General features: G+C 57.0%; 44 protein-coding genes and 2 tRNA genes (2 of these 46 cut by a window edge). 25 read left to right on the top strand and 21 right to left on the bottom strand.

Annotated features, from left to right (window positions below; translation table 11 throughout):
* Window positions 1–546, top strand: partial view of a hypothetical protein gene (locus AC01ZF_RS01385; protein WP_428113383.1) — the 3' portion only. It extends 33 nt beyond the left edge of the window; the window shows 546 of its 579 coding nt (coding positions 34–579); its start codon lies off the left edge, out of view; it ends in the stop codon at window positions 544–546.
* A gap of 87 nt (window positions 547–633) precedes the next feature.
* Here AC01ZF_RS01385 and AC01ZF_RS01380 read toward each other — a convergent pair whose 3' ends face one another.
* The 5 genes from AC01ZF_RS01380 to hisC are packed head-to-tail and all read right to left on the bottom strand — an operon-like array spanning window position 634 to window position 4,410.
* Window positions 634–1,617: a PrsW family intramembrane metalloprotease gene (locus AC01ZF_RS01380; RefSeq protein ID WP_424675570.1), complete on the bottom strand. Its 984-nt coding sequence runs from the start codon at window positions 1,615–1,617 to the stop codon at window positions 634–636.
* The gene (hisB, locus tag AC01ZF_RS01375) at window positions 1,614–2,210 is read right to left on the bottom strand and encodes an imidazoleglycerol-phosphate dehydratase HisB (RefSeq protein ID WP_424675605.1); all 597 of its coding nucleotides are present in this window, start codon (window positions 2,208–2,210) and stop codon (window positions 1,614–1,616) included. The genes AC01ZF_RS01380 and hisB overlap by 4 nt, the downstream gene beginning before the upstream one ends.
* Entirely contained in the window at window positions 2,203–2,529 is a 327-nt protein-coding gene (locus AC01ZF_RS01370; protein ID WP_476575052.1) for a nucleoside triphosphate pyrophosphohydrolase family protein, read from the bottom strand. The genes hisB and AC01ZF_RS01370 overlap by 8 nt, the downstream gene beginning before the upstream one ends.
* Window positions 2,526–3,308: an inositol monophosphatase family protein gene (locus tag AC01ZF_RS01365; RefSeq protein ID WP_424675572.1), complete on the bottom strand. Its 783-nt coding sequence runs from the start codon at window positions 3,306–3,308 to the stop codon at window positions 2,526–2,528. The genes AC01ZF_RS01370 and AC01ZF_RS01365 overlap by 4 nt, the downstream gene beginning before the upstream one ends.
* A complete protein-coding gene (gene hisC / locus AC01ZF_RS01360) occupies window positions 3,301–4,410 on the bottom strand; it encodes a histidinol-phosphate transaminase (protein ID WP_424675573.1) in 1,110 nt (369 codons plus the stop codon). The genes AC01ZF_RS01365 and hisC overlap by 8 nt, the downstream gene beginning before the upstream one ends.
* 149 nt (window positions 4,411–4,559) lie before the next feature.
* Here hisC and fabF point away from each other — a divergent pair, with 149 nt between their 5' ends.
* The 5 genes from fabF (at window position 4,560) to AC01ZF_RS01335 (ending at window position 11,411) form a co-directional block, all read left to right on the top strand.
* Window positions 4,560–5,975 (top strand): beta-ketoacyl-ACP synthase II, encoded by a 1,416-nt coding sequence (gene fabF, locus AC01ZF_RS01355; protein WP_424675574.1) that lies wholly within the window; start codon window positions 4,560–4,562, stop codon window positions 5,973–5,975.
* Window positions 5,976–6,056: 81 nt separating this feature from the next.
* The gene (holB, locus tag AC01ZF_RS01350; protein ID WP_424675575.1) at window positions 6,057–7,079 is read left to right on the top strand and encodes a DNA polymerase III subunit delta'; all 1,023 of its coding nucleotides are present in this window, start codon (window positions 6,057–6,059) and stop codon (window positions 7,077–7,079) included.
* A 32-nt stretch (window positions 7,080–7,111) separates the two neighbouring features.
* Window positions 7,112–9,931, top strand: coding sequence for an Eco57I restriction-modification methylase domain-containing protein (locus AC01ZF_RS01345; protein WP_476575057.1), 2,820 nt, complete (start codon window positions 7,112–7,114; stop codon window positions 9,929–9,931).
* A 372-nt stretch (window positions 9,932–10,303) separates the two neighbouring features.
* On the top strand, window positions 10,304–11,197 hold the full coding sequence (locus AC01ZF_RS01340; RefSeq protein ID WP_424675576.1) for a thermonuclease family protein: 894 nt from the start codon (window positions 10,304–10,306) through the stop codon (window positions 11,195–11,197).
* Complete coding sequence (locus AC01ZF_RS01335; protein WP_428113377.1) at window positions 11,187–11,411, top strand: hypothetical protein; 225 nt, start codon at window positions 11,187–11,189, stop codon at window positions 11,409–11,411. Before AC01ZF_RS01340 ends, AC01ZF_RS01335 begins: the two co-directional genes overlap by 11 nt.
* A gap of 58 nt (window positions 11,412–11,469) precedes the next feature.
* On the opposite strand, the gene AC01ZF_RS01330 is transcribed toward AC01ZF_RS01335, so the two are convergent.
* From AC01ZF_RS01330 to AC01ZF_RS01320, 3 genes are all read right to left on the bottom strand, one after another.
* Window positions 11,470–11,543: transfer RNA gene (locus tag AC01ZF_RS01330), tRNA-Gln, on the bottom strand.
* Between the two features lie 3 nt (window positions 11,544–11,546).
* Window positions 11,547–11,633, bottom strand: a tRNA-Leu gene (locus AC01ZF_RS01325).
* Between the two features lie 73 nt (window positions 11,634–11,706).
* Window positions 11,707–13,830: a cyclic nucleotide-binding domain-containing protein gene (locus AC01ZF_RS01320; RefSeq protein ID WP_424675577.1), complete on the bottom strand. Its 2,124-nt coding sequence runs from the start codon at window positions 13,828–13,830 to the stop codon at window positions 11,707–11,709.
* A gap of 172 nt (window positions 13,831–14,002) precedes the next feature.
* Here AC01ZF_RS01320 and AC01ZF_RS01315 point away from each other — a divergent pair, with 172 nt between their 5' ends.
* The 6 genes from AC01ZF_RS01315 to AC01ZF_RS01290 all read left to right on the top strand — a co-directional run bounded on the left by AC01ZF_RS01315 (window position 14,003) and on the right by AC01ZF_RS01290 (window position 19,699).
* The gene (locus AC01ZF_RS01315) at window positions 14,003–14,761 is read left to right on the top strand and encodes a YebC/PmpR family DNA-binding transcriptional regulator (RefSeq protein ID WP_424675578.1); all 759 of its coding nucleotides are present in this window, start codon (window positions 14,003–14,005) and stop codon (window positions 14,759–14,761) included.
* Between the two features lie 24 nt (window positions 14,762–14,785).
* The gene (gene ruvC, locus AC01ZF_RS01310; protein WP_424675579.1) at window positions 14,786–15,280 is read left to right on the top strand and encodes a crossover junction endodeoxyribonuclease RuvC; all 495 of its coding nucleotides are present in this window, start codon (window positions 14,786–14,788) and stop codon (window positions 15,278–15,280) included.
* Window positions 15,281–15,371: 91 nt separating this feature from the next.
* A complete protein-coding gene (locus tag AC01ZF_RS01305; RefSeq protein WP_428131851.1) occupies window positions 15,372–16,058 on the top strand; it encodes a hypothetical protein in 687 nt (228 codons plus the stop codon).
* Window positions 16,059–16,180: 122 nt separating this feature from the next.
* Window positions 16,181–18,247 (top strand): molybdopterin-containing oxidoreductase family protein, encoded by a 2,067-nt coding sequence (locus AC01ZF_RS01300; RefSeq protein WP_424675581.1) that lies wholly within the window; start codon window positions 16,181–16,183, stop codon window positions 18,245–18,247.
* A 207-nt stretch (window positions 18,248–18,454) separates the two neighbouring features.
* Window positions 18,455–19,078 carry a hypothetical protein gene (locus AC01ZF_RS01295; RefSeq protein WP_476575051.1) on the top strand — a complete coding sequence of 208 codons (624 nt, stop codon included), beginning with the start codon at window positions 18,455–18,457 and terminating at the stop codon, window positions 19,076–19,078.
* A 141-nt stretch (window positions 19,079–19,219) separates the two neighbouring features.
* Window positions 19,220–19,699, top strand: coding sequence for a peptidase associated/transthyretin-like domain-containing protein (locus AC01ZF_RS01290; protein ID WP_424675584.1), 480 nt, complete (start codon window positions 19,220–19,222; stop codon window positions 19,697–19,699).
* Between the two features lie 81 nt (window positions 19,700–19,780).
* Here the strand turns inward: AC01ZF_RS01290 and AC01ZF_RS01285 are convergent, their stop codons facing one another.
* Window positions 19,781–21,475: a lipase family alpha/beta hydrolase gene (locus AC01ZF_RS01285; RefSeq protein ID WP_476575050.1), complete on the bottom strand. Its 1,695-nt coding sequence runs from the start codon at window positions 21,473–21,475 to the stop codon at window positions 19,781–19,783.
* A gap of 625 nt (window positions 21,476–22,100) precedes the next feature.
* Window positions 22,101–22,340 (bottom strand): GIY-YIG nuclease family protein, encoded by a 240-nt coding sequence (locus AC01ZF_RS01280; protein ID WP_476575056.1) that lies wholly within the window; start codon window positions 22,338–22,340, stop codon window positions 22,101–22,103.
* Window positions 22,341–22,749: 409 nt separating this feature from the next.
* Here AC01ZF_RS01280 and AC01ZF_RS01275 point away from each other — a divergent pair, with 409 nt between their 5' ends.
* Window positions 22,750–24,891: a glucosidase family protein gene (locus AC01ZF_RS01275; RefSeq protein WP_424675586.1), complete on the top strand. Its 2,142-nt coding sequence runs from the start codon at window positions 22,750–22,752 to the stop codon at window positions 24,889–24,891.
* A gap of 415 nt (window positions 24,892–25,306) precedes the next feature.
* On the opposite strand, the gene AC01ZF_RS01270 is transcribed toward AC01ZF_RS01275, so the two are convergent.
* The gene (locus AC01ZF_RS01270) at window positions 25,307–25,465 is read right to left on the bottom strand and encodes a hypothetical protein (protein WP_424675587.1); all 159 of its coding nucleotides are present in this window, start codon (window positions 25,463–25,465) and stop codon (window positions 25,307–25,309) included.
* 104 nt (window positions 25,466–25,569) lie between these two features.
* Complete coding sequence (locus tag AC01ZF_RS01265) at window positions 25,570–28,524, bottom strand: G8 domain-containing protein (RefSeq protein ID WP_476575049.1); 2,955 nt, start codon at window positions 28,522–28,524, stop codon at window positions 25,570–25,572.
* A gap of 269 nt (window positions 28,525–28,793) precedes the next feature.
* Between AC01ZF_RS01265 and argS the strand changes: the two genes are divergently transcribed.
* Genes argS through AC01ZF_RS01250 form a run of 3 tightly spaced genes read left to right on the top strand, consistent with a single transcriptional unit; the run spans window position 28,794 to window position 32,240 of the window.
* Window positions 28,794–30,518, top strand: coding sequence for an arginine--tRNA ligase (gene argS / locus AC01ZF_RS01260; protein ID WP_428113454.1), 1,725 nt, complete (start codon window positions 28,794–28,796; stop codon window positions 30,516–30,518).
* 9 nt (window positions 30,519–30,527) lie between these two features.
* Window positions 30,528–31,337 carry an HAD-IIA family hydrolase gene (locus AC01ZF_RS01255; protein ID WP_424675591.1) on the top strand — a complete coding sequence of 270 codons (810 nt, stop codon included), beginning with the start codon at window positions 30,528–30,530 and terminating at the stop codon, window positions 31,335–31,337.
* Window positions 31,338–31,355: 18 nt separating this feature from the next.
* A complete protein-coding gene (locus tag AC01ZF_RS01250) occupies window positions 31,356–32,240 on the top strand; it encodes a hypothetical protein (RefSeq protein ID WP_476575048.1) in 885 nt (294 codons plus the stop codon).
* On the opposite strand, the gene AC01ZF_RS01245 is transcribed toward AC01ZF_RS01250, so the two are convergent.
* On the bottom strand, window positions 32,206–33,138 hold the full coding sequence (locus tag AC01ZF_RS01245) for a metallophosphoesterase (protein ID WP_428132826.1): 933 nt from the start codon (window positions 33,136–33,138) through the stop codon (window positions 32,206–32,208). The genes AC01ZF_RS01250 and AC01ZF_RS01245 overlap by 35 nt on opposite strands.
* Window positions 33,139–33,364: 226 nt before the next feature.
* Between AC01ZF_RS01245 and uvrC the strand changes: the two genes are divergently transcribed.
* From uvrC to AC01ZF_RS01220, 5 genes are all read left to right on the top strand, one after another.
* Window positions 33,365–35,326 carry an excinuclease ABC subunit UvrC gene (gene uvrC, locus AC01ZF_RS01240; protein WP_424675594.1) on the top strand — a complete coding sequence of 654 codons (1,962 nt, stop codon included), beginning with the start codon at window positions 33,365–33,367 and terminating at the stop codon, window positions 35,324–35,326.
* Between the two features lie 15 nt (window positions 35,327–35,341).
* Window positions 35,342–36,949, top strand: a complete 1,608-nt coding sequence (locus tag AC01ZF_RS01235; RefSeq protein WP_424675595.1) for a carboxyl transferase domain-containing protein — start codon at window positions 35,342–35,344, stop codon at window positions 36,947–36,949.
* A 7-nt stretch (window positions 36,950–36,956) separates the two neighbouring features.
* Window positions 36,957–38,120, top strand: coding sequence for a DUF58 domain-containing protein (locus AC01ZF_RS01230; RefSeq protein ID WP_424675596.1), 1,164 nt, complete (start codon window positions 36,957–36,959; stop codon window positions 38,118–38,120).
* A gap of 54 nt (window positions 38,121–38,174) precedes the next feature.
* A complete protein-coding gene (locus AC01ZF_RS01225) occupies window positions 38,175–39,092 on the top strand; it encodes a pseudouridine-5'-phosphate glycosidase (protein WP_424675597.1) in 918 nt (305 codons plus the stop codon).
* Window positions 39,093–39,321: 229 nt separating this feature from the next.
* Window positions 39,322–40,359 carry a sigma-70 family RNA polymerase sigma factor gene (locus AC01ZF_RS01220; protein ID WP_424675598.1) on the top strand — a complete coding sequence of 346 codons (1,038 nt, stop codon included), beginning with the start codon at window positions 39,322–39,324 and terminating at the stop codon, window positions 40,357–40,359.
* Between the two features lie 92 nt (window positions 40,360–40,451).
* Here AC01ZF_RS01220 and AC01ZF_RS01215 read toward each other — a convergent pair whose 3' ends face one another.
* The 4 genes from AC01ZF_RS01215 to AC01ZF_RS01200 all read right to left on the bottom strand — a co-directional run bounded on the left by AC01ZF_RS01215 (window position 40,452) and on the right by AC01ZF_RS01200 (window position 45,651).
* A complete protein-coding gene (locus tag AC01ZF_RS01215; RefSeq protein WP_424675599.1) occupies window positions 40,452–41,669 on the bottom strand; it encodes a S41 family peptidase in 1,218 nt (405 codons plus the stop codon).
* A 118-nt stretch (window positions 41,670–41,787) separates the two neighbouring features.
* Window positions 41,788–43,509, bottom strand: a complete 1,722-nt coding sequence (locus AC01ZF_RS01210; RefSeq protein ID WP_428113461.1) for a peptidoglycan D,D-transpeptidase FtsI family protein — start codon at window positions 43,507–43,509, stop codon at window positions 41,788–41,790.
* Between the two features lie 68 nt (window positions 43,510–43,577).
* Entirely contained in the window at window positions 43,578–44,645 is a 1,068-nt protein-coding gene (locus AC01ZF_RS01205; RefSeq protein ID WP_424675606.1) for a sensor histidine kinase, read from the bottom strand.
* Window positions 44,646–44,808: 163 nt separating this feature from the next.
* Entirely contained in the window at window positions 44,809–45,651 is an 843-nt protein-coding gene (locus AC01ZF_RS01200) for a DUF5656 family protein (RefSeq protein WP_424675601.1), read from the bottom strand.
* A gap of 187 nt (window positions 45,652–45,838) precedes the next feature.
* On the opposite strand from AC01ZF_RS01200, the gene AC01ZF_RS01195 reads away from it, so the two are divergent.
* On the top strand, window positions 45,839–46,342 hold the full coding sequence (locus tag AC01ZF_RS01195) for a MarR family winged helix-turn-helix transcriptional regulator (protein ID WP_476575047.1): 504 nt from the start codon (window positions 45,839–45,841) through the stop codon (window positions 46,340–46,342).
* Between the two features lie 9 nt (window positions 46,343–46,351).
* Here AC01ZF_RS01195 and AC01ZF_RS01190 read toward each other — a convergent pair whose 3' ends face one another.
* The 3 genes from AC01ZF_RS01190 to AC01ZF_RS01180 all read right to left on the bottom strand — a co-directional run bounded on the left by AC01ZF_RS01190 (window position 46,352) and on the right by AC01ZF_RS01180 (window position 50,923).
* Window positions 46,352–47,365, bottom strand: coding sequence for a glycosyltransferase family 2 protein (locus AC01ZF_RS01190; RefSeq protein WP_428113464.1), 1,014 nt, complete (start codon window positions 47,363–47,365; stop codon window positions 46,352–46,354).
* A 234-nt stretch (window positions 47,366–47,599) separates the two neighbouring features.
* Window positions 47,600–49,744 (bottom strand): heterodisulfide reductase-related iron-sulfur binding cluster, encoded by a 2,145-nt coding sequence (locus tag AC01ZF_RS01185; RefSeq protein ID WP_424677438.1) that lies wholly within the window; start codon window positions 49,742–49,744, stop codon window positions 47,600–47,602.
* A 117-nt stretch (window positions 49,745–49,861) separates the two neighbouring features.
* A complete protein-coding gene (locus tag AC01ZF_RS01180) occupies window positions 49,862–50,923 on the bottom strand; it encodes an ABC transporter ATP-binding protein (protein ID WP_424677437.1) in 1,062 nt (353 codons plus the stop codon).
* 141 nt (window positions 50,924–51,064) lie between these two features.
* Between AC01ZF_RS01180 and AC01ZF_RS01175 the strand changes: the two genes are divergently transcribed.
* Window positions 51,065–51,712, top strand: coding sequence for a CBS domain-containing protein (locus tag AC01ZF_RS01175; protein WP_424677436.1), 648 nt, complete (start codon window positions 51,065–51,067; stop codon window positions 51,710–51,712).
* Between the two features lie 53 nt (window positions 51,713–51,765).
* Here AC01ZF_RS01175 and AC01ZF_RS01170 read toward each other — a convergent pair whose 3' ends face one another.
* Window positions 51,766–54,618: an N-acetylmuramoyl-L-alanine amidase gene (locus AC01ZF_RS01170; RefSeq protein ID WP_476575046.1), complete on the bottom strand. Its 2,853-nt coding sequence runs from the start codon at window positions 54,616–54,618 to the stop codon at window positions 51,766–51,768.
* Between the two features lie 208 nt (window positions 54,619–54,826).
* On the opposite strand from AC01ZF_RS01170, the gene AC01ZF_RS01165 reads away from it, so the two are divergent.
* Both AC01ZF_RS01165 and AC01ZF_RS01160 read left to right on the top strand, forming a co-directional pair.
* On the top strand, window positions 54,827–57,478 hold the full coding sequence (locus tag AC01ZF_RS01165; protein ID WP_428110997.1) for an ATP-binding protein: 2,652 nt from the start codon (window positions 54,827–54,829) through the stop codon (window positions 57,476–57,478).
* Window positions 57,475–57,671, top strand: partial view of a hybrid sensor histidine kinase/response regulator gene (locus tag AC01ZF_RS01160; protein ID WP_428110999.1) — the 5' portion only. 982 nt of this gene lie beyond the right edge of the window; the window shows 197 of its 1,179 coding nt (coding positions 1–197); it begins with the start codon at window positions 57,475–57,477; the stop codon falls past the right edge of the window. The genes AC01ZF_RS01165 and AC01ZF_RS01160 overlap by 4 nt, the downstream gene beginning before the upstream one ends.

Raw genomic sequence — 57,671 nt, 5'->3', positions numbered from 1 at the left:
GAATCTCTCAATCAGATCATCGCGCTCCTTCAGCAGCTTCGCCATCGGTTACCGTTTGCTGACGAGGAGCTGGCTCATCATGCGCACTTGCAGGCAATTCTGGCAGAGCGGCAAGAGCAGAGCACTGCGGCATTGGCGGCATGGCGGTCGGCGCTGGCTGCACGTTGGGAGTGTGAAGTACGTGCGCAGCGTCTTTATACCCGTGTGCGCCGGCAAGTACTAACCCTGCCTGACGCTAAGAAGGCCTATGTGCCGCTGTTTGAGTCTGAGGTGGGTTCAGGTACGCTTACGGCTCAGGATTTGCTGCGTAGTCTGCACCGATTGACTGCCGTACTGAGCCTCATCCAACCGCAACCACCGTTTGCCGAGCAGGCGTTAACCGATCTGAATGCGATAGCATCTGAATTGCAAGCAGCCATCATCCACACTGACCGCTGTGACGAAGAGCGACGGCGTATTCAGGCGGAGCAGCGATTGTTGCTTGAACTGTGTCACCGGGCGTACCAGCGTACTCGGCATCGGATTGCCGAGCATTTGAGTGAATAGGGCAACTCAAAGCTTCATGAGGATGTGGAAGCCTAGCGGAGGTTTCGCCACGCTCAGCCAGCCGTTGCTATACGTGCCCTCCTACGGCTACGCCGGCACTTCCGGCGCCAATTGCGCAATTTCGCGACGTAGTTGTTGAATGCGTGCCATCACATTCTGTCGATTCCCAACACCGTTGAGCAAGTGATGCTTTTTGTGCGCCAACTCGGCACAGGCCTCGTAGAAGCGGCGTGCAGCAGCACTACGCACCCGGTTACGAAGCTGACCGCTGAACGATTTGGCAGCATGATAGTGAGCCGGCGAGATGAGACCGACACTCACCTCTTCAGCAAGGTACTCGGCAATATGCAGTTGCTCGCGCCGAATTTCCCAGAGTACTAAGCCCAACACCACAATCCACGACACCCAATCAACAATCAGAGTCACGCCGAGACCGGTCAATCCAAATGTGCCGGCCAGCACGACCGCCATCGTGTTATGCAAAGCGTGCAGACAGACGGCCAGCAGCCAACCGGCAAATGGTGAGATAATCCGCACCGTGCGGTTGGGGTGAAGGCGTGACATTGCGAGGCCTAAACCAATCCACGCCGTGTAGACGGCATGTCCCCAACCACCCAAGATGACCCGCAGCACAAACAGGGTGATCAAGCCACCGATCCCACCTTCAGCGTACCCGGCAAAGTAGAGATACAGCACGTTTTCGGTGGCGGCAAAGCCAAGAGCGGTGATCGCTGCGTAAAGCATCCCGTCGAGGCGCGAGTCGAACTCTTCGGGGAATGCCAGCATGATGATAACAACGGCTAATCCCTTCAAACTCTCTTCGACCAGCGGCGCGAGCAAGGTGGTACCTGCGACCTCTGCCGATGCTTCCCCGATAAACATCGCCAGTGAGGCTTGGGCGAGGCCCGTCCAGACAATGGCGCCAAGAGTTGCAACAAACGCTCCCCAAAAGAAAGCGCCGAACAGAAGCCGACGCGGTTCTTTTTCAAATCGGTCGAGCCAGTAGGCAATCGTTGCATAGATAAATGCCGGCACGAAGCTAAGGATGGCAGCAGCTAAGAACCCTATCATAAAACGCCCTTTGTGCTGGGAATCGTACCACCAAGCCTTGGATCGTAGCGTGTAGCTGCGTCAAGCGCCCGTCCACACGCTTTGAACAGAGCCTCGATCTTGTGATGGTCGTTACGCCCGTACAAAACTTGCGCATGGAGATTAAACCGGCCGTTGAAGGCAATGCTCTCGAACAGATGACCGATGAGGTCGGTGCCGAGCTGACCAACGCGCGGCGTGGCAAACTCGGCCTGTATAACACAGTAGGGACGGCCACCCAAATCAACCGCGACAAGGGCTAATGCTTCGTCCATCGGTACAAAGCTGTGTGCGGTACGCACAATCCCGGCCCGTGTCCCTAGCGCCTGATCAAGAGCGCGCCCCAAACAAATACACACATCTTCGGCGGTGTGATGTTCATCCACATGCAAATCGCCGTGTGCGCGAACAGTAAGGTCGAAGAGACCATGCTTGGCCCACAGGGTGAGCATGTGGTCGAGAAACCCTATTCCGGTCTGAATATCGGCCTGCCCACTACCGTCAATCGTCAATGTGAGCGTAACACTCGTTTCGCCGGTGGTTCGCTCGATGGTTGCCCGGCGGGCATCACTCATTGCGCTGTTGGCTTCGTTCACTACTAAATCCCTCCGGGTAACGGCGGCGCAGTTTTTCGATATTCGCTGCCATTACCGTGCTTAATGACGTATCAAGCGCATCACACGCCAGCGCTGCGTACCATAACACATCGCCTAGCTCTTTCATCATGGCCTCGCGGTCGAGCGGGTGACCGTGGAAGAGATGCTTTTTGACGGTATCGGCTACTTCTCCCGCTTCACCGGTTAAGCCGAGCGCCGCATTGGTCAATCGCTCTTGCCTACTGAGTCCGGCAGCCAGCGTTCGCAACGCGAGCTGCTGATATTCATCGGCGTTCATGCCTCCTCCTCAGAAATAAGCGCCAACAATTCGGGTAAGACGTGACGGTTGCTTCCGATCCCTTCCTCATTGTAGATCGTCGGTACGCCCTGCCAGTCGGTGTACGTACCACCGGCCTCGCTCAAGATTGGGAAGAGAGCGGCGGCATCCCAGACATTCATTACCGGATCGAGTGCCACTTCGGCCCGCCCGGTAGCAACCAGCACATACCCATAGCAATCGCCCCACGTCCGAAAGAGACCGGCCCGTTCGATGATCCGTCGGAAGGCAGCGGCTTTGCCGTAGCGCTCGTAGCCGTGAGCCGTCGTACCGACGACCAAACTCTCACGCAGGGCCGTTACGCTGGAGACACGACAGGGGCGACCGTTCCAATCACACCCCAATCCTTGCGCAGCCGCGACCGTCTCGGCCAGTGCGGGAATGTGGATCACACCCAACACCGGCTCACCGGCGCGGAGCAATCCGATCAACACACCGTACAGCGGTACACCGCGGACAAAACTCTTGGTCCCGTCGATAGGGTCGAGCACCCAGCGGTAGGTTGCATACTCACTGCCGGTCAAGCCATCTTCTTCGCCGAGTACCGCGTGATCGGGATAGGCAGCGGTAATGGCGGTGCGCAGATACCGTTCGGCTTCCCGGTCGGCAATCGTTACCGGTGACGCATCGGCTTTCCGCTCGATGGTCACCTCTTGCTGAAAGTAACGTAACGTGATCTGACCGGCTTCATACGCTATCCGACGGGCAAACGCGAGCATCCGTTCGAGCGATTCACTCATTGGTCACCTCGGCGAGGATGGCGAGCAAGGCATCGGTTTGATCCGGCGTCCCGACGCTGATCCGAATATACCCATCGAGCAGTGGCGTGCGGTAGTGACGTACCAACACGCCCCGCCGTTCAAGCGCAAGCTTGAGTTCACGCGCATCACGGTCGTTTACCCGACAAAGGATAAAGTTGGCTGCGCTGGGAAAGGGCGTCAGGCAGGCAACCTCACTCAAACGGGCAAACAACCGTTCGCGTTCGGCGACGATAGCTTGTACGCGCCGGCGCAGCTCGGTTATGGTGTTGAGGGAAGCGACTGCCGCCGCTTGAGCGGCCACCGATACATTGTAAGGTTGTTTAATCTTCCAGAGCTGTTCACTCAGCCAGCGTGGAAAGAGACCGTAGCCGACCCGCAATCCGGCGAGACCGGCCCATTTGCTGAACGTTCGTAAGATGACCAGATTCGGGTAATCATCGAGAAGATCGCTGGCCCCAATCGGCGCATGGTCGGGTTCGGCAAACTCAACATACGCCTCATCGACTACCACCAAGATCGGTAGTTCGAGGATCCGCAGGAGATCGGTGCGGGGGAGCGGATTGCCGGTGGGATTGTTGGGGGCAGTGAGGAAGATCGCTTTGGCTCCCTGCGCTGCCGCGCGTTCGATAGCCGGCAAATCAAGGCTAAAATCAGCGCGACGGGGTACGCTGATCACCCGCCCGCCACAGATACCGGCATCAAATCGGTACATGCCAAACGTCGGTGGACAATCGATAATCGCATCACCGGGATTAATGATGAGGCGCAAAACCAAATCGATCAACTCATCGGCGCCGGCCCCGCAGAGAATCTCCTCAATTGGGCGACCGGTATAGCTCGCGAGGGCGCTGCGTAACGCCGTTTGTTCAGGATCGGGATAAATGTGGTACGTTGCCGTCCGGTGGATGGCCTCCAGCGCCGCCGGGGCGGGCCCATACGGATTTTCGTTGGCATCGAGCTTGACAATCTGTTCGACCGGCAGGCCGAGCCGAGCGGCCAATACTTCCAATGGCACGATTGGAGTATACGGTTCGAGATCGGCAATTTCGGGACGAATAAGTTGTGATAACACAGGTGTCATAATAACTCCGCGGGATAAACCCGGATAGCATAACGCACTTGTGCCATTCATTGTAAGCCATCACAGAGCAGTGTCAACGATATGTCTTCGCAGGTAGTGGGGCATGGTATAATTCAAGTCTTGAATTGTTAAGATTGATGGAGGATCGCATGACCCCGCGAGCACAGGATCGGCGCGCAATGTTGCGGTCTGAACTGCTCGGTCTGGTGCGCGAGCAAGTGACGGACGAAGCTATCGAGTCACAGATCGAGACGTTACTGGCCGAGATATTGGCCGATGATCCGACGGTTGAGCCGCAACCGGTTGTGATCGACCAACAGCCCCCCGATCAGCGTGTCGTCGTAACCGGTATTGGTGTGGTATCGCCATTCGGGGTGGGGCTTGAGCCATTTTGGTCGGGGTTAACGGCGGGGCGCAGTGCGATCGGACGGATTACTTTTTTTGATCCGAGCAGCTATCCTTGCCAAATTGCCGGGCAAGCTAACGATTTTCAGCCGCAAGCGTTTATGGACGCCAAAGAGGCTCGGCGGATGTCGCGGGCGAGTCAGATGGCGGTGGCCGCCGCGCGTATGGCCGTCGAACATGCCCACTTACCGTTAGAACGAATGTACTGCGATGAGGTGGGTGTGCTGATTGCGAGCGGTACCACCTCGATGCCCGACGTTGAACAGGCGGCAGCGACGTTGCTTCAGCGCGGTGGGATGAAGATTAGTCCTTTTTTTATTCCGGCGGCCCTGCCCAATATGCCTGCCAGTCAGGTAGCGATCCAGCTTGGTTTGCGCGGCTACACGACGGCTATTTGCACCGCTTGCGCCGCCGGAGCGCAGGCCATCGGCGAAGCGGCAGCGGTGATCCGACGTGGTGATGCTGAGGTGATGTTGGCCGGTGGTGCCGAAGCGCCGATTACTGCGCTGAGCTTGGGGGCGTTTTGTGTGTTGCGCGCGCTGAGTACGCGCAGTAACGATGACCCGGCACGAGCATCACGCCCATTCGATGCACTACGTGATGGTTTTGTTCCCGGTGAAGGTGCTGCTGTGCTGGTGCTCGAACGGCTTAGCAGTGCCCAACGGCGCGGAGCACCGATCTTGGCCGAGCTGATTGGGTATGGCGTCTCGGCGGACGCTTACCACGTCACCGCCCCCGATCCCAATGGTGAGGGTGCTGCGTTGGCGATGCAGCGAGCCTTGTATCACGCCCGTATCTCGCCACAGCAGGTCGATTACATTAACGCCCACGCTACCGGCACTCCCACCGGCGATATTGCCGAAACGCGGGCGATTAAGCAAGTCTTTGGTGAGTATGCCTACAGTGTACCGATTAGTTCGATCAAGTCGATGATCGGGCATCTAACCGGCGCAGCCGGCGCGGTGGAGGCTGCCGCTACTATTTTGGCGTTGTATCACGGTGTGATACCACCAACGATTAATCTTGAATACCCCGACCCAGCGTGTGATCTCGATTATGTGCCGAATGTCGCCCGCTCGGCAGCCTTGCAAGTGGCAATCTCGAATTCGTTTGGGTTTGGTGGGGTGAATGCGGTGTTGGCGTTTCGTAAAGTGATATGATGGGTGCAGATGTGGGTTGCCGCCGGTTCGGTATGCTCTGCAATGAGTAATCCTCCATCAACCCCTCCGATGCAGACGAATATGTGGCATATCTACGGGCATGAATGGGCGATTGAACAACTGCGCAGTAACATTCGCACGCAGCGTGTAGCGCATGCATACCTGTTCGCCGGGCCGTCGGGTATCGGTAAATCGTTGTTAGCGTTGCGTATGGCGCAGGTGCTGCTCTGCGAACGCCAGGATGGTGACCCATGTTTGCACTGCCGTACCTGCCGGCGGATCGAGCACGGTACCCATCCCGATGTGCGGGTAGCCGGGATGGCAACGCAGGCCGCCGCAGCGAAGGCTGATGAAGCGACCCGGCAGAAGGAATTAAAGATCGCGACCATCCGTGAGTGGCAACGAGATTTGGCTCTCCGTCCGTTTGAAGCTCAACGGCGGGTGCTTATTCTCCACGACGCCGAACGTCTCAGCGAAGAAGCTGCGAATGCGATGTTGAAGACGCTCGAAGAGCCACCTGATTACGCCACCCTCCTGCTGGTGGCGCACAGCAGTGAATTGATCCCAACGATTGTATCGCGCTGTCGGGTGTTGCGCTTACGCCCCTTACCGCGCGCGCAGGTAGCAGCCGCCCTCCAAGCGCGTGGTGCAGCGCCTGCACAGGCCGCCGAACTGGCTGCATGGAGCGATGGCCGTGTGGGTTGGGCCATCAGTATACTGTCCGATCCCGATGCCCAAACTGCGCGCCGTGCCCAACTGACCGAATTGATCACCCTGTCTCATCAAGATGTGGGTGCCGGCTTGCATTGGGCCGAGCAGCGGGCCAAGGAATATCGGGCCGGTGACCAAGAGACCGTGTTGGCATGGCTAGAGTTGTGGCAGCGTTGGTGGCGCGATGTCATCTACACCGCCGCCGGTTGCGACGAAGCGATCACCAACATCGACCGCCGCGCCGAGTTACATGCCGTAGCCCAACGAGTCACACCCGTCGCTGCCTTCACCTTCTTGCAACACCTCATCACCGCCGCGCAGCAGTTGCGCGATAATGTGAGTCCACAATTGGTGTTCGAACATTTGATCTTACACCTGCCACGCTTGCAGTAAACCGAGCATCTTCATCGGCGGTATGATAGAGCCTGCTCGACTACCACCCCGATCTCGCCGACGATGGCCGGCGTCTGACTTTTTCCTTCACCGCCGGTTCCGAACGGAAAACCACCGGCTCATACTACACGCCGCCGGAATTGGTGCACGAGGTTGTCGAGCAAACCTTGGCACCGCTGATCGCTGACCGCCTGCGCTCGGCGTCAACGCCCGTCGCCAAACGCGCCGCCCTGCTCGATCTGCGCATCCTCGATCCCGCCTGCGGCTCCGGGCATTTTTTGCTCGCCGCTGCCCGCACCTTGGGCCGGGTCGTGGCCCGTCTTGATGCGCATGGTGATGAACCGTCACCCGATCAGGTGCGCCGCGCCGTGCGTGATGTGATCGGTCACTGTATCTACGGCGTTGATGCCAACCCACTCGCGGTTGAGTTGGCCCGCGTTGCCCTTTGGATCGAAGCCCATGACGGTGGCAAACCGCTGACCTTCCTCGACCACCGCATCGTCTGCGGCGATTCCCTGGTCGGGGTGCGCGACCTCGCCGTCCTCGCCACCGGTATTCCCGCCGGCGCCTTCGACCCCGTGAGTAGCGATGTGCGCACCGTGGCCCGCGCCGTTGCCAAACGGAATGCCGCCGAACAGGCCGGGCAATTGGGCTTATTCGATGCCCCACCGTCGCCCGACCTCTCCGCGCTGGCCGCACTCATCCGCCGCATCGATGCCATCGCCGATACGACCCACGCCGACATCCGGCGCAAACAGGAGCTGTTTGCGCAGATGCTGCAACGTGCCACGACCCTCCAGACCGCGTGCGATCTGTGGACGGCGGCGTTTTTTCAACGGCGCACGACGGACACCTCAGAAACGGCGTGGATTACGACCGCAGCGGTGTGGGCGACCATGGCCGGCCATGCACCACCGGCTGCCGTGGCCGCAGCGCAGGAATGGACCATTCCCACCCCGTGGCTGCATTGGCCGCTCGCCTTCCCCGATGTGGTTGGCGACCGCGGTGGCTTTGATGTCATCCTTGCGAATCCGCCGTGGGAACGGATGAAACTGCAAGAACAGGAGTTTTTTGCCGCCCGCGACCGCACGATTGCCGATGCACCCAACGCCGCCGCCCGCAAACGTCGGATCGCCGATCTACCCCAGACCAACCCCGCCCTCTGGCAGGCCTATCGGGACACCCTGCACCGCACCGAAAGCATTGGCCGCTTTTTGCGCCAGAGCGGCCACTACCCGCTGGCCGGACGCGGCGACATCAACACCTACGCCGTGTTTGTCGAACGTATCCGCAGCCTGCTCCGCCCAAGCGGTCGGGCCGGGGTGATCGTGCCAACCGGGATCGCCACTGATGACACGACCAAACATCTGTTCAATGATCTGGTGATGCATGGGCAGATTGCCGGAGTCTTCGATTTTGCGAATCGGGAAGAGATATTTACCGGTGTTCATCGCAGTTACAAGTTCTGCATCCTCCTGCTCGGTGGACGGGAAGAACCGGCAGCGGCCTTTCCGGTAGTCTGCTTCGCGACCCATCCCAACCACCTGCATGACCCGCTGCGGCGGTACGAGCTAACGCCCGCGGCTATCACCCGCGTCAATCCCGCCACCCGCACGCTCCCCATCTTCCGCACCACCGTTGACGCTGCACTCACCCTCGCCATCTACGAGCGAGTGCCGGTGCTGATCCCGCCTGAAGCGGGGGATGGCGCACTGACCACCGGCTGGAACGTGCGGTTTTTGAGTATGTTCCACATGGCCAACGACTCGCACCTCTTCCGCACCCGGTCCGCCTTGATGGCGTCAGGGTACCGGCTGGTTGGGAACCGGTTCCTTCCGCCGACGCCGACCGCCGACGAGTATCTGCCGCTGTACGAAGCCAAGATGATCTGGCACTACGACCATCGCTTCGGCGACTATGCCACCATCACCGAGCGTTCGAGTACTCAGCTCCCCACACCAAGCGCGGCCCAGCACGCCGATCCGACCTTCGTCGTCCAACCGTGGTACTGGGTACCGGCAGCGGAGGTTGCCGCACGTGTGCGCGGATGGTCGCATCGCTGGCTGCTGGGGTTTCGCGATGTGACCAACGCAACCAATCTACGTACCGCTATCGTCAGTTTTGTCCCGTGGGTGGGAGTGAATAATAAAATGCCCCTGATCATGTCAGGGACCGATCCTGTCCGAATCACGTGTCTGATGGCCAATCTCAACGCACTGGTGTTCGATTTCGTTGCTCGGCAAAAGATAGGTGGAACGTCGTTAGGTTTCTTCATCCTCCGCCAACTCCCCGTCCTCCCACCGGACGCCTACACCACCGCCGATCTGATCTTCATTGTGCCGCGGGTGCTGGAACTCAGCTACACCGCGTGGGATCTGGCCGCGTTCGCAACCGATGTTTGGAACGGGGCCGCTGCACCGGTGCAGGCTGCGATCCGTGTCCAATGGGACGTGAACCGCGCCGTCACCGGTGGCGTCGATCCAACTCCGCCCACCTGGGCCGACGCAGCGCCGTTCCCGCCCTTCCGCTGGGACGACGCACGACGGACCGTGCTCCGCGCCGAACTGGATGCCTACTACGCCCGGCGCTATGGTCTCACCCGCAAACAGCTCCGCTACATCCTCGATCCCGCCGACCTCACTCCGCACGAGTTGGCAACCATCCTCGACCCCACCGAGGAGGTGACCGACCCTCTGGAGCCGACCGGCTATGCGGCACGAGTATCGGCCAGCACCTTCCCCGGCGAGACGTTCCGGGTGTTGAAGACCACCGAGATCAACCAGTACGGCGAATACTGGACACGCCGCCTCATCCTTGAGGCATGGGCACGACTCACCGACTGCGCGGCGTAATCCGGTCGTTGGGGTTGCGTCGGTGCGGATGCACCACGCCAGACCGCCTCATGCGCGGGGGATCGCACCTGGGGTTGGTGGAGGCAGGCGGCTCCTGTGCCGGTCAACCGGCAGATGTACCGAGGAATCGTGAGCGCCCGGCGCACACTCCCGTGCGTTGCACGGGCAGTACCCCTGTGGAGATTAGCCCTCCGGCGGCACAGCGTCGTGCCGGTCGCCGATTATCCGGTTGATGCAGCACAAGTCAAGCCTGTCCTCTGCGAACATGGTTTGAGAATGGTATAGTGATCAAGCCGAGGGGTGACTCGTTCGTCGAAAAACTATTCCTCGCCGTGTCACTTCTACCATCTATCAACGTCATAGGAAACGATCATGCGACGCATCACCCACTTCATCCTCGCAACACTTGGTGTAGTAGGTGGCATTATCCTGTTCGCTTCAGTCCTATTACTGCTCGACAACCTTTTATTCGGATCGGCGGCCACCCAAAACCAAATAGCGGCGGCACCCTCACCCATCGTCACCACCGAACCGACCCAAGTGCCCGTGACACCATCTGCCACACCTAAGCGACCCACCATCACCCCAACACCACTGCCTCCCACGCCCACGGCGTCGTCCATCCCCCTTCCCTCACCTACAGCAGCGGCACCGCCCATCGCCGTTGCGTGTTTGGCCGACCTCTCGTGGGAACCGGCCACCCTCGTGCGCGTTATCGATGGCGACACCATCGATATTCGGATCAACGGTCGTGAGGAGCGTGTCCGCTACATTGGCGTTGACACCCCCGAGCGAGGGCAGCCCTGGTACGACGAAGCGACCCAAGCCAACCGCCGCCTTGTCGAGCAAGAACCGCTCTTGGTAGCCCGCGATGTCAGCGAGCGCGACCGGTATGGCCGTTTGCTTCGCTACGTATTCGCCGGCGATCAGTTTGTTAACCTGGTGTTGGTTGAACAGGGCTTCGCCCAAGTCGCCACCTTTCCGCCCGATGTACGTTGCGCCGAAACCTACCTCGCCGCCCAACAGCGTGCCCGCGCCGAAGGCGTTGGGCTATGGGGAACCACCGCCGCACCGGCCTCCAGACCAACCGCCGCACCGGCAACCGGCCAACAATGCCACCCGGCCTATCCCACGGTCTGCATCCCACCACCGCCACCCGATCTCGATTGCAGCGACATCCCCTACCGCCGGTTCCAGGTTGATCGGACATACGGTGATCCCCACCGCTTTGATGGCGACCGTGACGGAATTGGATGTGAGCGATAGACGCCGGCTTGCCCGCCGTATCTGTATAAACCGGCGCGCACCGGTTCACCCACAGCGTCCACACCTCTCCGGCGATGGCTCCAACCGCTATCGAGCCTTCTACCGCTCACCTCCGGCAGGCGGCAGGGAACGACCACGCGGCCCGGCGGACACGCTGAGTCGTCGGGCAGCTCCGGCAGGCGGCAGGGAACGACTACCCGGCACCGAGACATAGAAATAACAACCCCTTCTTCACACCATTGTGAAGAAGGGGTTTTCGTTAAGCGGTATAGTGGCTGGGGGACAGGGATTCGAACCCCAACTACCTGATCCAGAGTCAGGCGTTCTACCATTAAACTATCCCCCACCGTGGTGCCGAAGGTGGGATTTGAACCCACACGAGGTCACCCTCACTACGCCCTGAACGTAGCGCGTCTGCCAATTCCGCCACTTCGGCATGGCCCGGTGTTCAACGCAGGAATTATAATACTACGCAAGGCTCACTTTGTCAAACATTGTCAGACCAATCTTCAGCGATCTATCGTTTGCAGGTGCATGAGCAAATCGGGATAATTCAGATAAAATCGTTGCAAAGCCACCGCAGTAATTTCCCACACCACACTATCGGTCACCGCAGTGACGGTCAATCGGTATGGTTCACCGCGCAACACCGACCGCATCCCAAAACAATCACCGGCCCGCGTACTCTCACCGGTAGTACCGTCATGAAACGCCAGCCGGCCACTCACCAGCAGGTAGCCGATAGTCCCCCGCTTACCTTTGCGGCACAACGTCGTCCCTGCCACCACGCTCCGCGGTGTGAAATCGAGGGCCAGATCGAGCAGGTTTGCCCACGGCAAGGAAGCCAGTGCCGGTTGTTGCCAAAGCCACTCGGCGCGGGTGAAGGCCTCGTGGAGACCAAGCCGGGCTGCAACGGCGGCGAATACGTCGGGTGGAATCTGCAATAATTCGACGTCGCTATGGGCCACCATCGTGCTTGTGCGCGGCTCTCCGATCAAAGCGCCACGCTCGCCCATGCTATTGCCCCGCCCCAAGAAGCGCACCGATTCGTTCGCGACAATAATTTCAACGACGCCACGGTGAATCACATAGGTATAACCATCCGACTCGTCACCCTCATAGGCGATCATCGTCTTGGCCGGATACGTCACCACCAGACAGCGGGCTGCCAAATCAACCCGTTCGTGGACCGACAAACGGGCAAAGATCGGGCAAATCGTCAGCGTTTCAAACCGTTGGCGCTGTTCATCATCGACCACAACCTCGCCGATGCCGACAATGTGCCCACTTTTGGCAATTTCCACCCGCCCTGCCAACTCCCTACTCATCTCCAGATCGCGCCGGCTGGTATGAGCCAACACGAGCCGCCGGCTCTTGGTACTGAGATCACGCAGCAATTGCGCCGTCGGTGTGGTGTGAATAGCACCGCCACCCATGTCGTGGACTAACACCTCTGCCCCCTCCGTAAAGCGGCGTAGCTCGGCCAACCGTGTTGCACTCAATTGCCCCTGTCGGTACAGATGCGCTAGCCATGCCTCATCGTAGCGCATATCGCCCGAATAGCTGATTCCCCCAACCCGTACCGCAATTGTCGGGATCGAATGCACCGCATACGTCGCCTCAAACCGATAGCCGTTTACTTCCAGCGCCTGGCCGGGATCGAGCGGAAAAAAGTCAAACAACTCGGCGACGGCTGCCGGTGCCAGATCGAGCATCGCTCCTAAGACCCGCAGTAAGGAACGATAGATCGGTTGCGCGGTAACCAACCGCACGCGCTTCCCACCGGTCAAAATGAGTTCGGGTAGACCGGCAATGTGGTCCTCGTGCAAATGCGAGATAACGACCAGATCGATCTGACGAGGGGAAAGGCCCAGATAGGCCAACCGCACATTCAGATAGGCAGCCGCATCGAAGAGCAGCGGCTGGCCGGTGCCGAGATAGGCCAGAAAACAGGTCGTGATGCCTGTCGGATCGAACCCGTCACTCCCCCCGATAAACTGCAATGTAATCGTTTGGCGCAACAGTGGTTGTGGCGGAGCGACGGTCAATGGCAATGCGACGCCGGTGATCGCCGTCGGAATGCGGGCGACCTCCTGATCATTCTCTAGAAACAAAAAGGTATCGCCGTCGTACACAATTTGGGTCGGGCCAAGATCACCACCACTCGTTTCAAGGGACACAATCGTCACCATATCATCGATAGTGGGTACTCGCCCCAACGGTGGGTAAAACGCGACTGCCTCGCATTCTCGTTTCAACCAATCGTTTGGCCAATCGCTCGGCTCGGTCGGCCCACTGAACGTTTCCCGCAGAAGGATGGATAACCGCTCGGCTTGAGCTTGCGTCACTGTGATCAGCGTAACCTGCCGTCGTTGACCGAAGAAGTTGGCGTAGATCAAAAATTCAACGCTGGCATAATTGATCCCACGTCTCACAAAACCGTGCGAACCGAGTTCACTGCCTGCCGGAGCATCGGGTGGCAAGAGCACATATGCCGGTGGGGTGAAGCCGTGGGCGAGGAGAAACTTCAAGCTCTCTGGCGGACTGTTCACCAATACATCGCCGGCTGCTGTCTTCACGAAGTAGATGTCATTTGGCAGACTCCACACTCGATCCGTTGCCAAAGGTTTCATAATCGCTCTCCCACCGCGCCTATAGTTATAGTGCTTATGGTATCAGGACGGTTCGTGTGCTCAGCAAACTCGTTCTTTGACAAGTAAATGTACTGCACGAATCTATCCGGCCATCAGACCATGCTATAATTGACCACAGTATAACCTTCTCTGATTAAGGAGGCTAGCTGTTATGTCCGGCCATTCAAAATGGCATACCATTCGGCGCGCGAAAAGTGTCAATGACCAGCGGCGTGGTCAGCTCTTTACCAAACTGGCGCGCGACATTACGATTGCGACCCGTGAAGGTGGCAGTGGTGATCCCGATCTCAACTTCCGCTTGCGGCTCGCCATCGAAAAAGCGCGCGCCAACAATATGCCGAACGAGAATATCCAACGTGCTATCGAGCGTGGGTTGGGTAAATCGAACGAAGCTGCTATCGAAGAGATCTTCTACGAAGGGTACGGTCCCGGCGGTGTGGCAATCCTCGTCGAAGCCGCTACCGATAATCGCAACCGTACTAGCTCGGATGTGCGTGCAACCTTTAACAAGAACGGTGGTAGCCCCGGTGAACCCGGCTCGGTGTCGTGGATGTTCGAGCAGAAGGGCCTGATCACGGTAGACCTGAGCGCTACCAAGCGTGATCCCGATGAGCTGCAACTCCTTGCTATCGATGCCGGGGCCGACGACGTGATCGTCGATGACGAGACGCTTGAGATTTACTGCGAATGGACGCAACTGAATGCCGTTCGTCAAGCTTTGCTCGATCAAGGAGTGTCGATCAGCAATGCTGAAAAGATTATGCGCGCCAAAACTCTGATTCAACCCGATGAAAAGGATGCACTGGCGGCGCTGCGCTTGATTGAAAAGCTCGAAGACCTCGACGACGTGCAGAAGGTCTATTCTAACCTCGATATTACCGCCGAGCTGGTGGCACGCTTCGATTCGTGACCGGTGGTTTACTGTAGGAGTGTTGTGCGCGCACTAGGGATCGATCCGGGAACGGCAACTATGGGTTGGGGTGTGGTTGAGCGTGATGGAAATGCGCTCCGCTTGGTCGATGTCGGCGCTCTCACCACACCCGCCGGTATGCCTCAACCCGAGCGGTTGTTACAGCTTTACAATGGGCTGCGGGCCATTATCGAACGTCTCCAACCCGATACGGCTGCGGTTGAAGAACTCTTCTTCGGCAAGAATGTTAATACGGCGCTGACTGTCGGGCAAGCCCGTGGTGTCGCGTTGTTGGCGCTGGCGCAAGCCGGGATTCCGGTGTGTGAGTATAAGCCAACTGCCGTCAAGCAGGCGGTTGCCGGCTATGGTGGTGCCGATAAGCGCCAAATGCAAGAGATGGTGCGGCTAACACTTGGTCTGGCGATGGTGCCGCGCCCTGATGATGCTGCCGATGCTCTGGCGATTGCAATCTGTCATGTCTATACCGCCCCGACGTTGCAACGGTTTGATGTGTCGTGATGGAGGTGCGGTGAGTGCAGCCGGTTTTGTCTGTCATCGCCGTTTATCTTCACCGTGATGCCCCTCACCGCGTTCGTCTCGCTACATGTGTATGACTTCTCGTCGTCGTCCTGGCGCTTCCGCCGATTTTGAAGAGATTCGTCCCAATCTCTTTCTCATTCACAATCCGGCGCTTGGCCCCGTCTTGCGCGGCGAGGGTGAACGCGACGGATTCCACTTTCGCTTAACCTCTCGGCGACGGGAAGGGTTGCTTGGTCGCCTCGCCAATCGTGGGTTTGTTACCCTGACGATTGCCGACCGCATCGCTGCTCTGCCTACGCCGCCGATAACAACACTTGGCCCGCTTCATCGCTTGTCTATCGGGCCGAAGCAGCAACTGGCCCTGCTCGATCTCGCTGCGCCCAACGGTTGGCGTCTGGTATTACCGGTGAACGGTGTCGTCGAACTACCCATCGGCAGAATCGTGCGTTACCGTCGCGGACGTGGCCCTGTTGAATACATGCGCATCACAGCCGGTGGCTGGCAGTATCTCCCCGCCGATGATGCTCTGCTCCTCGCATACGGCCAATTGCCCCGCCCATCGTTCCTTCGGTTAGTACCCGATGATGGCGGTGTCGCCATCCCTACGCTGCCATTGCCGACTGCCTACCGGCAAGTGTTGGGTCAGATTGCCCATCCCCATCCCACCGGCTGGTTGCTGACGAATGATACAGAGCGTGCATTGGCGACAACTCTGCTGGCTAAATTGGGTGTCACGGTGGTCACGCCCGAGGGCTAACCAACGGCTTCTCTAGCGGTACCCTGTTTTGGTGCAGGGTGTTCTCGGTATTGTACTCTACGAACTGTATGCCCCCTTGGTTGGTGCTACAATAAGAGCGATAATGTACCGAGGAGAAAGTTATGACCACTACTCTGATACGTGGTTGCTGCCCACACGATTGTCCCGATACCTGCGCCACGATTACCGAAGTTCACAACGGCCGCGCAGTCGCATTTTACGCCGATCTCGATCATCCGATCACCCAAGGTTGGCTCTGTGCTAAAGTGCGCCCTTACCTCGAACGGGTCTACAGTCCGGATCGATTGCTTTATCCATTACGGCGTATTGGTCCCAAAGGGAGCGGACGGTGGGAACGAGTGAGCTGGGATGAGGCTATCGCAACGATTGCCGACCGCTGGCAAGCGATCATTGCCGAGTACGGTGCAGCGGCGATCCTGCCCTATTCCTACAGCGGCACACTCGGTCTGCTTCAGACGGCCATCGTTGATGCACGGCTGTGGAACCGAATGGGTGCGAGCGGTCTTGATCGCACGATCTGTTGTGCTGCTGCCCACGCTGCGGTCTATGCTACCCTTGGTGCTCGTCGTAGCCCGGATTACGACGATCTACTGCACAGTCGTCTCATCATTATCTGGGGACACAATCCGGCCAGCACCGGTCCTCATGCTATGCCCTTTATCCGGCAGGCCCAACGGGCCGGTGCGTATGTTGTCGTGATCGATCCGCGCCGCACGGCTACGGCCCGCTCGGCCGATCTCCATATCTCGATCCAACCGGCCACCGATGCCGCACTGGCCTTAGGGATGATGCACGTGATCTTTGCCGAACATCTGCACGATGAAGCGTGGTTGGAACGGTACACGGTTGGTTGGCAAGAGTTGCATGTGCGCGCCGCCGAATATGATCCTGAGCGCGTAGCTGCAATCACCGGTGTACCCGCGGCAACGATTATCGAATTGGCCCGTCGCTACGCGACAACCAAACCTGCCATCATCAAGACCGCCGATGGCATCCAGCGCCATCAAAACGGTGGCCAAACGTTCCGCGCTTTGCTCTGCTTACCGGCGGTCGTTGGTCAATATGGGGTGCGTGGTGGTGGCTTGGCCTACTCGACCGGTGGCTACGCGACATGGGACGGAGAAGCAGTCGGACATGCTTCCGAATGCCCGCCAACGCCACGAGTGGTGAATATGAACCGACTGGGCGCAGCGCTCACCGGCGAAGTGACCGATCCGCCGATTATGTCACTCTTTGTCTACTGCGCCAATCCGTTGACCTCTTCACCCAACGCCGGCTTGATCGAGCAAGGCCTACGGCGCGACGATCTCTTCACCGTTGTGCATGACTTGTTCATGACCGACACCGCTCGCTACGCCGATATTGTCTTACCGGCGACGAGCCAGCTCGAACATCTCGATCTACACCGTGCCTATGGTCATCGTTACCTCACGCTTAACCAACCGGCGATTGCACCGTTGGGCGAAGCAAAAAGTAACTGGGACGTGACTCGCTTGCTGGCAAAGGCCATGGGCTATACCGAACCGTGGTTACACGAGAGTGCTGAAGAGGCGATTCGGGGCGTGCTCGATGCCTCACGACGACGTAACCCGTTTTTAGCCGGGATTACTTACGAGCGACTTGTGCAGGAAGGTACAGTGCGGCTAACCCTCACCCCCGCAACCGAAGTGCCGTTCGCCGATGGTCATTTCCCCACCCCATCGGGCAAAGTCGAGCTGTGGAGTGCAACCATGGCAGCACAAGGGCTTGATCCACTACCCCAGTACGAGCCACCTGCCGAGTATGTAGCCCATCCGATAGCAGAGGGCTGGCTCACCCTAATCTCGGCTGCACCACATCACTTCGTCTCGTCGAGTATGGCCAATCAGCCGAGTCTCCGCGCGAAAGAAGGCCCTCCCACTCTCGAGATCAATCCCGCCGACGCCGTAGCCCGCGGTATTCGCGATGGCGATGAGGTTGTGGTCAGCAATGCACGCGGTTTCTGTCGCCTCCGTACTGTTGTCAGCGACAACGTCCCACCGGGAGTCGTCTTCGCCACCAAGGGACACTGGGCCAGTTGTTCACCCGATGGGCGTAACGTCAATTGGACAACTCCCGACGCACTCGCTGATCTTGGTGGCCAGAGCACATTCCATAGCAATCGAGTACGAGTCGTGAAATCGGCATAGGCCGTACCTTTACTACACAGTGAATAGCTCGCCAATGCGACCTACCACCGGTGTCGCACCGCGAAGGCATCACAAAGACCGGCTGTCATCTATCCGTTATCTCGACTGCTGCGACCACGCTTCCGCCATCCCTGATCGGTCGTTCACCTATCCTGCACAGGAGGTATCACAATGTCAGGTGTCAAATGAAGCGGCGCCGGTCAATCAATGACTGAACTCGGCATTCTCATCGGTTTAGTAGCAGCCGTCGTCATCGCCGGATTAACCATGACCGGTGAAGGAACGCGCGATGCACTCTGTCAAGCGGCGAATGCCTTCGGGGTCACGTGCGGCGATCTCTTGCGCGACACCTTTGCCACCCTTGATAACTGGTCGATCCACCACGGACGTTGGCAACTTCGTGATGGTCAACTCTGCATCGACGGCCCCGGTCGCATTTATCGTCCCCTCGACCGACACGACTACATCATCGAGGTGGATATGGCTCGCATAACCAGAGGTAACGGGTACGGCGTCTTTTTTCGTGATTCGGGTGGTGAAAAAATAACGGCTACTCGTTCCAGTACGATCCAGGGTACGGTCGCGGCGCATTCATCATTTGCAAATGGGTCAATGGCAACGAGCTATCAATGCCTATTGCTCGCACCAATGCACCCCTCAACTATGACTGGTATGGTACTGATCGTCGAGTACGGATCGAAGTTCGTGGTGATACCTTTATCGCCTACATCGACGGCCAACCGGTTGTGCAAGCACGAGATAGCAGTTTTGCCGGCAGCGGCATCAGTTTTCGGAGTTGGGATAATTCAAGTACGTGCTTCGACGATCTGACGGTACGCCGCCCATAAGCGAGTTGTTATTCTCACAGGAGACTTCTGATGAGTACATCGAACATGCTTGCCACTACTCGATATACCTGTCATACTCAACCACAACAGCTTCTTTGGGAAAAAAACTTCTGTATGCGCTGTCATGTCAAAACCTTTCACGCCGCTCTGGAACTGTGCTTCCCTCGGTGATCAGCCCTCACCACCAGGCAATCCGGTCGATCCCGACTACTATGTGAACTGGAAACCACCGCTCATCTCCCCCGGTCAAGGGCAGCGGCTGGTTCGGATCGCGATTATTGTGCTCGCAGTAGTGTTAGTGATAATGAGCGCAGTCGCGTTGTGGCGCAGCAACCTTGTCGCACTACCCAGTGGTCGTGGCGAGAACATTGGCCGGGTCGTCGCACCCACGGCTGGCGCTGTCGTCTTCACCCTCGCCAACCCCACCGAAATACCGGTTGCCGCCGACGGTAGTTTCACTCTATCGGATGTACCATCGGGTCGCCAGATGTTGTACGTAGCATTGTCAGGAGTCGCTTGGGAAATACCGGTAGATGTGCCAAACCAAGGCGTGGTTGATGTCGGCGTAATCACCGTCGAAGTCACCGCCGAACCAATCCGTTGATATGCAATCCGTGACCCCACCCGACACCCATGGGCCGCGCGGCTGTGCATCTCCCCACCCGGCCGTGCAGCCCTGTGATTGTCATTCCGCGTCTCGCACCATCTCAAGCGCACGCACAATTGCCAATGCTCGCTCATATTCATCGCCGATCAACGTCTGACACAACTCGATCAAACTGTTTATCATCTGCCGGCGCTGATCTGCCGGCGCCGCCATCATCGCATGTACCGCTGCCTCATCACCCATTACCGCACGACGTAATCGATCATCGGCGACCGGTGTTGCACCGAGCACTCCGCCTCGCTCACTTATTGCCGTGCCCAGCCGGTTGATAGCCGCCATCATCGTGCGTTGAGCGTCGAAACTCATGCGCGGTGGCTCGTCGGCGCTGCGTACACTGATGGTGTAAAACAGGTCGCTCTCCCGGCTAATCTCACCCTCGACGGTGGTAATAACCGGCTCTGCCGTCGCAGTTGCCCCGATACCACCGAGTACCGGCGGTTCACCCATCCCACATAACATCGCCCCCACCGCAAAATGGCCGTGATCGGTACCATGCACCGCAATCTGATAATCGCCGGCAGTGGGATAATCGATCACCACCAAATTGAGTGCTTTGCCCTCGTGACCATAATTGCGCCCACGCATCCGCCGCCGCCGCATCTTTCTCATCACACTGCTACCGAGTACTCCTACCGGTGCGAGAGGTTGACCGGCAGGCGCTTCAACTTCAACTTGAATCGGTGACGCAGTCATAATCACTAACCGCGGTGTGGGCGGTATCGTCGTCGCCGGTGCTGCTCCCAAGACGGCCGGGCTGACCTCCAATTCCGTGCAAAGCAGCCCAAGTACCTGTGGGCTATCGGGCAAAGCGCCATGGCTGACCGGCAACGGCGGCAGATTGTTGGCATTCGGTACCGTCGCCATCCGTTGCAAGACGGTACCATCGCCTTGTGCATCGTATTGGCGGCTCAGCGGTGCGCCATCGGCGTAGCACAAGCTGTGATCGGTGGGTGGTGGCCCCACCAGTATTGTGCTGAGCGTGTTAAAGCCGGTCCCCGTAATTGTGGTTACCGGCACTCGTTGGAGCAGCGTTGCAATAGCTTCGGGTTTATTTGCCATCTCACCCCACCAGTTCCGGCTCTCCATAGTGCTGATCGGCTTCAACTGCGGTGGATTACCGGTGAGCAGATAATCCTCTATCGGCAACAGATCACGCACACCGGGTACTTGTGTTTGGATCGTCTTTACCTTATCGAGTTCGGTTTGGTAGGGGTGAATGTGGCGCAGATACCACAGATATACCGCAAAGATCGTGCGCAACGTCTCGTCGGCGTGCGGTTCGGCCCCCGTCCAAGCGGTGTAGGCCTCTGCCGAGCCGCGGTGTGGCGTGCCCAAGGTGATCAGACGGGCCACATCGTTGCGTTTGGGATATTCGGGAGACTGAATGTAACTGCGGGCCACTAACCCACCCATACTGTGACCGATCAGAATAACCTTGTTGGTGTTAGCTGCCTTCTTCGCTTTATCAATCCAGGCGGTGAGGTAACGACGAGCACTCTCCTCAACCGGCTTACGCCAGTCGTAAAAGGCAACAAATAGATCGCGATTGCGGCGATAGCCGACTTTGGTAAACGTTTGCAAGAGCGTTTTTCCGTAATTGACGAAAGGCGGAAAATCCCATCCGCTCAACGTCGGGCCGCGCCAATCGAGCAATACCGGCAGGTTGAATGAACCGGTAAATCCGGGAATGAAGATGATAGGGAAACGTTCCATAAGAATGCCTTGCTCTACGTAGAATGACAAGTGGGGTGTAACATATTGGATCGAACGCCTGGTTGCGCATAATGGGGTGCTACTTCAGTATACGCTGGTACATCGGGAAGTGCAATAGGCTTCCTCAAGTTTCCTCAAGTTCGGGCAAGAGTTAAGACAGGGACAAGCGCCGGTGCCGTGATGGTGACCAATGCAAGCACCCCCTGTCATTTCGAGCCCCCCTGTCATTTCGAGCACCCCCCTGTCATTTCGAGCCCCCCTGTCATTTCGAGCGCAGCGAGAAATCCGCAAGATTTCTCGGGCGCTGGCGCGCCCTCGAAATGACAAGGGGGGCCGTACCGGCGCTGGCGCTCCCTCGCAATGACAAGGGGCTACGAACGCAGCACTGCCCCTGCAAGCACCCCCTGTCCCTGCAAGTACCCCCCTGCCCCTGCAAGCAAACCGTCCTCCCTGTCATTTCGAGCGCAGCGAGAAATCTTCATCAAGCTTGCTCAGTCGCTGACGCCCCCTCGCAATGACAAGGGGCTACGAACGCAGCACTGCCCCTGTAAGCACCCCCTGTCATTTCGAGCACCCCCCTGTCATTTCGAGCCCCCCCTGTCATTTCGAGCGCAGCGAGAAATCTTTATACCCACTCCAAACTCAAATCCTTCCATTCAGGGTTCATGCTCATCACCAATTTATTCTTCTTCTCCCGTCGCCATTTTTTAATCTCCTTTTCCCTAGCAACTGCCGCGTAGACGTCTGTCATGTGTTCATAGTAGACCAGTTTATTTACGTTATATTTTTTAGTAAAACCATCTATCATTTTGTTTTTATGTTCATATATCCTGCGTTCAAGGTTATTCGTTATACCGATATACATGACTTCATTGTTCCAGTTAGTAAGGATATAAATATAAAAGTTATAGTCTCTCATAAGATTTCTCCGAACGGTATTCATTGAAATGACGGCTAGTTATTGTGTTGCACCGTCATTTTACTACTCTTATGATTTCGAGCATACATTGTCCTCGCAAGCCAACCGCCCCCTGTCATTTCGAGCGCAGCGAGAAATCTTCACTAAGCTTGCTCAGTCGCTGGCGCTCCCTCGCAATGACAAGGGGCTACGAACGCAGCACTGCCCTCGCAAGCGTTCCTGCGTGACACCGCCCGAATGGAGAGCCACCGGCACAACTGCGGTTAGGCAGTCGTTAGATGGAGTCGTCAAATTCGTTAGTCAACATCCTCAATACTGATCGAAGTCATCGCTATCTTGAGCTATAATGCCTACTATGAAGCAACTCATCATCGTCCTGATCGGGATCGTTCTACTCGTCAGTTGCAGTCCGCCCCCTTCAAACCAAACCGATCAACTTACCGAGCCATTTCGCAGTGCCTGGCAAGCAGCAGGTGGATCAAGGATCGGTCCACCTCTCGGCGAACCACGGTGGGTTGATGATACGCTCGTCCAGTATTTTGCGACTATCAGAATCGTCGCTCTCCCGGAGGGTGGGGCTATCTCCGAACGGCTACCCGTCGATTGGCGCTCGTCTATACCGCGTCCGGTTATTGATCTACCGACGGTTCCACAACGCGCTTCATTAACCCTTGCTACGCCAACGGATGTTATGCAACCGCTCCAACCGGTACGTATTACCCTCCGCATCCCAGCTTACAGCGGCCTGACGACAGTCCAGCTCTACGATGCCGCCGGTTATCTCATCACACAGGGAGTAACGACAGTGAGTGATGGTATCGGCGAGATAACCCTGTTCGCCGGTGGTACGCTTGGCCCCCAGTGGGCCGTCGCCCTGATCGATGGTCGGTTGGCCGGTGCCCGCAGCCGTTTGTTTACCCTCAATGCTGAAACCTTTTTGAGCAGTGGTCAAAGTGACATCGACTCGCTCTATCCACGTATTCGCCGTCTTATGGCCGAGGCGCGGGTAAGCTACGAGTTGAACGGTCGGTTGATCAGCGGCTATCGCTCACCTGATAATCCGCTGCTCTGGCTCCGTGATCACGTTTATCAAGGACGAGGGTTTCGTTATTTTGAAACCGATGTCACCAGCCTCCTCGACGCCTTCCGCGATGCGCAAATGCCCGACGGTAGTCTGCCCGATGTGATCGACTATCCCGAACGGTATGTGCAGGCCTTCCGTAAAGAGGTTGAGTCTGATGTTGAGTTTTTGTACGTGCAGGGCGTGTACGAAGCATGGCAGATGACCGGTGATGATGAGTGGTTGCGCTCCCATTTGCCCGCATTGCGACGGGCTATCGAGTACATAACAACGAACCCGCTACGTTGGAACGCTGAGCGTGGTTTGGTCAGACGCCCGTATACGATTGATATGTGGGATTTCGCCTACGGCCCAACCACGATGAGTCCTGATGGTAAACCGGCTCCACGCCACTGGATCGAGCCGGACACGATTTGGGGCACGTTTCATGGGGATAATACCGGCTTGGCGTATGCCCTCTTTTTACTTGCCCGAATTGAAAATCGGGTCGGTGACCCGACACAGGCTAAGCGCTATTTTGATCTGTCCGACCAGATTATGCAACGCTTGAATGCGTTAGCGTGGAATGGCCGCTTTTTTACCCATTTCATCCCCGAAGATGCAACGTTCGTCCCGGCAGGGGTTGATGCTGCTGCTCAACTGAGCCTCTCCAATGCCTATGCCCTCAATCGGCGGGTGCTGTCAGTGGGGCAGGCGCAGGCGATTGTCGAGACGTACTATGCCCGTCGCGATTTCACCCGTGCCTTCGCCGAATGGTATAGCATCGACCCGCCGTTTCCGCCGGGTAGTTTCGGGATGGCCGGTGGTAAGGGTGAACAACCCGGTGAGTATGTCAACGGAGGGATTATGCCGCTCGTCGGCGGTGAACTGGCGCGGGGCGCATTTGCCTTCGGCTTCGAGCCGTATGGTCTCGATATTCTGCGGCGCTATGCCAATCTGCTGCGCCTGACCAATGCCTCATACCTGTGGTATTACCCCGATGGCCGGCCCGGTATCTCTGGCCCCGACACTATTCCCACCGATGGCTGGGGCGCAAGTGCAATGCTCGGCGCGCTGTTCGAGGGCTTGGCCGGTGTGTTCGATGATGCATCCCGTTACGAAGAGGTGATCATCAGCCCGCGCTGGCCGGTCGAACCGACGGTCAAGCAGGCCTATGTCGTGACCCGCTACCCTGCCTCGACCGGCTATGTCGCCTACCGTTGGCAGCGCGATGATCGGTTCCTTCGCTTGTTGATCACCGGGAGCGGACGACACGCAACGGTTCGCTTCCTTCTGCCCACTGATGTCGGTGATCGGCTGACGATGATGGTAGACAACCAACCGGTCACACCGCTGATTGAGGTGATCGGCAATAGTCGGTATGCCGGCGTTACACTCGACCGGCTTAATGTCGAGGTGACGGTGACGTGGCCGTGAAGCCGAGGTAACGTGAGTTTGGGGTAGGCAACCACAACCGGCATAGTGCCCAAGCCAAGAGTAGGTTGCTTGGGCTGACGTTACTGCACAATTACTGAACCGTCGATTGACCAAGAAGGTGATCGGACATCGGTGGCGCGAAGGCTCAATCGCCGACGTGTGCTTGAGGTGATCGATAACTTGCCACCATCGCCCGTTTCCGCGGCGGGATCGTATTCATTAGCGGCGTGCGGACAATTTACATGGTGGAGCGAGTAACGGTGAGCGGTGCAACGCTGAGCTGAATGGTGCACAGGAGCGCGTTATGCGGCTGTGGCGGGTGATCCTTGGTTAATAATGTGCCCACGCAGTTGCGCACGTATTCGGGAACAGGTTGACGGTCATCTACAGTGTTAGGCAGTGTTAGGCGTGAGCATCAGATGGCGGTTGCAGCCGCTAAACCGGCCGGTAGCGGGTGTGTGACACTCCGCCAGCCTAGCAACGCATTGATCGGAATGGATGTTGGGGAGGGGCCGACCACCCAAGCGGTTGCATCGATCAACGACACGCCTAGATGCCAGACCAGCAGCAACATCACCGAACAATTGATGAGACAATCCGGTGGAAGCTCCCCAGTATGCTTGTTTTGGTGAATCCAAGCTGATACCAGGGAACCCCTTATCCCACATTCACGGCTATTTAGGGTCGGTAGATCCGCAATATCGTCTCGCGATAGAGTGCTTGATCGGATAACGGATCGAGCGGGCCGCTGCTCCAATTCCAAATCGGTACTCCACCCTGCACATTCACCCATACCTGTTGCGAGGCCGTATCGTGCCAAAAGCTATTGTCGGTGGCGACCAACGCCGTGAATGACATAACCGGTGTGAGATCACGCCGCTCGGCGGCACCCGGTGCCGAATCTCGATAGTTTTCGCGCGTGGTCAGATACGCTCCTACCGTCCCGCTGCCACCAAAGGGAAGCGCCAAGATGAGCCGATCATCTGTTGTTTGCATATTACTCAGCGTGAGTTTCAACTCTTGCAGAGGGGATGGTGTCGTTGTCGTTCCATCGCGGAACTCGACCCGATACCGGCCACCGGCAACTGCGGTGAAGTGACGCATCCACGGCATGATGCCAAAGGTGTTAGTACCACTGCCGCTTCCTTCAGCGACGATCCACTGCGCTATCGGTTGGTTGGCCGCGTCGAGCCGGGTGACGGTAAGCGGCATCCGCGGCTTATACGGATCGCCGTTGTCGATGCGAAAACCGCTCACGCCATAGTACGGCCCTTGACAACTCTGCCCGTTCTGGCCGACCGGTGTGACGGCGACACATGTTTGCCCCGTCGTTAAGAAAGGAATGTCGTACACCCAATAATTGCCGGCCGGTCCCCAATAACCGTGCGGATCCCACAATGCGCCGGCTAATGCTGCATTGCCGGCGGGCGTATTGATATTCGGTGAGATAACCCGCCGACCCGGATGGGTATTGATCAGGCGGTTGTTCGGATTACGGATCAAACCGCGGTCAACTGCACGAGTATAGTAGTCATTGGTGGCGAATGCACCGCTGGCCCGGTCGAGCCGGTTGTGAAGCGCAAAATTCACGATGACGTTGTTGTCAATGTCGAACGTGCTGTGATAACTGGCAACCGCTGTGTTGGGCTGATCGGTAGTCGGTCGCGGTGATTGGTTGTTCAAACTCTCACCGATAATCAGCGAATCAACGATCTTGCCGTTATCACCGGCGCCGGCAAAGAACATCCCAACATTATCTGCGGAGACAAACCGTACATAATCAGGCCACGATACCCGATTCCACAACCCGTTATCATTGTTTTTGTAGGTGGTAATGTCGCTCAGCGTGAAGCGCACGCGGTTCTCGTAACGGAATGGCTCACCGTTAACGGTTGGGATGTATTTAATTTCTTTTGTATTACCTTCATCGTCAAACGGAGCAAAATCGATGTTAATGCCCGGCTTGCTGTTAGAATGTGCGACGTTGTGGCTAAAGATGCCAAGCGGGAGATGAACCGGCCGTATCGGTACACGCTTATTCGCGCCGAGTGGTTGATCGGGGAAAGCCAGCCAAAACCCATTGCCCTCGGTATCGGCAGCTACATTACCTCGTACTGTGTTATCAGGGTTGGTCAACCAAAATCCAGATGGCCCTCGCCGAAAATTGCTCCGGTCACTGGCGATTAGCGGCTGTGGCGGTTGACGCACGCGCAGCACCAGATTACCCTCAATGACGTTACGCCGCTCGACCGCATCTTCGAGGAAGATAGCGTGACCGGCGATGTCATAGCAGATGTTGTTACGAATGGTAGTGCCGTTTGTGCCATGAATGACAATGCAGCGGTTGGCCGAGTTCCAAATGCTCGAATTGGTGATCACGTTGTTGGTGGCATCACCGGTCCAGTTGCCGTCGGCATCATACGACAACAAATGAAAATGGATCGGGTAACGACCCAGCCGACCACCTTGTCCAACCCGTCGTAACTCTACACCATCGAGCCGTAGGCTGGCGTTGTGCATGACCATTATCTGGGCACCAAAACGGTCATTACGCCAGCGATCATCGTCGGCACCCTGAATCACAATCCGGCGCGAGAGATTGCTTACCTCGGCCCGTTCATCAAGGACGAGCGGTGTTACGTCGTTCGTCGGCGTCAGAGTCATCCCGCTGCTACTCACGTACTGCAAGCGGCCCCACCGCGCTTGTTGCAGTGGTGTACTCAACTGCACCCGCGTACCGTCAACCGCCTCGACGGTGAGGCGTTCGGTTTGGGCTACGCCAAAGAAGTCGGTCGGCGCAATCACCACCTGATCGCCGAACTGCCAGTCAACAGTGTCGCGCAATATCAGTTCGCGCGTACCGGCAGCCGCATGATCGTTCAAGACCGTCCACGGATGGTTTGGTGTTACCCCATACGCCTCAAACGATCCACCCATCAACAAGATGCCGCGCGTGCCCATCCCCATCACATCTTCATTTGGATTGGTTGCGGTCAGAGTAATCGTCGCTCGTTGCGCAAATGGCTCGGTGGGGCTGCCGATGCGTATGCGGCCATGACCGTGGATCATAATCCAGCCGACGGTTAAATCCAGATCACGCCGATCAAAGATCAGCTCGCCCTCGATGAGCAAACTCTGTAATGGCGGTGGGCTAACGTCGAGCAAGATCACTTTGCCGGCGGGAATCTGCACCGCATCGCCTGCTTGGGGTAAACGACCACCCCACGTCTGCGGTTGCGACCAACGCTCAAATGCTTGGCCCGCAATCATCGGCACAAACACGGTATGAGCTGCCTGCACCGTGATTGTGCCGCGCATCGTTGGGTCAATGTCGCACAAAAATGCCGATTGGCCGCTGACGGTGAAGGTCTGGGTCACGACTTCGCCGGGCCGCATGAGCGGCGTCTCCCAACTGCCGTCAATGGCCCGTAGCCGGTGGAAGCCGGAACTGTCGTTGCGCCATGCGAGCGTACTGCCGGCGGTGATCTGGAGATCGTAGCTATGGGTGGAAAGTGAAAAAACCTGCGTTTGGGTCGGGGCTGTCCACGCCAAGAGTGGTGTGAGTATGATCAGCAGCGTGAGGCTGATTATGCCGAACACTATTCCAGATCGGGTGGGAAGGCGATAGTGCATTGCTGGGATTGTCCTTTCTTCGTTCGTAAGCCGGGTAATTTCAAGACTTGACCATCCTGCTCGCGATTTCCGCAACGACGCTGTTGCTATGACGTTGTCCAACATTGGCTTACGATTCCACAGTAACCGACATTCACGCATCTGAGCAATAGTACTTTGTTCACGCTACCTGTGATGACCGCTCGTAAAAGGTTAACGGTAGCGCGTGGTATGCGTGCAGCCAGACATCGGGTATACTAAAGGTCAGATTAGTGTAAGGGAGTACAACTATGCGCTATGCGCTCGAACGCTTTATTACCGATATTAAAGATGCTATCGCTGCGACCGGCAAAGTACCGGTTGATCTGATTGAGATTACCACTCCCAAACCGAATATTCCCGCCGACCGCACGTTCGTTGCGTTCAAGGCAGCTAAGGCGCTCAGGATTGACCCGGCTAAGCTCGCGGCGGAACTGGCTGCTACCATTGCACCGCCACCCGATTCGCTGATCGGTGAGGTGACAGCCACCGGTGCGTTCCTCAACTTCTCGCTGCACCCGCAACGGCTGGCAGTGGCTGTCCTGAACGAGATTGAGACCGCCGGTGAAGCATACGGCACGGTGGCCGATGGCGCCGGACGTACCGTAGTGATCGATTATTCTTCGCCCAATATCGCCAAGCGCATGCACGTCGGCCATATCCGCTCGACGATCATTGGGCAGGCGCTGGTGCATATCTTCCGCGCACTTGGCTATCGCGTGATCGGCGATAACCATCTCGGCGACTGGGGGACGCAGTTTGGCATTATTTTGGCCGCAATGCAACGCTATGGCCGTCCGCAGAGCGAAGGCGAAGCGGCCATGGCCGAGCTTGAAGCACTCTACGCACGCTACAACGCCGAGATGAACAACGATTCGGCGTTGGAAGAAGAAGCCCGCCGGTGGTCGTTGGCCCTCGAACGCGGCGATCCGGAAGCGCGTTCGTTGTGGCAGTGGTGTGTTGATCTGTCGTTGCGGGCTGCTCAACGGAACTACGACCGGCTCGGCATCCGCTTCGATTACGCCTACGGCGAAAGCTTCTACGAGGCGATGCTGCCGGAAGTGATCGAAGAGGCGCTACGCTCTGAGGCAGCCTTCCGCGATATTGATGGCGCCGTAGTTGCCGAACTCGATAAGCTACCTAAATTCATCATCCAGCGTAACGACGGCGGCACCGTCTATATGACCCGCGACATCGCGACGATCAAGTTTCGGTTGCAAACGTTCAATCCTTCGCACATCATCTACGTCGTTGATGCTCGCCAGGAACTGCACTTCCGCCAGCTCTTCGCAATCGTGCGGGCGATGGGCTACGCCCGCGATGTTGAGCTGGTGCATGTCCCGTTCGGTGTGATTACAACTTCTGACGGCCAGCCCCTCTCGACGAAAAAGGGCAATATGGTCTATCTTGAGGCCTTGCTCGACGATGCAGTGGCGCGGGCACGGGCATTGGTCGATGCCAAAAGCCCTGACCTGTCGCCTGAAGAACGGGCTACCATTGCCGAGGCAGTCGGGATCGGTGCGGTAATCTACAACGACCTCTATCAAGACCCACGCCGGAATATTACCCTCGATTGGGATCGTATGCTCTCGATTGAGGGTAATAGTGCTGCCTATCTGCAATATTCGCACGCACGCTGCCGCTCGATCTTGCGTCGTGCTGCCGATGAGGGTGTTGCACTCGCCGAAGCCGATCTGACGTTGTTGACCCACCCAAGCGAGCAACGTCTCATTCGCCATCTGGCCCGCTTGCCCGAGGCGTTGCGCGAGGCTGGGGCGCGCTATGCACCGTTTGTGATCGCCGATTGGTGTTATACGACCGCCCGCGAGTTTGGTATCTTCTTCGAGCAGTGCCCGGTGTTGCGCGCCGAGACACCGACGTTACGCGCTGCCCGGCTACGTCTTGTCGCGGCGACGGCCAATGCGCTGCGAAATGGGTTGGCTCTGTTGGGGATTCGGGCCCCAGAGCGAATGTGAGCTGCTGTTATGATGGCATTCTCTCCAATCCGCGCCGTACTGTTCGATATGGACGGTGTGCTCTACCGGGGACAAACGCTGCTGCCCGGCGTCGCCGATCTGTGGCAGTTTTTGCACGATCACCAGATCGCCTTCGCCTGTGCGACTAACAACGCTTCGATGACGCCGCAGCAGTACGCGGCTAAGTTGGCTGCCATGGGCATAGTGCTGCCGGCAGATCGCGTGATTACCTCGGCCCAAGCAACTGCCCTGTATCTGCGTGATCACTACCCGCCGGGTACGCGCGTGTTTGTGGTGGGTATGCAGGGGTTACGCGCAGCGTTGTTTGCCGATGGTTACTTTGTCGAGGATGACGACGCTCCGGAATTGGTTGTGCAGGGCGCCGATTTTACGCTCACCTATGAGCGTCTCAAGCGGGCAACGCTGCATATCCGGCGTGGCGCCCGCTTCATCTCTACGAATCCCGACCGCACCTTTCCCAGCGAAGAGGGTCTCATCCCCGGCGCCGGTGCAATTGCTGCCGCCCTTACTGCTGCTACCGATGTCTCACCGCTGGTGATCGGTAAACCGGCCCCCACGATGTTTCTGATCGGCGCTAAGATGTTGGGTGCGCCGCCGTCCGCAACGCTTGTAGTTGGTGATCGGCTCGATACAGATATTGCCGGTGCAATCGCCGCCGGCATGCCGTCAGTATTGGTGTTGACCGGCGTCAGTACAGTTGAAGAAGCTACCACCGGCCCGATCCGGCCTGATCAGATCGTGGCCGATTTACCTGAGTTGCTGGCCCGTTGGGCCGATGAATTATCGGCCCAACCGTAACCTGTTGCGGTCAGAACTATGATACCAGACCCCGTTATCCAGCCGGCTTTGGTCAGCTATGATCGGGAACAGGTCATCGAGCTGATCCGCACCCAGTCGCCTGAAGAAATTCGACAACGCCTACGCGCCGGTGATTTTGATCAGGTGCTTGAACCCGAAGGTCGCACTCTCCTCGATGAGCTGCTCTCGGCGTGGATCCAACGTGCGCTTGGGCCTCTCTCCCTGCGTGATGCGATGCTCGTCGATCCGTACCGTGGTCGGCAAGTGTATGGCTTGCTCTGCGCAATCCATGTGCATCGCCGGTTCGAGGTGCCGTCAGCGCTGGTCGTGCATTTACCCGCCGCTCCTACCGACCTTGCCGCACTTCCACCACTGACCGACCGGCCGGAGCTGATGGCGCTGGTTGCGCAGGCCGAACAAGATGGTTTGGTGCTGGCGTGGCAAGCCCAACGCTACGATTTTGCCCCGCCCGGTAACTTACTTGAGTTGATCCCACCAACGCCACCACCCTACCGCGATGAGTTGCGCTTCGAGCAACCAACCGGTCTGCGCCGTTGGATTGCGATTACGCTGGTTGTGTCAGGAGTAGCGCTGTTGATCATCCCTATCCTCTTGGGTCATATTCCCGAACATCCGGCAGGCTGGCCGTTAGCGTTGCTCACGCTTGGCCTAATGATCGGTATTAAGTCTGGCCCGTTGGGATACGTAGGAGCCGGTTGCTTTTGGGTGGTCGCCAACATGCCCGTCTTCCGCCATGGCTCGTTTCCGATCAGCTTCTGGCCCGATATTCCGCTGGTCATCGTTGGTCTGATCCTATTGGGATGCGACCGTCGGGTACGGGCGATGTGGCGGTTCGTGCGCTCCCAATTTAGGCGTCGGTGCGATGTAACCGGAACAGATTGACTTCCGGTGGGCAGCCGAATCGTAACGGTATACCGCCAATGCCCCGACTCACGAAGAGCTGCATTGCACCGACCTGAAAATGACCCATATCGTAGCGCCAACCGTGGCGTGGTAAGCAGAGTGGGCCGAGACCGGGCGCGCGCACGTGGCCGCCGTGAGTGTGTCCGGATAGTTGTAAATGAAAACCGAAGGCCGCTGCTTCGTCGGCGATGTCGGGGCAGTGCGCGAGCAAGAGACGGAAGTCGTGCTTAGGTGCTCCACCGAGTGCGAGCGCGAGATCGGGTCGGCCATCCCAGTGATCATCAACTCCGGCCAGCAGAAGCCGCGCCCCATTGCGTTCGATCACCTGATGGCGGTTGATGAGCAACTGAATGCGATGTTCATGTAAAATGTCGGCAATGTGCGGCATCCCTTCCCAATAGTCGTGATTGCCGGGTACCGCATAGATGCCGAGTGGTGCATGTAAGCGGCCAACGACATTCGGCAGTCGCGCAATCGCACTTCGTGTGTGCACGAGATCACCGGTCAGCACGATCAGATCGGGCTGCGCGGCCAACAGCAGGTCGATGGCCCGCTGCGCATTGGCAAAGCTGTAACGGTGACCGAGGTGCAGATCGCTGAGCTGACCAATGCGCAATCCTTCCAACCCGGCCGGCAGATCGCGAAAATGTGGGTCGTGGAGGTGAAGTTGTATCCGGCGTGGCTCGACTGCTAATGCATACACGGCCCCCGCTGCGCCTACTCCGGCCAGTGTGGCTGCAATCAGTGGCCCTCCGTAAAGACTGGCTGCGCCGGCCAGGATACTACTGACCAGCCCGGCCCCGATCCACCGCGGTGAATAGCGTAGTCGTGGTTGTGGTTTGGTCGTCGTTTGCCGTGAGGAGATAATCGAAGCCATATCGGTTTTGCCCTATCGCGTTATCCATAATCTGGCGCAGGATAGGACGGTGTTGTCACCAATTTCCTATCCGGCGTCTCTATGCCCCCTCGCCACACAAAGTATACTATGAAGTTGAAAAAATCCTGAACAAGTACACCTGTTTCTCAGAAAAGTCGGCAATCTTGGCGTGTGTGAGAAGGCATTATCTGAACGCACCATACCAAAATCCGCTATACTACGCGCTATGGATCTCTCACATACCGCAGTTCGTGATCACGCCGCTTTTCTTGAGCGGCTCCGCTTAGTTCCCGATCAGCCGGGTGTCTATCTCTGGAAAGACGCCACCGGTCGCTTGCTCTATGTCGGCAAAAGCAAGCGCCTGCGTGACCGGATGCGTTCCTATTTCGGCTCGCCGCGTAGCCTTAGTGGGAAGACACGCCGTTTGGTCAGCCATATCGCCGATTTTGAGATTATCGTTACCCAGAGCGAGCTAGAGGCGCTGCTGTTAGAGATGAACTTGATTAAACAGCATCGCCCGCCGTATAACATTTTGCTGAAAGACGATAAGACGTATCCCTACATCAAAGTCACCGTCAACGAAGAGTGGCCGCGCGTCTTTGCCACCCGACAGGTGCTCAACGACGGAGCGCGCTATTTTGGCCCCTATGCCAGCGCCGGTTCGGTCTATCAGACGCTCGATATTCTCAATCGTCTGTTCGCCTTTCGCCCACCCTACGAGTGCAAAGACGATAAGTTCAATCGTCATCGTAAACAAGGTAAGCCCTGTCTCTATTACCAAATGCGCCGTTGTCTAGGGCCGTGTGTGCCGGGCCTGGTGACGAAAGAGACCTACCGACAGGCCATCGATTCGGTCTGCCGTTTTCTCGAAGGCAAGAGTGACCAAATCGTGCGTGAGTTGCGCGCCCAGATGGAAGAAGCCGCCGAGCGGCTTGAGTTTGAACGCGCCGCCTATCTGCGTGACCGCATTCAAGCCATCGCGAAGATATCCGAGCGCCAACAGGTGTTGCGCACGGTTGATACCGACCAAGATGTGATTGCGTTTGCCCGCGAAGATGGCAGCGCCGTGGTGCAGGTACTCTTTATTCGCGGCGGCAAGCTGATTAACGCCGAGCCGTTTACGTTGCAAGGTACTGAAGACGAGAGCGACGAGGCGTTGCTGACTTCGTTCCTCACCCAGTTTTACCAGAATGCTCCCACTATCCCGCCGAGCCTGTTGCTGGCTGATCATGTCGAAGAGCCGCTGATTATCGCGTCGTGGTTGCAGCAGAAGAGTGGGCACCGAGTTGAAATTACGGTGCCCCGTCGTGGCGAGAAGAAGCAATTGGTTGAGATGGCTGCCGCTAATGCTCGTCAGAAGTTGCGCGAGATCCGCGAGCAGTGGCTCCATTCCGCGCAACGAGCGGTCGCGGCCTTGAGCGAATTGCGCGATCTGCTCGAATTGCCTGCCCTGCCGCGCCGGATCGAGTGTTACGATGTCTCAAATACGCAGGGCCAGCAGTCGGTGGCGAGCATGGTGGTGTTCGAGCACGGTGAACCACGCCCCGCGCACTACCGCCGCTTCAAGATCAAGACGGTCAGCGGCGTGAATGATGTTGCCTCGCTGCGTGAGGTTATCAGTCGTCGCTTCCGTCGCGCCGCCGAGGTACTTGGTGATACTCAGCAGGTTGCCGCTGCAGTTGAGGTTGAAGGCGAGAACGACTCTCCCGTCGAACCGACCGATACGGCGCAGCAGGCCCTCGAGCGCTGGGCCGATTTGCCCGATCTGCTGCTGGTCGATGGGGGAGTAGCACAAGTGGCTGCGGTGGAGGCCGCTTTACACGAGTTGGGTTTTACCCAGATACCGGTTGTTGGTGTGGCGAAAGGGCCGGATCGGAACCGTTTTGATCTCGTCCGCATCGGTCAAGATCCGTTGGTACTGGCCCGTGATAGCAAGGCGTTGGCCCTTGTCCAGCGGATCGATGAAGAGGCCCACCGCTTTGCCATTACGTATCATCGGAAATTGCGCAACAAAGCGACCCTTCGCTCGCCGCTGGACGAGATTCCGGGGATCGGCCCCAAACGTAAACGTGCCTTGCTCAAGGCTTTCGGTTCCATCGACGGTATCCGCCGGGCCAGTATCGACGAACTTGCCGCCGTGCCCGGTATGACCCGCAAAGCCGCCGAAGAGTTGAAGAGTTTGCTCTAGCTACCGGAGGCAGTCATGTCGATTATTCATTCCCATATTCAAACCAACAGCGCCGATTTTCAAGCCAATTTCGCCTATCATCAGGCGCTGGCCGCCGATCTGCGCGAACGGTTGGCTAATATCCGCCAAGGTGGTGGCCCCGAACAACGTCGTCGCCACGAAGAACGGGGAAAGCTTTTTGTCCGTGACCGGATCGATACCTTGATCGATCCCGATAGTGCCTTTCTCGAAATCGGTGCGCTCGCCGCTTACAACGTCTACGATGAAGAGGTGCCCGCTGCCGGTATCGTCTGCGGTATTGGCCGTGTCGCCGGTCGCCCGGTAATGATCATCGCGAATGATGCTACCGTGAAGGGTGGTACCTACTTCCCGCTCACCGTTAAGAAGCATCTCCGTGCCCAAGAGATTGCACGCGAGAATCGCTTGCCCTGTATCTATCTGGTTGATAGCGGTGGCGCGTATCTACCCCTCCAGAGCGAAGTGTTCCCCGACCGAGACCATTTTGGCCGCATTTTCTACAATCAGGCGCAGATGTCGGCGGAAGGTATTCCGCAGATCGCATGTGTGATGGGAAGTTGTACTGCCGGTGGAGCGTATGTGCCGGCCATGAGCGACGAAGTGGTGATTGTGAAGGGTAACGGCACGATCTTTCTCGGCGGGCCACCGTTGGTGAAGGCGGCTACCGGCGAAGAGGTTACCGCCGAAGAACTCGGTGGGGCCGATGTCCATACCCGCATCTCTGGCGTTGCCGATTATTTTGCCAACGATGATCGCGAGGCGCTGGCGATCGTCCGCGATATTGTCGCTCATCTGGGGCCGCGCCAACACGCCCAGTGGGAGCTGCGCGATCCTGAACCACCACGGTACGACCCGCATGAAATCTACGGCATCCTGCCACGCGATTTTCGCCAGAGTTACGATGTACGGGAAGTGATTGCCCGTATTGTCGATGGGAGCCGGTTGCACGAGTTTAAAGCACGCTACGGTACGACTCTTGTTTGCGGCTTTGCCCATATCGAAGGCTTTCCGGTCGGTATCCTCGCTAACAATGGTATTCTCTTTAGTGAAAGTGCCCTCAAAGGCGCACATTTTATCGAGTTGTGTTGCGCCCGTAATATTCCCCTCGTTTTCTTGCAGAATATTACCGGCTTTATGGTCGGCAAACAGTACGAAAACGGCGGCATTGCTAAAGACGGGGCCAAACTGGTGACGGCGGTGAGTTGCGCGAATGTGCCGAAATTTACCGTCATTATCGGGGGAAGTTTTGGCGCCGGTAATTATGGTATGTGTGGACGAGCCTACCAACCGCGTCAGCTCTGGATGTGGCCGAATGCGCGGATTAGTGTGATGGGAGGAATGCAGGCCGCCAATGTGCTCCTCACCGTGCGCCGCGACAATCTGCGCGCCCGTGGCCAAGACATGACGCCCGAAGAACAAGAACGGTTTATCGCGCCGATCTTGGCAAAGTATGAGCAAGAAGGTCATCCCTATTACGCGAGTGCTCGACTTTGGGATGATGGTGTCATCGATCCGATTGAAACGCGGCGGGTGTTGGCACTAGGGCTGGCTGCCGCTGCCGAGGCTCCTATCCAACCGACGCGGTTTGGCGTCTTCCGTATGTAGGTGGCCGATGACTTTTTTGCGTGCCGTTACCCTGCTTGCCCTGATCTGGCTGGCTTTTGACCCTAGCCCGGCAGTGAGTTTCGCCGTCTACGTCTTGATCGGTGCGCAGGTCATCGGCTGGCTGTGGCCGCGTCTAGCCAGACGGTACATTGTTTGGCAACGGCACGCGCCGCTCGTGCTCGCCCCTGATGAAGTTGGCGAAGTGACGATCACGATTTCGTATCAGGGGCGCCTACCGTTACCTTATCTCATCGTGACCGAAGATGTGCCGCCGTCGTTGAGTGCTGTCACCCGTAAACGTTGGGTGCTTAGCCTGCACCCTGGTCAGCAGTACACGCTCCGCTATCAGGTGCAGGGCCGTCAACGTGGTCTCTACTGGTTGGGACCGCTGCGGCTCGTGATCGGTACGGTGATCGACCGCAATGAGGTGTTGATCGGCGAACACCAGCTGACGCCACTAACGATCGTTCCGCATATTGTTCCAGTACCGCTGCTCGAATTACCCGCCGGTCTGCCCTATAGCCAAGAGCGGCGTCGCTTGAGTTTGTTCGATGATCCGGTTCAAAAAATCGGTGTCCGTCACTATCGGTTCGGCGACTCGCCCCGCTTGATCGACTGGAAGACGAGTGCCCGCCTGGGTGAGTTGCATGTGCGTGAGTTGGCGCCGGTGATTGCCCGGATGACCGTTATTGCCCTTGAATTTAGTGAAACAGCGTACCGGGGTCGCTTTGCCCGTGATGACCGTGAACGGGCTGTGATCGCGACGGCCTCGTTGGCGACGGCTCTGATCAACCGTCAACAGGCGGTTGGGCTGTGTAGCGACGGCTGTGATCCGCTAACCAAAGCACCGATAGCACCTCTATTACCGCGTGCCGAACATGATCACTTGCGGACACTGTTACTGCTCCTGGGCCGGATCGAGCCGGTGCCTACCGGTAGTGTGTTAACCGAACTGTCATCACTCAACCTGAGCTGGGGGAGTACCCTGATCGCCATTACCTCCGTACTTGATGAAGCATGGTTGGCCGGCCTGACAATGCTTCGTCGGCGTGGGTTGTACGTAGCGGTGATCCTCGCCGATCCGGGACCATCCGATGTGTTGCAAGCTCGACGGTATGGTATCGCTGCTTATCGTCTCGACCGTGCCGGTGCTATTGTGGTGGATGCCTGAAAAGCGACGGTGACGTTCGTTTATCTCTGTGCAGGCTTATTGGAGGAGGATGTTATGCTCCGTGTTGCCGAAGAAGTGATGACTGCACTCGAAGAGGGTCGTGCAGTTGTAGCCCTTGAGAGCACGTTGATCAGCCACGGCTTGCCCTACCCACACAATCTGGCGGTTGCCGAAGGCTTAGAAGCCGAAGTACGGGCCAACGGCGCAGTGCCGGCAACTATTGGTGTGATTGAGGGTGTGCCGGTGGTTGGGTTGAACGGTAATGAGTTAGAACGCCTGGCGACCGGCGGTGAACACATCCGTAAACTTAGTCGGCGGGATGTTGGCTTGGCGATGGTTGATCGCGCCGATGGGGCAACGACTGTCGCCGCGACGATGGCCATCGCTGCGGCTGCCGGTATCGAGGTCTTCGCTACCGGTGGTATTGGTGGCGTTCATCGTGGTGCGAGCCGGAGCTGGGATGTAAGCGCCGACCTCACCGAATTGGGTCGCACGCCGGTGCTCGTGGTGTGCGCCGGTGCAAAAGCTATTCTCGATTTGCCGGCAACACTCGAATATCTCGAAACGCAAGGTGTGCCGGTCGTTGGCTATCAGACCAACGAGTTTCCTGCCTTTTATACGCCACATAGCGGTCTGCCCGTTACTGCTGTAGCTCCCGATGCACTGGCTGCTGCCCGTATGTGGCGTCTCCAACGCCGCTACCGCAGCTTTGCCGCTCCCGGTGGTATGCTGTTGTGCGTGCCGCCACCCGAATCGAGCGCCCTCGAACGTGATGCGGTTGAAGCGGCGATTGTCCGTGCCTTGGCTCGCGCTGAAGCTGAAGGCGTGCGCGGTCCTGGGGTAACACCCTTCTTACTCGCGGCAATGGCTGAGGAAACGAGCGGGGAAAGTATCGAAACGAACATCGCGTTGCTGCGGAATAATACGCGCGTTGCCGCTGAAGTCGCCGTGCGTATCAGTGAGTTGGGATGAAAATGCATGTGAACAAATTGTGTGCAAAGTACTTGACAAATGGTGTTATCACTCGTATACTAACATTCGCTGTTATCAGATAAAACAGCAACTGCCGTCACATCCTCGACGGTTCTGACCTCACACGTCACCCCGTTTCGTTACGTGCTGGGCGCCTCTGATGGCATCTCCGCAAGAGCGGAGCTTATCGGTGTTTTGTCTCATTGTAGTAGAGCAGGAGTGCCCGCCAATGCTCAAGCGTCGTCTATCCAACTGGAACCAAGAAGATGTGTCGTTTCCTGCGCACGAGCGTGAAGACCGTTTCGGGCACGAAGACGAGTTGTTTAATCCCGATCTCGGTGAGGTAGAACAGTTTGAGCCATCGCTCGATGCGGTGCAGCACTACCTCCAAGAGATCGGTCGTGTCGCATTACTTACTGCCGCTGAAGAGGTGGAGTTGGCCGAGCGTATCGAGCGAGGCAATGCAGCCGAACAGCGGTTGACCACCGCTACCGACCTCACACCGCGCGAGCGCTGTGAGTTGTTGAAGGCGGTGCAGGAAGGCGAAGAGGCTCGCCGTCATCTGATTCAGGCCAACCTGCGGCTCGTGGTTAGCATTGCCAAGAAGTATGTTGGCCGAGGCCTCTCGCTGCTCGACCTGATCCAAGAGGGGAATATCGGTCTGATGCGGGCAGTTGAAAAGTTTGATCACCATAAAGGCAATCGCTTCAGCACCTACGCTACCTGGTGGATCCGGCAAGCCGTCACGCGCGCCCTTGCCGAACAAGGCCGCACCATCCGGCTGCCGGTGCATATGAGCGAGTCGGTGGGGCAGGTAAAGCGGATTGCTGATCGGCTGGCCCAATCACTCGAACGCCAACCAACACCCGAAGAGATTGCGATGGCCCTCGGTCAACCGGTTGAGCGGATCCAGCGCATTCTCGAAGCGGCTCGTCGCCCCGTCTCGCTCGAGACGCCGGTAGGTGATGAAGGGGATCATACGCTCGGCGACTTTATTACCGACGAAGAGTTGCCGGCGCCCGGTGAGATCGCTGCCCAAACATTGCTCCAGCGCGACCTCTGTGCGGCCCTCAATCAACTGAGCGACCGCGAGCGCCGGATTATCGATCTACGATACGGTTTGCGTGATGGCCGTCGCCGCACTCTCGAAGAGGTTGGTCGGGTGCTCGGTATGACGCGGGAGCGTGCTCGCCAGATTGAGGCCGAGGCTCTGCGCCGTTTGCGTAGTCCCGAAATCGGCCAACACCTGCGCGATTATTTGGATTGAGTACGTAGTACCGCTGATCGCTTCGGTGAACAGGCGAGGGAGAAAGTAACCTCTCGCGTGTTCACCGTTGCGTTTTCTGGCGGGTGAGCGGTTTATCTGCTGCTAAGCTGCTCAATGGCGAGGTTGATCCACGGATCGGTTTCAATCCGAAACCGTGTCCAGTCGCTGTTCGGTTGAATAGTAGGGATAACCCCACGCCCTTCGAGATCGGATCCGTCGTTCAGGCGAAACCCCTCTTGCGCTACCCACAACCTTGAGCCCCCGGTGATTTCGTAGGCGTAGATTGTTTCCGTGTTGCCCGCCGATGGTAAACCGATAACTACTGCACCGGCTTCTCGCTGCAAGATCGCTGCGAGCAATTCAGCGTATGATGCGGTGCTACGGTCGATCAAAACGGCAATTGGCAGGCCGCGTAGGTCGGGATCGCGTGGTGTGATCGTTAAAGGAGTTTCTCCTTTACGACTAACGAATGACCCAACGTTACCCTCAACAAAATGACCGAGTAGCCCACTGAGCACCGCGCGCCATCCGCCCGGATTGGTGCGTAAATCGAGGATGATACCGCGCAGTGGTCGTTCGCTCACCAGCCGTTGTAACGCCGCTGCGACTTGCTCGTGCATGTCGTTGACCCATAGCGTGCTGATGGCAACGTAGGTAATATCATTTCTCATGCGCATAATGTATGGTTCGATCCGACCCTCCACGCGCTCGCGTACAAGTTCGATTTCACGCGATCCACCCTCTGGCAGAACAATCAATAGGCGCACCCGGCTGCCCACCGGTCCTTCAATCGAGCTGAGATTGAAGGTGCGGCCATCGATAGTAACGATCCGATCCCGTGGTTGCAGACCGGCTCGGGCTGCCGGACTCTCCGGGAAGACGTGTTGGATCAATAAGCCATCGTTGAGCTGCAACGTCGTCACCCCGATCCCTACCTGCTCTTCGCGTCCGCTGGTGAGCCGATCTTCGATGATCACCGCTTGTGGTGGTACAAAACGGGAATGGTTATCGCGCAACAAGGCAACCATCGTCTCAATAATGGTGAAAAAGGTATCGTCATCGTCCGCTGCTAACGCTCGTGGACCGTATTCGGCTCGTACTGCTCCCCAATCTACCCCGTTAAAGGTCGGATCAATATAGTGTTCGTTAATGGTCGTCCACACTTCGGTAAAGATCTGTTGGCGGAGCGTCGCGTTAAGGGAGAGAGAAGGGGTAGCAGTAGTCACCGCCGGGCTGGCCGTTGGTACCGGCGTCGTGCTTGGCAGTGGCGCTGTCTCACGCGGGCCGGCAGTCGTGCAAGCGATCAGCAATCCGGTTATCCACCATACGGTAAGCGAACGATGAAATCTCGTAGAACATAATTGTGTTACTGACATTGCATTTACTATCGTTCCCGTCCGCCTGGACAAAGCGACGGCACCTATTTTCTCACTCTAAGGCAAATGCTGCCGCCAGCACTTCACCGGCCAATCGGGCAGCAACGCCACTACCCTCACCGCCTTGCTCGATGATTACGGCGACAGCATAACGTGGCTGATCGATTGGGCCAATGGCGATAAACCACGCATGGGGCGGTGCACCGGGTACGTGTTCGGCGGTGCCTGATTTACCGCCGACCGGTTGCGTGACAAACTGTGAGATACTATTACCAAAGCCGTACCGAGCCACGGCTGCCATAGCCTCGCGCATCTGGCGAGCCGTACTACTGCTCATCACCCGTCGCACTGACTTCGGCGTCGTTTGCCGAACGGTACTACCATCCGGGCGGGTAATCCGTTGTACGAGATAGGGTTCCATCATCACGCCGTCATTGGCGATTGTTGCCGCGATTAGGGCCATCTGTAACGGCGTGACGAGCAACTGTCCCTGTCCATAACCGGTATCGGCCAGCGCACGCGGCTGTGCGAGAAAATTGGCCTGTACTGCCAGCAAACTAGGTTCGGAAGGGAGATCGCGTAATACTCTGAACCCGGTTGGGATTCGGTTGGGGAGAAAGATGTTAAAGCGCTGGGCCACCTCAGCAAATCGGTCGGCACCCAATCGTACTGCGTACTGGGCAAAAGCAGTATTGCACGAAAAAGCGTAGACCCGCTCAAGGGTCACCGGTTCACCGATTATGGCACCTAGATTATTCACCGCATTGACGATAGGTGGCGCATCTGGTTGTGGGAAATACTCGTTGGGGCAGGTTATTTGGTTGGGTTGCCCAATCAACGGATGTTCTAACACCGCCACCGCCGTCACCGTCTTGAACGTCGATCCGGGTGGATAACGTCCTTGGCTGGCCCGGTTGAGTAATGGCTGGCCCGCATCATCTTGATTCAACCGTGACCAATAGTCACTCACCCGTTGGCGTTCGGCAGCGAGATCGGCTGCTGCCGGGTCGACCACCAATCGACTCGGATCAAATCCAGGCCGACTCACCATTGCCAGTATCGCCCCTGTCCGTGGATCGAGGACAACCACCGCGCCACGCCGATCGCCGAGCAAACGCGCTACCTGATCTTGCAACTCGGCGTCGATGGTGAGGGTGAGTGCATTGCCCTGCGGTAATTCACCTGTCCATTCGTTGAGCAGTGATTGCCACTCGTTGCCGCGTTCACCCGATAAGTAGTCGTTGAATCTTGCTTCAAGGCCACTCTGCCCATAACGAGGGCTGAAAAAGCCGAGAATGTGCCCAAAAGCCGTTATATCGTATGCACCGGCCAGTGGGTATGAGCGTCGGGCAATCCCGTTGACCAACATACTCTCGACCAAGATGCGCCCCTTGCGGTCACTGATTGGCCCGCGTAAGACGCGCTGGGTAGCCAGTACCGGACGGACATTGCTGGTGGTGCTGCCATCGGCGCTGGTGACAACGTAGCTGCTAATTGCCTCAGCTTTAATCAATTGCTGTCGAAGCAATTGCAGACTCAGCATCAGAAAGCCGAGGATTATCACCGTACCGATCCGCGAGACGGTACGGCTAAGATCGTTGCTCGGCGGCGCAGCATTGATCTGACTTATCATCACCAATCCGGCTAGTGCCCCACCAATCCAGAGCAAAAGCAGCCAAGTTGGCTCTTGTTCTATCGGGAGGAACATGCCGTACATAAGTAAGACCAGTGCTGTCACAAGCGCCGGAGCATGCCAAAAACGGCGTGGTCGCATGCGTTAGGACTCCTCGCCAATCGCTCAACTGCCGATGCAGTGAGAACTAACGGTATGATACTGCAACTTTATGGTTCAAGAGGAAGGGTCACGCGCACTGTAAGACCACCTTTTTCGCCTTCAAAGACGGTGAGTTGACCGTCAAGTTCGGCGATCCGATAACGTAGCGCACGCAGTGCGTGCAGATGCGGTCGTTCGTAGGTACCGTCGAGTAAACCAACACCATCATCTTCGATTTGCAAGGTGGCAACGTGCTCGTCAACGCGAAGCAAGACGTGGCACAACGAGGCGTGGGCGTGGCGGCGAACGTTTGCTAGTGCTTCTTGAGCGGTGCGTAAGAGTACACTCTGCTGAGCTGTGGTGAGCTTCTGCACCGCACCTTCGATCTGGCAATTAACCTGAAAGCCACCTCGTTGCCGTTCCTCATCGACCAAGTGAAAGATCGCGAGACGCAGATCGGGGCGGAGCGAGATGGCCGGGGCCAATTCAGCACTACGTCGGCTACCGGCGCTCATCATCGATGGTGAAAACCAATCAATTCCCGCACTAATCGCTTCATTCTTCGGTAGGGCGGATCGGCGTGTTCCGGTTGGTAGGGTTGTGTCACCAATGAACGACGTATTCTGGTCTCGATGCCGATCAAGCAGCGGTCGTTGCCAGGCAGCTAATACGGTCCAACCGAGGCCGAACAACAAGACAACAACAGCCTGTGGCCCACTGAGTGCCGGTATTGATACCAAGGTACTGCTGACCAGATACGCTATCACAAACCCTATTCCGCTCAGGAGTGCCCCTTGCCAACCGAATAGGAGTGCCGGTGCAATCAAGCTACCTAATGCTGCTGGGCCAAAGGGAAGCCACCCACCACCACTTACCAGAACGACGATGAGCGCCACAAGAATGTCGACGGTCAGCAAAGCCGGTCTGCGTTGCATGAGGCGCAGATAGCTCGACGCTTGGCGAGTAATGAAGAGCGTGACCAGCAATACCAGTAACAACAAACTGGCGTGGAGTGGCAAGTTTTGGGGAGTGTAGCCGGGCAGAGTCAAGGTAAGACCGGCAAGAAGCCACGCCAGCCACCGATACCCGACGAAGAGACCGACGGGGTTAAGACGCTGCCGCCATGTATCCATCATGCGTCGCACGCGCTTTCTCCCGACAGCGGCTGTTATCAAAGCCGCTGTGATGAAACCGGGGATCGACTCAGATAAAGCATGAGTAAGTGTAGCAGAAAGCTATCGGTGCGGCAAGCCGGAATCTTGACTATCGCTACCGGTAGGTGTTGGTGCAGCCAGATGGTTAGAACAACGCAGCGTACACCACTCCACCGATCACGATTGCTCCTACCACACTGTACTCAATTAACAACCGCCGGTTGAGTTGGCCGATGCTCGCATAACCCAGCAATCCGATGACGACATACAGCACTACTAACAGTACCACACCGGCCAGCAAAAAGGTCGTTTGCCAGTAATTCAAGGCCCACATCAGTTCGGCAATACCTAGCCCGCCAATCAGAGCGACCCCTACTGAGACAGGCCGGCGTTGAATATTCAGCAGCGCATAGATTAATAGCGCTGCCACTAATGCCACCATCGTGGCCGAATAAAGTGTGCGGTAGCGAGTGTAGTAAATGGCACTAAAACTACTAAACGCTATCAGATACCCAATCACGTGTAACACAATCTGCGCCGGTGTGTGGACGGTCGGTTGCCAGTCGAGACAAAAATACTGCGCTACAAGAATGACGACCAGCATACCGGCTGTGCCGATCAATGCAAAGACCAAAGCTGTACTGCCCAACACCTGATTGAAGAGCTGCCAGAAGGCGTAGGCCGCGATCACGTTAAGTGCAGGGAGTACCCAAAGCGCCGGGGTTACATTGCGTAATGGCCCCCACGAACGGAGTATCCAGTCTACCGGGTGTGGATGCTGACGGGTGATCCATTCCGCTCCGAGCGTCGTCAGGCCGGCAAGCATACCGATAAAGACCCATGATAGCCCAACCACCGGGAGATCGCCGCCGAAGGTGATGCGTGGATTGATCGCACTACTATCGATAAGAAAGACCAAAGCCAGCCCGAGCGTCACCATCAGCGCAATGCTGATAATCTGTTCGTAGCGCGGTTGTGGTGGTATCACGGTTAAACCTCGTTCGTAAATTGAAACTGTTTCAATTGAAACAATATTGACATAGCGGGAACAGTCATGCTATAGTTCAATGTAGCAGGAATTATACGGCAGACAACAATCTACTGTCTACTGTTATAACTGACTTGTACAGAACTCCTACCCCCTGTGCCTCCAGCGCACTAGTGAGGAGATTGCAATGAGCCTCTCCACAGAACCTGCCGGATGGCAGCAGAGTAGCGAGACGACACCTGAGATTGAGGCATATACGTTGCTGCGTCAGGTTCACTCGATTCTCGAGATGTATAATCGCTATGATCTGCGCGGCGAGGGTTTGACAGTACCTCAGTTCATGATTTTAAACTATGCCTCACGCAGCGGTGTTCCTCTCAGTGAGATCAGCGCACGCATGATGTGCGATAACTCGAATCTAACCGGGATTGTCGACCGGCTGATCGCGAAAGGCTATGTTGAACGTCGCCCTGATCCCAACGACCGGCGGGTGAGCCTCATCTGCTTGACCGAGGCCGGCGCCGAGAAGTTGCGCAATTTGCGTCCCCGCCATCACGAACGTTTGCGGCGACGGATGCGCTCACTGTCTGAGCACGAGGTGCAGCAGTTACGCGAACTATTGCGTTCATTGTACAGCGGGTTACTCTCACCTGTCGAGGACGAGGCAGACGGTCAGTTGAAGATGCAGTAGGCTTCGTGCTCAGCCAACTCCCAGATAATCTTCTCCTGGTTGGTATCCCAGCTCGGTCAGCCAACTGTTGATGAGGTCGCGTGCGCCGTGATTGGTGACATAAACCAGCACGAATGGGCGTGGCCGGTGGTTGAGCCAAGATGGGGCGTGTACCGGTACACCCCAAATGATCTGCCCAATTTTATCTGGGTCGACGTCGATCCAAGCTTCCGGCACAAAACCGCGATCGATCAACCGGCGCGCCCGCTGGCGTGTCACCCGTCCCGCCCCCCAGTACACCAACGGTCTTCCACGGTGGAGACGTGGGTCACGGGCCAAGAAGGTGGCTCGCAGCTCATCAAAGATTGTGCGGGCGTAACGCGGATCAACCCGCGAGGTACGATCTGGCCGTTCACGCCACCCCAGCAGATGACGTGGCAGTTTAGCCATCAGCAGCCCGGCAGTGTACATTCGTAACCACAGCTCGTAATCTTCTGGCCACGGATCGGTAGTATAGCCGCCTAACGCTTGTACGGCTGTCTTCCAGAACATAACTGAGGGATGGGCAAAGGGCGATTCGACATAAATCTCGGCAGCCACCTGTTCTGGAGTGAGGATGCGGTTCTGCCACCGGAGGTATTCACGATAGCCGGCTCGCACCGCCTGCGCCGGAAAGGCAACAACCTGGCAGGCAATGAGTGCAAGGTCGCGTTGTGCTTGTAAAGCCTGGTATTGCAACGCAAGCCGGTCTGGATGCATGACATCATCAGCATCCATACGGGCAATAATCGGTGCGCGCGCTAACGCTAGGCCGAGGTTGAGTGCCGCCGCTAACCCAATTCGCCCAGCATTGATCGGCACAATCCGTGCGTCGTGAGCCGCCGCATCTGCGACCATCGCAGCTGATTCATCGTCCGATCCATCATCGATAGCCAGCACTTCATAGTCGGTAAAGGTCTGTCGTGCTAACGAGCGCAAACAAGCTGCTAGTGTCGTTGCTGCATTGCGAATGGGTAAGATGATCGAAACCTTCGGTGTGGTCATCCTATAATTGTAATTGCACGATCTGTGCCTTGCGGGTGGATGGGGACGCACTGCCATGCATCCCTCCGTTACGTCCGTTGCGTCCTTCGCGCCTGTGCGTTGTTGCGCCCTTCGCGCCTGTGCGTTGTTGCGCCCTTCGCGCCTGTGCGTTGTTGCGCCCTTCGCGCCTGTGCGTCCGTTGCGTCCTTCGCGCCTGTGCGTCCGTTGCGTCCTTCGCGCCTTTGCGTTGTTGCGTTAACCTCCTGCGTCTCTGACGCTCTCAAGTAACAACTCGGCCACATCACGCCGCTGCAACGTCTCGGCGCGACCCGTATTCTTGGCCGCATCTTCAAACATTACCATACAAAACGGACAAGCAACAGCCACCGTCTGTGGTTGTACAGCGGTCAGTTGCTCAAGCCGGATCACGTTCACGTTGCGCTCACCCCACCGTTCGAGCCAGACATTCCCACCACCACCACCGCAACACATCGCCCGTTCGCGGTTACGATCCGGAGCTTCAACCAGCTCAATGCCGGGGATGTTGTGCAATAAACTACGCGGGTCATCGTAGATATCGTTATAACGCCCGATATAGCAGGGATCGTGATAGACCACCCGCTCACGCACCGCTTTCGTCGGCTTGAGTTTACCTTCGCGCACCAGCCGAGCCAAAAACTCGGTGTGATGGACAACCTCGTAATCAATACCGGCCCGCCCGCCAAACTGCGGGTATTCGTTTTTGATACTGTTGAAACAGTGAGCACACGTGGTAACGATAGTACGGAACTTATACTGGTGCATCGTCTCAATGGCCTGCTGGGCTTGGGATTGGAAGAGCAACTCTTCCCCCATCCGGCGGGCCGGGTCGCCGGTACAGCACTCCTCTTCGCCAAGGATGGCAAAATCAACCCCTGCCTTCTGTAACAACTGCACCATCGCTCGTGCCACTTTACGCGATCGTTCATCGTAGCTAGGTGCGCACCCAACCCAGTACAAGACCTCGACCTGTTCTTTCTCGGCCAAGATCGGCACGTCAAGTCCCTCCGTCCACGCGGTACGTTCGCGGGCAGGCAGCCGCCACGGATTACTCTGCCGCTCGATCCCTTCCAGCACCCGTTTAACCCCTTGCGGCACTTCGCTAGCGATCATCGTCAAGTGGCGGCGCATATCGACAATATCGTCAACATGCTCGATCATCGCCGGGCATTCATGGACGCAGGCGTTGCATGTCGTACACGCCCACAATTCCTCGGCCTCAATGACCGTACCAACCAACGGCAACGTCTCGGCAGTGGCACCGTTGCCGTTAAGTTCGGCCAAGGTCTTAATGGTGCCATCTTTGAAATGGATCGGGTCGCCACGCTGTAAATCGGCCAGTTTCGTAATAATGTATTTTGGCGAGAGCAAAGCTCCACTCGCATGAGCCGGACAAACGCTCTGGCAACGTCCACAGCGCATACATGCATCGAGATCCATTCGCCGCTTCCACGTCAGATCGGCAAGTGTTGCCACCCCTAAACGTGGTTCTTCCTTCTCAATTTCGGCTTCGAGGTCGGGGATGGGGTCGAGCGCACCCTTTGGTTGCAGATCGCGGAAGAACGTATTCAGCGGTGTATAGAGAATGTGCCGGAACTTGCTAAACGGTAATGAAGCCATAAACAGACCGGTGGCGAGTGCATGGGTATACCAGAGCAGCGGGTGTATCATCAATGCCACCGGACTCCCATCACCCAAGCCGATTGCCCGGAAGAGGGTGGCCAGCGCAAAACCCAGATACGCCAGCCGTGCCCACTCTTGCTCATAAACCGGTACCCCGCCAATGGTTTGGTTTGCGATGCGCAATCCCTCGATAAGGAAGCCACCAATGCCAATAAACAGCATTACGCCCAACACCCACGCATCGGTGCGTCGATTGTCGAGTCGATCTGGCTTCGTGCGGTAACGTCGCCATGTCGCCCAGATCAAACCGGCGACGAAGGCCAAACCGAGTGTATCAAGGATGAATTCGTAGCTTTTGTAGAAATCGCCGACGAGGATTTTACCGGCTTGTTCACCCATCAACGGTACCGTAAAGTCCTCTTCAACCGCGATAATATCGGTACCGATGAACAGGGTAAGAAAGCCGAAAAAGATCAGTGCATGCATCACTCCGGCTCGTCGGTCGCGGAGAACCTTCTTTTGCCCCAAACTCTGACGGGTGAACTCAAGGAAACGAGTTACCGGATTGCCGATCCGATTCGCGGGCCGTCCGTGACTCCAACGTCTGATGTCGCGCAGGATACCCCACGCCATGACGGCGGTTGTGATGAGAACGGTGAGATAGAGAAAAGTTGCGCCAATGGTATGGTCAATGTTCCAATAGATCTCGCGGATGGCGATAATCTGCTCTTGCTCCATTGCTTCTCTCCGCACAAATACCGGCGCTTAAAGGTGCGCTGATCATAGCATTCGTGCTGCGAAGCGTCAATGCGACAGAAATAGCGTTTATTGGGTAGATACTGACTATGCTCTGGACTATTTCGGCTCAGCGAACGCGACGAGCGGCCCGCGTACCGATACCGCTACCCGTGCACCAATCGGGAGATCATGCCAAGGCGCGAGGCGAGCATTGATCAGCGTACCATCACTAAGGACGATCTCGTAGCGAACATCAGCGCCAAAAAAGTTCCGTTCAACAACCCGATGGGGAGATTCCTCGTCGAGCGTCAGTGTGATCATTTCAGGACGGATCATCACGTTAACCGGACCGAAGTGGGATTGAACGAGTGGTAATGGCCCCAAGGCGCTCTGGGCGACCATGCCTTGTGCTATCGCCGGTACGAAATTGGCGGCGCCGACGAAAGTGGCGACAGCCCGACTGGCCGGTCGTTCGTACAACTCCCGTGGGGGTGCAACTTGCACAATCTGTCCGTCGATCATTACCCCGACTATATCGGCAATACTCAGCGCCTCTTCCTGATCATGGGTAACGAACAAGGCAGTAGCGCCTTCACGGCGTAAAATCTGTCGAACCTCATTACGCACAGTTTGGCGTAGACCGGCATCGAGGTTCGAGAACGGTTCATCGAGCAAGATCAAGGTTGGACGGGGCGCGAGGGCGCGGGCCAATGCTACCCGCTGTTGTTGCCCTCCCGATAACTCGTGAGGCATCCGCCGGCCAGTATCGGCTAGACCAACCAGCGCCAGCAACTCTTCCACACGCTTCACCCGGTCGGGGCCACGCGGTAGGCCATAGGCTACATTTTGGGCCACACTCAGGTGTGGAAACAGTGCATAATCCTGAAACACCATCCCAATCCGTCGTTGTTCGGGAGGTACGCTAGCGCCGCACGGCCCTACCACCGTGCGCCCACCGATCATAATGACGCCATGATTAGGCTGCTCGAATCCGGCAATCAGGCGCAGCAGCGTGGTTTTACCGCAGCCCGATGGGCCAAGCAGAGCCATAAATTGGCCGGCGGCTAACTCAAGATCGACTTCCTTGACCGCTGTGAGCAGGCCATAGCGGCGTGTGAGGCGTTGGATGGAGAGCGCAGTTGTTTCAACCGTGATCATGTGCCGTACCGGGTCGTACATGTTATCGTATTTCCTTTCGATTGTAACATACTCGTGAAAGTTGTTACCCGTTTACTACGCAGATGACCATCACATGGTATAGTTGATACCACAGAGTAGCGAAGGCGCTACTCGTAACGAGGCGTTAGGGAGGTAAGCAGTATGTTTGTTGGCGAGCGCATGTCGCATCCTCCGATTACGGTAACTCCGGAGACTTCGATTCATGATGCAATGCATCTGATGCGCACCGAACATATTCGGCGTGCACCGGTCGTTTCTCACGGTCGTTTGGTCGGTATTGTCTCACTTAAAGACCTGATTAACGCCTCGCCCTCGCCGGCAACGACGCTGAGCGTGTGGGAGTTGAATTATTTGCTGAGCAAGCTGACGGTTGAGCGTGTGATGACGCGCGAAGTCTACACGGTGACCGTTGATACCCCCATCGAAGAAGCGGCGCGCATTATGGCCGACCGGCGGGTCGGTGGTTTACCGGTGATGCGGGAGAACGAGTTAGTCGGTATCATTACTGAAACCGATTTGTTCAAAATCTTCTTGGAACTGATGGGTGCACGTAACGCCGGTATCCGAGCAACGGTGTCGATGGCCGATGAACCAGGTGCATTGGCGAAACTGACAGCGGCGATTGCCAACAGCGGTGGTAATATCATTGCCCTTGGAACATTCGCCGGTGAAACGGCGGCAATGTCAGAAGTGACCTTTAAAGTCAGTGGCATGACGGTCGATCAGGTGCGTGAAGTGATAAAGCCGGTCGTCGCAAAGGTGATCGACGTGCGTGAAACGCATCCGTGATCGGTAACGTTACGTTCGAGCGAGAGACGTTGCCTCGCAACGCCTCTCGCTCGTTATCGCATGATCATCGGCAACAACGACTGATAGATGATCAGTTCGCTATCGACCCGCAAGTGCAGATCGACAATTTCACTCTCGTTGCCGTTGCGGTCGAACGCTTGGTAGCGCAGATGGTATGTTCCATCGGTTAGTGCGCCGATAGTCACGTTGTTTTCGGTGGTCGTAATCCACGTCTCCCCATCCCACGAATACCGTAATCCGGTGCCGCCACCCCCCAAATCGGAAGCGCTCACCCGCAGATCGGTAATCTGCCGGACGTGATTCCCAACCCCCTCACCCTCGACAAGACCGTCGCGCAACAGCCTAAAGTCGGCTGTTCCCGGTTCTTTGATCCGATAACCGACGGCAGCTTCACCCTCGACTTCAAAGTATTTGATAGCAAGCGTGTGTCTTCCCGCCGGTAGCGTGATCGTGCCGGTTACGGTGGTAAAGGGATGGAGGCCGGGGTTGGCGATGACGAGTTGCTCGTTCACCCAGAGCCATGCACCATCGTCGCTGCTCAGCTCGAAGGTGTATACACCTTCGATCGGGGCGACGAATGTGCGGGTCTGTTCGATCAGAAAATGATCGTGGAGATTAGGCAATGGCCCACCGTCACCCCATGCGCGTAACTCACCATTCCAGACAAAACTGCCCAACAACTCGCCGCGCCGCACACTCAGCGGGTTCTGCGTGCGGGCCAAAAGGCGCACAGGGGTATTGGCAAGGCGGTAAACCATTGCCAGCGGTTGAAGTAACTCGTCGTAACGGGCCGGTTGCGGTGGTTGCCGTTCAGGCGTGATCGTAATCTGCTGTTCGGCCTGATTAAGGGCGGCATAGGTAACGTATTCGTGGATCGCGCCGGCGCGTAGCGTTACCGCCCCCGGAACCCGAAAGCGGACGTAGCCGACAATCATTTGGCTTTCGCCAGGATCGAGGCGCCCATCAATTCCCCACCGCCATGGATAGCCGCCGGTCTCGCCCACACAGGGAACGCTGCGGTCGGTAGGACCAAGCATGACGCGGAAACGTCCGGCTTCTTTCGGAAACGCAGGATAGCTCTGGTTAGCATTACCGAGAAAGCACTCACCTTCATCGTAGACGTAACCGTTGCGTTCCGGCGTTGAGGAGCTAAGATCGAACACGGTGCCGCCCGGTGGGTCTTGGCCGTAGATCGGCACTGTGCCGACATTACGCACGGTAAAGCGCACCGGAAGTACTTCACCGGCGGCAATGGTGGTAGCCCCGTATTCGACCGCCACCAGTTCAAGGCGTTGATTTGCCGTATCAATCGGCTGCCATTGCACGGCGTCAAACAGTATTGCCCGCTGCGACGATAGTGGTTCACCGGTGAGATCTGACAGTTCCAGACGGGCAGTACCGGTGGCGAAGTTGTACGAACCGATATCTACCCACCCTTGCTGGACTGCCTGATCGACGACGCGCTCAATCGTACCACCGGCAGTCGTGATTCGATACCGTGCTTGCCGGGTTAAGGTCAGGGGGGCGCAATTATCGGGAATATGCACTAACACCCGGTAGACACCGGCAGCCGGCAAATTAGGACGCCACGTTGCCCAATTGGTACTTTCGGATTGCCGATCGGTGGCGTAGGTGTAGAGTACGCTACCGCCATAGCCACAGACGGCAGGGTACCAACGAGCGTTGCTACGGCTAAACCCGCTCTCGTGCTCTTCAATCACGAGATCGCCGTTGTCGGGTTGGCTCTCCCCAATGAGGCGAGCTTGTACCCGTTGACGGATCAACGGTAAGAGATTGAACAGGCGGTCACCGGGACAGGTTGTATAGCCGTTGGGTGTGACTTGTCGGTGACCGCTGATGTGGTCAATCACTGCACCAGGGTTGAACGGAGCGCAGTAGCGTGAGATCGAGCAACCGTAATAGAAACTGCGTCCCATCGGATCGATGTGTTTCTGGTCGGCTTTCCACGCGAGCAGTGCTACCAACGACTCAATCGCGGCTGCGGTTGGCTCAATCGTGCTATACGTACCGATGAGCGATACCCCCATTGATCCATAATTAGCGGTATCGTGGAAACCGACGACGTCATTACCGCCGGCCCGACCTTCATAGATCACCCCATTCGGGTCAATCAGATAGTTGTAGCCAATGTCGCCCCATCCGCGCGTATAGGTGTGAAACGACCAGATGGAACGCACAACATCAGCCCACGTTTGTCCTGCTGCCAGCGTGTTTGAGCTGGCAGTATGATGGATAACCAGGTGCCGTACCGGATAGTACGCGGGTGGCGCTTGCGGACTGCTCTGACCATGGGGATTGCCCCAAGCGGTTCGACTGACGATAGATGGGCGATCAACAGCGCTTGCCCCGGCTGCCGGGGTAGCTACCGGTGTAGCCGGACCGAACCGGCTATCAACTAGACTGACACGCAGCGAGTGGAATGCCGTTGGGTCAGTCAGCTCAATCCGCACCTGATACCAACGGCGGTCGTCGCCGGCGTAGATGATTTCACTCCAATGCACATCGGGGCCGTCGTTGACTTGCCACAACTCAGGATCCTCGGCTATCTGTGTCCAATCGCTCCACGCTATCCCGTCGGTACTTACTCTCACGGTGACAAAGGTTGGTACCGCCGGTTCAACTGACCACCGCAACAAGAGATGCGTAAATGGCCGTGGTGCAGACATGGGTGGTGTCAGGTACCCATTAGTCGTAGCAAGCAGCGGGAATGTATCGGCGGATGCTGCCCCGGAATGGGTTACAAAGAGCTGCTCATCTGGTCGCCCATCGGCAGCAATGGTCGGGGCAGCCGGAGCCGGTGTGAGCGGTAGGATCATCGCCCAGAGGAGGCTGATGATAATAGCTAGACGATTACGAAATCGCATCGCACACCTCGGTGTATCACATCGCGTGTTCCTCACCCATTCTTAACGATAGTGTGTCGTAAAAACGATGGTTTTAGATGACGAATTGATGACGTAGTGGATCGCAATATTGCTGTAAGCCTTCCGTCATCTCGTTGAATTGCCGGTTTTGTCAAGTTCTGCTACCATACATAACAGTTGATGACTGGTTGTATGTGTGCTCTGAGCTGTGCCTACTTCCTTGCCGGCGTTTATGAATGCCATTCGCTCAAGCATCCAACTTAAAATCTTGCTCTTGCTGCTCGGTCTTGCCTTACCGCCGTTGATTGTTGTTGGCTGGCTTGGACTGAGCAGTTTACATATTGCCCGCGAAACTGCCGTGAATGAGGGTACGAATGCACTTCGCCAACAAGCGACAGCAAGCTTGCAGCAGCGGGCGACCGATAAAGCACAGTTTTACGATGCAGCCCTGATCGGCGTTCAACAACAGGTCGAGGCAGTCGCGGGGTATGCACTCGAGCGGTATGAATCCTTAGGCGAAACGAATAATCGCGAGCGGGTGTGGGTGGCACCGCGGCCAACCGATGAACTCCTGCGCCGCTACGCTTCTCAGGTCGCTTACGTGCGCCAAATCATTCCCATCTTGCGCACGATGGTCGCCAATAATTCGTTGGTCAACATCGGCTACATCGCACTTGAAGAAGGTGGAGTAATCGCCTTCGACAATGAGGCGGTGATTGACCAGTTGCTCACCCTTGAAGCGTTCGATCCGCGAGTACGACCGTGGTATACCAAGGCGCGCGATACTGGTACAACCGTGTGGACGGAGCCTTACATCGACGCCAATAGCGGCATGTTGGCAACCACATGTGCCCGCCCGCTCTACGACCGACAGGGTCGGTTGATCGGTGTCGTAGCGTTTGATCTGTTACTCAACACCATTCAGCAAGATCTGCTAACGGTTGATGTTGGTTCCAATGGCTATGCGTTCTTGGTCAATACCAACGGTGACGTCGTCGTGCGCCCGGATATGCAGGCTGTGGGTCGGTGGGATCAGCCATACCGCACCGAAAACTTACTCAACGCTGCCAATGCCGATCTGCGTGTCGTGGCCGAGCGGATGGTTGCCCGGCAATCAGGCGTCCAATTGATCCAAGAACAAGGACAGGTGAGTTACGTTGCGTATGCTCCGATCACCACGGCAGGTTGGAGCGTAGCCTTGGTGATTCCGGCAGATGAGATCGATGAACCGGCGATTGCCACCGGTGCTCGTCTTAGTGAGAGTCAAAGCCGGTTATGGAACCAACTGGTTGCGACGTTGCTGTTGATCATTGTGCTGATTAGTCTGCTGGGTCTGTTACTCTCGCTCTCTTTCACCAAGCGGATCAGCGTACTGCGTGAAGGGGTGCGTGCGGTTGCCGCCGGTGATCTGTCACAACGGTTGCCGCCCGCCGGTAATGATGAGATTGGTCAGTTGGTTGCTGCTTTCAACCAGATGACCGATACGTTGCAGAGTAAAATTGCCGAGTTGGAAGAGAATGCTCGCCAATTGGCAACGCTGAATGCGGTCTCGAACGAATTGAAAAGTATTCTTTCGTGGCCGGTATTGCTCGAAACGATCCCAAGAGTGGTCTGCGAGCGGTTTGGTTTCGACCGCGCTGTGCTGTATCTCGTTGATGGCGATGTGCTACGGGCGGTGAATGCATCGTTTGGCCCCGGCAATGAATGGCAAGCACAGCAGTTTCTCGCCGTTGCCAATGCTAACCCACTCCGTATCGATGGTGGGAGTGTCGAAGCCGATGTCGTGCGCAGCCGCAAAGCCATCATCATTGATAATCCGTGGGAACATCCACGGGTCGATAAAGCGAAACAGGCCATCTCTGCCAGTCGTTCGTATGTGCAGGCTCCGATCTTTGGGCGTAACGATACGGTGATCGGTATTATCTCGGCTGATTACAAACTGAGCCAGCGACCGGTACAGGCGCGTGATGCCGCTCAATTGCTCACCTTTGCCAGTATGGTCGGTCTGACCATTGAGAATGTCCAGCTCTATAATGATCTTGAGCAGCAGGTAGCCCAGCGTACTGAAGAATTGCGCGCCGCGTTGGAACGGGCACAGTTGGCCGACCGACGCAAGAGCGATTTTCTCGCCAGCATTAGCCATGAGTTGCGTACACCGTTAAATGCAATTATTGGCTTCTCAACCGTCTTGCTCGATGATACTGAGCAACCATTGACGCCAACTCAGCGTGAAGATGTGCAGAGTATCAACCGCAATGGCCGATTCTTGCTCCACTTGATCAATGAGTTACTCGATTTAGCACGAATTGAAGCTGGTCACCTCAACCTGGAACTAGGATCGGTTAATCTCTATCAGATCACCGCTGAGGTTTGCGATACGGTGCAGACGTTGTTGCGTAATCGGCCGGTGACGCTACGGAATGCGTTACCGACGGTGTTACCCGATGTCGTTGCCGACAGCGATCGTTTGCGTCAGATTCTGTTTAATCTGCTCTCGAATGCGATTAAATTCACAGAACGTGGTACTATTACGGTAAGCGCTCAGGTACTTGATGAGGTCAATGAAGACGGTAAACTCTGTCGGTATGTTGCGGTAAGTGTGTCGGATACCGGCATCGGCATTCCACACGAGCGGCAACAAGATATCTTTGGCGAGTTTGTGCAGATTCACGGTCGGCGATCGCGGCTTGGTGGTACCGGGTTAGGGTTGGCGATCACCCGCAAATTGGTAGAGGCCCAAGGCGGGCGAATCTGGGTTGATAGCACACCGGGTATTGGTTCCACCTTTACCTTTACGCTACCGGTTGCTCAACCGGCCTTCATGACTGAGCCGGATGAGGCTAACGTCACAACACTATGAGCCAAATGCCGCAAATCTTGTACATTGAGGATAATCCAGACAACCAACGTTTGGTGCAGCGGGTACTATCGGCACGCGGTTACCAGGTGGTGATTGCCGAAGATGGGCCGCAAGGGCTTGCGCTGGCCCGTACCAGCCATCCGGTATTAGTGTTGGTCGATCTTGGTATTCCCGGCCTCGACGGGTATGAGAC

The organism is Chloroflexus sp., assembly GCF_056331925.1.
The sequence above is the reverse complement of the archived record's forward strand: the minus strand, read 5'-3'. Positions and strand labels throughout refer to the sequence as shown.

Bases quoted from the DNA above. Each gene is read 5' to 3' on its own strand.
- AC01ZF_RS01250 (WP_476575048.1), top strand. From the start codon at position 31,356: ATGATACCAGACCCCGTTATCCAGCCGGCTTTGGTCAGCTATGATCGG.
- AC01ZF_RS01185 (WP_424677438.1), bottom strand. From the start codon at position 49,744: ATGGAGCAAGAGCAGATTATCGCCATCCGCGAGATCTATTGGAACATT.
- AC01ZF_RS01295 (WP_476575051.1), top strand. From the start codon at position 18,455: ATGACTGAACTCGGCATTCTCATCGGTTTAGTAGCAGCCGTCGTCATC.
- AC01ZF_RS01190 (WP_428113464.1), bottom strand. From the start codon at position 47,365: ATGACCACACCGAAGGTTTCGATCATCTTACCCATTCGCAATGCAGCA.
- AC01ZF_RS01180 (WP_424677437.1), bottom strand. From the start codon at position 50,923: ATGTACGACCCGGTACGGCACATGATCACGGTTGAAACAACTGCGCTC.
- AC01ZF_RS01380 (WP_424675570.1), bottom strand. From the start codon at position 1,617: ATGATAGGGTTCTTAGCTGCTGCCATCCTTAGCTTCGTGCCGGCATTT.
- uvrC (WP_424675594.1), top strand. From the start codon at position 33,365: ATGGATCTCTCACATACCGCAGTTCGTGATCACGCCGCTTTTCTTGAG.
- AC01ZF_RS01245 (WP_428132826.1), bottom strand. From the start codon at position 33,138: ATGGCTTCGATTATCTCCTCACGGCAAACGACGACCAAACCACAACCA.
- AC01ZF_RS01290 (WP_424675584.1), top strand. From the start codon at position 19,220: ATGTCAAAACCTTTCACGCCGCTCTGGAACTGTGCTTCCCTCGGTGAT.
- AC01ZF_RS01195 (WP_476575047.1), top strand. From the start codon at position 45,839: ATGAGCCTCTCCACAGAACCTGCCGGATGGCAGCAGAGTAGCGAGACG.
- AC01ZF_RS01340 (WP_424675576.1), top strand. From the start codon at position 10,304: ATGCGACGCATCACCCACTTCATCCTCGCAACACTTGGTGTAGTAGGT.
- AC01ZF_RS01170 (WP_476575046.1), bottom strand. From the start codon at position 54,618: ATGCGATTTCGTAATCGTCTAGCTATTATCATCAGCCTCCTCTGGGCG.
- AC01ZF_RS01370 (WP_476575052.1), bottom strand. From the start codon at position 2,529: ATGAACGCCGATGAATATCAGCAGCTCGCGTTGCGAACGCTGGCTGCC.
- hisC (WP_424675573.1), bottom strand. From the start codon at position 4,410: ATGACACCTGTGTTATCACAACTTATTCGTCCCGAAATTGCCGATCTC.
- AC01ZF_RS01280 (WP_476575056.1), bottom strand. From the start codon at position 22,340: ATGTATATCGGTATAACGAATAACCTTGAACGCAGGATATATGAACAT.
- AC01ZF_RS01230 (WP_424675596.1), top strand. From the start codon at position 36,957: ATGACTTTTTTGCGTGCCGTTACCCTGCTTGCCCTGATCTGGCTGGCT.
- AC01ZF_RS01365 (WP_424675572.1), bottom strand. From the start codon at position 3,308: ATGAGTGAATCGCTCGAACGGATGCTCGCGTTTGCCCGTCGGATAGCG.
- AC01ZF_RS01220 (WP_424675598.1), top strand. From the start codon at position 39,322: ATGCTCAAGCGTCGTCTATCCAACTGGAACCAAGAAGATGTGTCGTTT.
- AC01ZF_RS01255 (WP_424675591.1), top strand. From the start codon at position 30,528: ATGATGGCATTCTCTCCAATCCGCGCCGTACTGTTCGATATGGACGGT.
- AC01ZF_RS01175 (WP_424677436.1), top strand. From the start codon at position 51,065: ATGTTTGTTGGCGAGCGCATGTCGCATCCTCCGATTACGGTAACTCCG.
- AC01ZF_RS01265 (WP_476575049.1), bottom strand. From the start codon at position 28,524: ATGCACTATCGCCTTCCCACCCGATCTGGAATAGTGTTCGGCATAATC.
- AC01ZF_RS01285 (WP_476575050.1), bottom strand. From the start codon at position 21,475: ATGGAACGTTTCCCTATCATCTTCATTCCCGGATTTACCGGTTCATTC.
- AC01ZF_RS01275 (WP_424675586.1), top strand. From the start codon at position 22,750: ATGAAGCAACTCATCATCGTCCTGATCGGGATCGTTCTACTCGTCAGT.
- hisB (WP_424675605.1), bottom strand. From the start codon at position 2,210: ATGAGTGATGCCCGCCGGGCAACCATCGAGCGAACCACCGGCGAAACG.
- AC01ZF_RS01320 (WP_424675577.1), bottom strand. From the start codon at position 13,830: ATGAAACCTTTGGCAACGGATCGAGTGTGGAGTCTGCCAAATGACATC.
- AC01ZF_RS01235 (WP_424675595.1), top strand. From the start codon at position 35,342: ATGTCGATTATTCATTCCCATATTCAAACCAACAGCGCCGATTTTCAA.
- argS (WP_428113454.1), top strand. From the start codon at position 28,794: ATGCGCTATGCGCTCGAACGCTTTATTACCGATATTAAAGATGCTATC.
- AC01ZF_RS01305 (WP_428131851.1), top strand. From the start codon at position 15,372: ATGACTTCTCGTCGTCGTCCTGGCGCTTCCGCCGATTTTGAAGAGATT.
- AC01ZF_RS01225 (WP_424675597.1), top strand. From the start codon at position 38,175: ATGCTCCGTGTTGCCGAAGAAGTGATGACTGCACTCGAAGAGGGTCGT.
- AC01ZF_RS01270 (WP_424675587.1), bottom strand. From the start codon at position 25,465: ATGTTGCTGCTGGTCTGGCATCTAGGCGTGTCGTTGATCGATGCAACC.
- AC01ZF_RS01205 (WP_424675606.1), bottom strand. From the start codon at position 44,645: ATGATGGATACATGGCGGCAGCGTCTTAACCCCGTCGGTCTCTTCGTC.
- fabF (WP_424675574.1), top strand. From the start codon at position 4,560: ATGACCCCGCGAGCACAGGATCGGCGCGCAATGTTGCGGTCTGAACTG.
- AC01ZF_RS01300 (WP_424675581.1), top strand. From the start codon at position 16,181: ATGACCACTACTCTGATACGTGGTTGCTGCCCACACGATTGTCCCGAT.
- holB (WP_424675575.1), top strand. From the start codon at position 6,057: ATGTGGCATATCTACGGGCATGAATGGGCGATTGAACAACTGCGCAGT.
- AC01ZF_RS01315 (WP_424675578.1), top strand. From the start codon at position 14,003: ATGTCCGGCCATTCAAAATGGCATACCATTCGGCGCGCGAAAAGTGTC.
- AC01ZF_RS01210 (WP_428113461.1), bottom strand. From the start codon at position 43,509: ATGCGACCACGCCGTTTTTGGCATGCTCCGGCGCTTGTGACAGCACTG.